Genomic DNA, 57671 nt, shown 5'->3' on the forward strand with positions numbered 1-57671 from the left:
ATTTAGTTAGTAGTGAAGTGGGGCTGGTTCACCTTATTGCCTCTATTCTGGCATTAATTTTTGGATCGTTGATTTTGATAATGTCAAAAGGGACGAGAAGGCACAAACAAGTTGGGTATGCATATGTAGCATCAATGCTGGTGTTGCTCTTCACTTCCTTTATGCTTTACAATCTGTTTGGTGGATTTGGTGTATTTCATATTGCATCAATCGTTAGCTCAGTTACACTTTTACTGGGTATGATGCCCGTTTTCTTCAAGCCAAAGAATTGGATTCTATATCACCTATCATGGATGTATTGGTCGGTCATTGGATTATATGCAGCGTTTGCCTCGGAGGTATTTACCAGGTTCTTTCCAGCACCTTTTTTCTCTGCGGTAGGCATTGCCACGGTTTTGATCATGATCGTTGGAGGCGTAGGTTTTAGACTCGGCCTCAAGAGTTGGAAGGAAAAATTTAGTAAACAATTAAAATCAAATTAGTATGAAACAGTTAGTATTTGCGGTGTTAATGATGCCAGGAATATGCCTTCTGGCTCAGCCGAAGCAATCAATGGAAAAGCTTAGTCCTTTCATCGGAAAATGGGAAGGAGGAGGCTGGTATATGGATCAAACAGGAACCAGGTATGAATTTACACAGTGTTGTAGATAGGGGGGAGATTAAATACTCAATAAATATAAAGGACGGAGTATGGAAGGAAAAAGGAGCCTACTCACCAGATGGAACAAACTGGTATCCGTTTATTGATTTTACCGTGAAAAAGATAGAATAATATCGGAGGGGAGAAATCCCCTTTTTCAATAACCTCCCCAAAACTTACGCAAAAACCATTCTGCTGAAAAAAGCATGAAAATGATCAAATACCACCACCAAGCCTGGTAGATCGGGATAAAGTCCTCCTCGCTTTTGATCACAGATTTGAAGTCTCGGTCTTTGACTTGCTGAACTAGTTTTTCTACCTCATTTACATGGGCATACATTCCACCTGTTTTGGCGGAGAGATTTTTTAGTAGCTGATGGTTAGCAGTAAGGTTTAAGTATTCGGGGTTGATGTTCTGAATCGAAAACTCGCCTTTGTCAGTCAGCGATTTATCACCAACCTGAACTTGTGCCACATATTTATATATGCCTGCGTCAAAGCTTGGTGCCCGGAAGGTGGAGTTGTACTCTGAGTCAGTAAAGTTGAAATTCTGGGATTCGCCGCTTTCTGAAGTGATGGTGATCGATATGTCGTTTTCGTAAAGACGCTCATAAATATCATTGTATACCTCCGTATCGAAAAGCACGGGCTCAGCGTCAGAGAAATTGTTTTTGCGCACGCGAAACCGAAATTGCTTCTTGTCATTTTTCACCGAGAGAAACTGAACCGTCTTCGTAATCAGATTTTTGAATTGTGTGGCATCTCCATGTATAGCCGCCTCCTGGAGCTTCCATTTCCAAATATTTTGCCCAAGCAGCACAGCGCTTTTTTGTGCCCCGTCATCAAATACCGCCATGAGCGGTTTTTGGGTTTTTATGCTCCCCAGTTTCTGGTACATCACCACCTCCACAGGGCCACTTATCTTATATTCCCCAAAAGGAACCTCAACCGGAGGATACTCCTCGAAAGCTGAAACATCCTCTATCTTGAATTTGCTGAAGTTTTGATTGAAGGAGCCAACCACCTTGTCTGGCTGAGATCCCCTTCGCTCGATGTTCAGATAGGGCAGGGTCTTGTTGGCCGAGGTAATGGAGCTTTCGTTGCTCATGATGTACCATAAGCCGGGTTTTTCTTTTGGGGTGTAGTTGATTCCGGAAGTAAATGCTCCATGAAAAATGACCACATCAAATATTTCATTGGGCTTTTCATTGTTGATCTCAGGAATATAAACCTCAGTCTGATAGTTTCCGGTCTCGGCAAGGGTGCTGCGGATCGCCTTGATGTCCGGGTGAGGAGAATTGGCCACAATTAGCACTTTTTGTCTTCCGTCAATGACCTCCATGAAAATGTTGGATCGGTTGTTTTCAAGCGTTGATTCCCCTTCAAGCGTAGAAATACTTGCTACCAAATGCCTGAGCCCTTCTTGCGGAGATTGAACCGTAAATTCAACTTCCTGAACAGAATTTCTCAACCTTACCATCTGTTCATCGATCAATTTGCCATTTTCTGAGAGCTGTACTTTTATCTGCTGATTATCGTATCCGTCTTGCGTTATTTCAAGTCGGATGGGGCTTTCATTGTCCTTGTAGGTTACTTTGTTGTACAATGTTCTGGAGATGCTTAGATCCTTCGGTGGAATGGTATCCCCCAGGCCAAGGGTGAAAGTAGGAACCACATAATTTTTATAAAACGGGGAGCTCCCCCGATTAAAGATGCCGTCTGAAGCGAGCAGCAAAGCCACATAGTTTTTCCTTTTCACCTCTTCTTCTGTCTTCCCTATGAGTCCCGCCAAGTCGGAGGAAGAAGCCGTAAATGCCGAAGTATCGGAAATCTTTATGGTACTCACCTCCATACCTGCATTTTCCAGCTCCTCTGTTAGGTAATTGATCTTATCTGAAATCTCTTTCTCCGATGCACGCGCCACTACGGATTGGGAATTGTCCAGCGCGATTGCAATTACAGGTTTCTCCACCCGATTAGTGATTTTTCGAATGGACGGAGAAAGGAAAAGCAGCAGCAAAGAAAAAAGGGCCAGAAAGCGAAGGCTGGCAAGGAGCCAGTTTTGCGCCTTATTCCAGGGAACATTTTTCTTGGAGTAAAGAAAAATGGAAAGACCTATGGAAGCAATTAGTATGAGTAAAACCCACCAGCCGGAATATTCCAAATGAAGAAAACTTCTATCCATTAATCACCTTTTTCGTGCTCCTTAGGTGCTATCAAACACCAAAGCTTGAATCTAACTCAAAAAGTACAATACGGGGTAGAATTTTAAAGGATACTCTTTTCTGATAAGCGATTAATTGATAAAGCCGGAAACCTCACTTGCGGAAATTTTTGTGAGCGCTATTCGTTCAAACCTGCCTGCTACGAATGTGGTGCCAAGCACAAGGATGGAATTATCACTCCCAATTTTTATAGAAGCAAATGTGTATGGGTTAAGGTACCCGATTCGGTGCATTCCACTGATCCCACCGGAGGAGTTGTAAAAATTGAGAAGAATTTGTCTTCCCTTGGTTTCACAGGCAAAGACCGAATAAGTATCTGCATCCGTGTAGTTTATTATTTGTGCCCGGGTATACGGCTTTACTTCTGCCATATTTCCCGGGAATAGATCGACACTTGAGGTGGTTCCGGTTGTTGATAGTGTGGCGGATGCAAGCTGGAAATTAGCATCAAATTGATAGCCTGCCACCGCAAAATCAGCCCCATTTATTGGTAGTACGGCTCGTATTCCGGCATTGCTGGCCTGCCCTTGAACTACCCCGCCTGGTGCATCCGAAAAATCGGTAAAGACTAAAGACAGGCTATAATTATAGAATCCATTGAAGTAATAATTTCCCGCTGATACCTCTCCGCAGAAGAAAGGCAATGGACGTTCGCTCGCATTCAGGTAGTGATTGATGATTTCTGCTTCCACATCGTCACCAGGCCCTATTGAGTAACGATTGCCATTTACAAAAGAGCCATCCAGGCCTATTTCAGAAATCTCGGTTTCCTGAGTCAGGGGATCATAGCTTTGGAGCAGGAAGTTTCCATTGCTCAATATCGAAGAAGAAAGTGGGTAGTTTATTCCACCGATTGCAACCTCTGACTGTACTTCCAATTGGGGACTAACCCCGATAAGTACAGCCTGCAGAGACGTGGGGTCCATAGCAAAGAAATAGCTGTTGCTGTCGGCCTCATTGAGATGCATTTTTCCGATCGGCACCACATAGTCCCTCAGCGTTCGCTCATCCTCATAATTTCCTTCCTCGTCTACCTTGATTAGCTGCACTCCTGCAAAGTCAGATTTGGAAAGCTCTGTGCCAGTCAAGATGATGAAACCATCTATAGTCTCCACCACATCAATGGGCTTATAATTTACATCCAGGTCAGAGTCGTCATAAATCTTGAAAAATGACTCAGTCAACGAAGGTTCATCATCAGCACACCCACTAACCAAGGTGGTAAACAAGGTAATTACCACACTTAGAATTAAGGTAGAGGGTTTTGATGTTTGGTACTTGATTTTTTTGGTGCTCATAGCTTCTCAAATGAATAGGTCAGGCGTTACGCTTGTCAGTAGGCTTTGAATTGTTGGTCTATAAATCGGAAAGGGAATACGAAACTTAGTGAGATGTTCAGGTCTCTAAGGAAAATTTCGTCATTTGTTTCGCCTAATGACGCAAGCTCATTTTGTTGGGCATTGGGTTGTGTTGCTGAGGTCAAGGAATGTTTATATCCTACTTCAAAGACCGTCCGGATATTCCAGTAGTCCAGGTTTACACCCACACCTCCTGACACCCCTGAAAAGGGTTTGAAAGCATCCTTTACTCCGAGTGAGGCAGATCCCCCATCGGATGTAATGGCATTTCCTGATGAATAATCTATCTGGGTAATGCCCACCTCTTTTTGAGCGGATAAAATCCGGCTGTGAAATCCACCAACCATTACGAAAGGTCTGATTTTTCCAGATCGGATGATATCATACTTGATCATAAGGGGCAGCTCCAGTATGTCGATGCGCTGCTCAACATCGTACCTCGTTTCAAACCGGTTGCCTGAGATTTCTCCACGCCATTCCAGAAGGCTGTTGTAGCTATATCTGCTTCGTTTGTATGCAGGCTGAAAGGAAGCAGAAAAGCCTCTGTGATAGAAGTTCATCTCCAGGCCTACATGTGCGCCTGGAAGTGCAAAATCATCATAGCTTTTTTGTAAGCTATCTGCATTGTAGTCGATGGGACTGAAACCCACATTTCTAGTTTCAGGATATGCCTGGGTATAGTTGATACCCATTTTTATTCCCAGCCAAAACTGGGTATCCAAAAAGGATTCCAGCGGATTTTTGGCAGGTTTCTTTTGTGCCATCGACAGGGTTGATAGCAGCATCAGCGAAAGAAATATCCTGAGCTTACTTGCGGATGATGAGCCTTTTCGTGTCATCTAACATTTCAGATTTAGCTTTAATAAAATAGAATCCCGGACTGAATGAATCCAGCATGAAGGAAAAGATATGATCACCCGGCCCAACCCTTCTGGCACTTTGAGCCACCACATCTCCTCGCACATTAATGAGCTGTACAGTCACGTCCTGATAGTTATTTACAAAAATTTTTGCCTGGGCGTATGTGGATGCAGGATTTGGATATACTGATTCAATCCGGTAGTTCTTTTTCACGTATTCCTTTTCACCCAGGATCACGTCTTTGATCAGGTCCATTGGCTCATAATTTCCACCGGCAGGATTTGGCCCTTCAATAAAGTCTCGGAAGAAAATATCGTTAGCAATGACCGATCTATCGACTCCCATCCATTCATAAAGAATGTTTGCATAGATCTGGCGATAGTCAAATTGCATTCCAACGTTGCTTTGGGATACATCCGGTACGGTTCCGTAGATTCCAGGCTTCACACCCAAACCAAACATCATGACCGGCCCGCCAGTGCCGTGATCGCTACCGTAGCTTCCGTTTGATCCAACCCGTCTTCCAAACTCAGACATAGAGATCGTTAACACACGATCTTCCAGCCCTCTTGATCTCAAGTCTCTTTGGAAAGCATGCATGGCTGACGAGATATGATAAAGGAGGGCAGAATGAACACCCATGGTGGAATCATAATCTTCTACCTGAGAGGCATGCGTATCAAAACCACCAATTTTCACCAGGAATACTTTGGTTTTCACCCCACCGGCCAATAATCTCGCCACCAGTTTCAGCTGGTTGCTCAGCGGATTTCTTTTTGATCCGTTTGGTGCATTGAACGGATAGGTTTCAGGGTAAGTCACCGAGGTGTCAGCGGAAGAAGCGTAGATTTCTGCTAGTCGTTTAATATATGTTTCGGACTTGTCTTCCAGCCCCAAAATCCAATTCATTTCCCGTCCATAAGGCGAATTGTTGAGAAAGGGAGGTGGATTTCCTCTCGGATCCACACCCTCATCTGTAAACCCTTCCAGTTGTTCAATAAGATTAGCCAAATTCTCCGGGTTGCTACCCAGGGAAATGGAAGTGGGAATATTTCCTTCTTGGTGGAAAAGCAGTGAGACATCATTTCCCATTTCCAGTGCCAGTGGATCAGGCATTTCTTCAGTTGGGAAGTCGGTCGGGTAGGTTAAAGGTTCATACTCCTGGCCAAGATATCGACCGATCCACCCTGAACTGAAGTAATCATCAGAATCGCCTCCCATAAACCAGATGTCCCGTCCCCGGAAATGGGAGCCATTATTATTTTCATAGGATACCCCCTGAAAAACAGCAGCTTTGCCTGTATCATATAAGCGTTTGAAGTCATGCATGTCAGGGTGAAGCCCCACTTGCTCTTCACTTGCCACGGTGCTGTCAAGCGGGATCAGCGTGCGGTTGCCAACTTTGTAAGGGATGGCAATGTTGGCCCTTCGGCTGTAATATTCATCGTAATTAGATATGGGTATAATCGTATTGAGGCCGTCATTTCCACCATGCATTTGCAGTATGATCAGTACCCGATCATTGGTGCTTTGCTGAGCTATGTGCTGAACCTCATAATGCGAAGCCAATAGCTTTATGGGTACACCATGAAAAGCCAGAGGAGCGCCAGCTGCGAAACCAATTTTCTTTAAAAAATTCCTTCTTTTCATAGCTGCTGATTACATAAGTTGATATTCGGGTGATTGCAGCATGGCGTTAAATAACTCCACGATCTGGTTGGCCCGTGTATTAGCATCCAGATTACCATCCCACCGGGTGGTCCAGGCTGCTTCAGGGTCGGGATCAATCGCAAATTCAAACATGGCAGCTTTGAAATAACTAAGCCGCTCAGTGGTAAGTTCTCCTCCGGCAACAGAGAAGGACAGGTTCTCAGAATTTGGCAGAAAATATTCAGCCACAGCAATGATGAAATCATCAGCGATCCGGATGGTGCCCAAATCAAAATTGTTGACCACAAACTCAAACACATTCACCTGGCTCATTTCCATGTTATTGCCGTCAGAGAGTGCCCTTCGGACAAAATCGTATCTGTTGGTTAGGTAATTGGTCGTGATCCAGCTTCGGTTAAAAATTGGAAACTGATGATAAGCGGCATACCCTGCTACCTCAAAGGGTTCATAGTAATCCATGCCTTGCTGACTGATAGTCCCCAGCAATCCAGTGGTGAAGTTGTAATACTCCGTGAGTTCGGTTTCATAATCAGGAAGCTGGATTTCAAAATTCCGAATGAACCCGAGCGTGAGGTCAATAGGAGATTTTATGATACTTCCGAAGTTGTTGTCGTCTTCTCCGGCTTCCGCCTCATAAAAATGCTCACTTGTCAGCAATGCTTCCAATACTGGCTGAATTTTAAATTCATTTGCGGTGAAGATGTCAGCCATCTCCTGAATAATGTCATTTTGTAAGCTGAGATCAATCTGATGATAAACGAAGAAACGATAAAGTTCTCTGCAAATGCTTCGGGTTGTTTCAGCCTGATCATAAATCAGGTCAACAAACTGACTGATTTCATCCAGCACACTTTCTTCTGTCGGGTTACCGCCTTGCAAGAGATCGGTATTGGGAGTTACTGTGCCATTTGCCATTCTGGAGCTAAAGTTTTTCACCCCTTCTTCATGGCTGCTGGCAATCGTCCCTCCACGAATAATCCCTCTGGGTATGCCAGTTTCATCATCCAAATTGGAAAACGTTGGATCCACATTAAACCCGGATAGCACGCGCGCTCCTGCCTGCACATCCTCCTCCGTGTAGAAAAAATAGTCTCCCTCAAATTCAGGTTCAGGCACATTCCCCTCCAAACCTCTGCCAATGGAATAGAGCTCAAGAAGCTCACGGGCATAGTTTTCATTGGGGCTTCCTTTGACGTTTAATCTGCCATCAAGAAAGACCAGCATGGCATTGTCTACACTAAGTTTTTTTGTAAGCTGCTTGAAGTTTCTTGGGACGATGATATCCGGATCCATTGGGTCGTCCGCAGGAATGGACAAATCTTCACTATCAAACGCAAACAGCCGGAAAAGTGCCTGCTGGTAAAATAGTGCTCTGGAACTTCCTACAACCGATCTTTTCGTGGTGAAATGCGTGTGAAGAAAATAAACCAAGCGTTCTCTAAATATATAAGGAAGCTTAACTGAGTCATCTATGCCATTGCCCAACATCTGTCCCAGATGCCACGCCAGAAAATATCGTTCCAGCTCAAATCCTTCACTTTGCGGTGCAAAATCTCCGGTAATCCATTCATTACCGGAAAGCGGATCGATCGGAAGGACCGGATCAGGGAGAGTGGTATTAAATAGCTGGTCAACTGCTTCTGCTGGTGTAAGTGCAGCAAATGCATCAATCTCGGCAATTGACCCTGCAAAGCACGTACGACGGAGAAGGTGAGCAGCTCTTTTCCTACCTAGTGCGCTGGTTAGTTCTACTAAAGGCATTCGAGCTGATTTGATAATAGAACACTAAAATTAAAACATTTATTATAAAATAAATGATAAAAAATCTTCAAATAGTTTAACTAATTGTTAAGACAATAAAAAACCCACCAATACTTGGTTCATTCAGATAGTCGTTCTCCTTTGTCAAGTTTTGTCGAACAGATACTGAAACAAGTTCAGTATGACTTTTCAATTGAAATGAAGCCTACATTTTATAAGCTGTCATGCTGAATTTATTTCAGCATCTAAAACTTGATAAAGGAGGACTAGTTATGCCGTAGTGAAATCAAGTTAGCATTCCTCCATCTACCTGAATGGTCTGACCTGTGATATAAGCTGACAGATCCGAGCCAAGGAAGATACATGCATTTGCTACATCTTCAGGAGCTCCGCCTCTTTTCAATGGAATGGCATCTCTCCAGCTTTGTACTGTTTTTTCATCCAATGCATCTGTCATTTCGGTTTCAATGAATCCCGGAGCAATAGCATTGCATCTAATTCCTCTTGATCCCAATTCCAACGCCACCGACTTAGTAAATCCGATGATTCCTGCTTTGGAAGCAGCATAGTTTGCCTGTCCGGCATTTCCTTTCACACCTACTACAGATGACATATTTATAATTGAGCCGCTTCGCTGCTTCATCATGGTTCGACACGCCGCTTTCACCGTGTTGAAACAAGACTTAAGGTTAATATTCATGATTGCATCCCAATCTTCCTCACTCATTCTCATCAGCAGATTGTCTTTTGTGATCCCGGCATTATTGATCAAAATATCTAGTGAGCCAAACTCTCCTACCACACCATTGATAAGTTCTTGTGCAGCTTGATAATCGGAAGCGTCAGATCGGAATCCTTTTGCTTTAATTCCCCTTGATGCAAGTTCTTTTTCCAAAGCTTCGCCTTTTTCAACGCTAGACAAATATGTAAATGCGACATTAGCACCTTGTTCAGCATATTGCTCAGCAATGGCTTTGCCTATTCCTTTGGATGCTCCGGTAATGAGTGCTGTTTTTCCTTCTAGTAATTTCATGTGTGAGTGATTCAAAATTAAAGGTCAAAGATAATGAGTCATGGAAGACTGCTTAGCCCTTATTTTCCACAACTTTTCGGGTTAAATTTGCGCCTCAATTTAAAATCTATAAAGCATGGCATCTAAATATGATCTAATTGTAATCGGAAGTGGACCTGGCGGATATGTAGCAGCTATCAGAGCATCGCAGCTTGGAATGAAAGTAGGAGTGGTGGAAAAAGCAGAGCTTGGTGGTGTTTGTTTGAACTGGGGATGTATCCCAACCAAAGCACTTTTGAAGAGCGCACAAGTATTTGATTACATCAATCATGCAGAAGATTACGGGATCAAGGTAAAAGATGCAAAAGCTGATTTCTCCGGCATGGTGAAGAGGAGCCGTGAAGTAGCGGGAGGTATGAGCAAGGGAATTCAGTTCCTTTTCAAGAAAAACAAAATCGATCACATTGCAGGACATGGTACTTTGAAGAAGGGTAAAAAGGTAGAAGTGAAAGGTACTGATGGAAAAGTAACAACTTATGATGCTGATCATATCATTTTAGCAACAGGAGGAAGATCCAGAGAGCTTCCAACTATGCCTATCGATGGCAAAAAAATCATTGGTTACCGTGAGGCCATGACACTCGACAAGCAACCGAAGAAAATGGTGGTAGTAGGTTCAGGAGCAATTGGTGTTGAGTTTGCCTATTTCTATAGCACACTTGGTACTGAGGTGACCATTGTTGAATTCATGGATAAGATCGTTCCCGTGGAGGATGACGATGTGAGCAAGCAACTGGAAAGATCATTCAAAAAGGCTGGAATGAATATCATGACCAGTTCTGAGGTGACCAAAGTAGATACAAAAGGTACGGGCTGCAAAGTGACAGTAAAAACCAAAAAAGGAGAAGAGCAGATCAATTGCGATATTGTACTTTCTGCAGTGGGTGTAGCTACCAACCTTGAAAACCTGGGATTGGAAGACGTAGGTGTCAAGACCGAGAAAGGAAAAGTGATTGTAGATGATTACTACAAAACGAATGTTGACGGAGTATATGCCATTGGAGATATCGTGAAAGGTCAGGCTTTAGCACACGTTGCTTCTGCGGAAGGAATTATCTGTGTAGAGAAAATCAAAGGCATGCATGTGGAGCCATTGGATTATAACAACATTCCGGGATGTACCTACTGTTCTCCTGAGGTGGCATCTGTTGGATACACCGAGAAAGCTGCCAAAGAAGCTGGCTATGAAATCAAAGTAGGGAAGTTCCCATTCTCTGCTTCAGGAAAGGCAAAAGCTGCAGGAGCTGCTGATGGTTTCGTGAAAGTAATTTTTGATGCGAAATACGGCGAGTGGTTGGGAGCACACATGATCGGATTTAATGTGACTGAGATGATCGCAGAGGCAGTTGCGGCTAGAAAGCTTGAAACTACAGGCCATGAAATTATCAAGACGGTACACCCTCACCCAACCATGAGTGAAGCGGTGATGGAAGCTGCAGCGGCAGCTTATGATGAGGTGATTCACCTTTAGGAGATTCTTAAGAAAAATAAAAAGCCCCGATTCGGGGCTTTTTTATGCTAAAGTTTTTATTCGATTACTAACCTGATAACTGTAGCCATTAAGTAGTCGTTTCAAATCTTCCAATACTGCAGAACCGGTAGGCATTGCTCCGGCACCTTTCCCTACAAACACGTGTCTTCCACTAATCAGCGTCTCCACGCTGATCGCATTGTTCTCAAAATCAACTGAGTAAAATTCATCGTTTGCACCTACCATTTCAGGCTTTACCGAGCAGCTAATTTCCTGATTGGTCTTTTTCAGAGATGCCACAAGTTTGATTTTTCTTCCCTTTGTTTTCGCACGCTTTATATCTTCTTTCGTCACGTTTTCGATGCTTTCAATCTCGAAGCTTTTCATGGAGGGAACTTCTCCGAAAGCATGATAAGCAAGGATCGAAAGTTTATACGATGCATCAATCCCACTGACATCTAGAAGAGGATTACGCTCTGCAAATCCCTTTGCCTGCGCTTCCTTCAGTGCCTGCTCAAATGTCCAGCCATGTAACTGCATCTGAGTCAAAATGTAATTGGAAGAGCCGTTCAAAATACCTCGGATCTCTGTGATTTCCTGATCCCGAAAAAATCCGTCTACTGCGTTGACGATCGGGATACCACCACCAACAGCTGCCTCGTACAAAAAGCTTGAGTCAAAGCTTGTGTGCCATATAGCCACGTTTTGAAGTGACTCACCAATCATTTTTTTGTTGGCACTGATCACGTCTTTGCCAGCCAGCAACGCTTTTTCCACATAGGTTTTGGCTGCATCCGGATCATCAATCAGTTCAATAATGATGTCAATCTCAGAATCACCGAGCAGCTCCTCAGGATTATCAGTAAAGTATAATTCATGACCGATTCGTGGCAAATCCAGTCGCTTTACACACACCTTCGCAATCTGTGCAGCCAAGTGTGGGTATTTTTTCAGGTTTTCATAAAACCCTTTTCCAACAGTCCCAAAACCAAATAATCCGATTTTTTTTGGGGTTTTCATTTAAGTTCTTTCTTTAATATTTCATTGATTTGACTGGTCTCTAATAAGAATCCATCATGTCCATACAAACTGGATATGATGTGAAAGGAGCTATTCGGAGTATGATTTGCGATGAACTCCTGCTCTGCCACCGGAAACAAAATATCCGTATCCAGGCCAATGGCAATTGTTCTGGATTGAATCCTGCCGAGCGCCTGTTCCAGTCCTCCATAGTGACGTCCCACATCTTGGCTATCCATCGCTTTAGACAGGGTATAGTAGCTGAACGGGCTGAACCTTTTTCTGAGTTTTTCACCCTGATAGCGTTGATAGGAGGAGGCTGAAAACTCGTCTCGCCTTCCATCCCGATCTGTCTGCGTTTCTACATAGGTGTTGTAATGCCTGTAAGAGAGCATGGCAATCGCCCTTGCAGCGTCCAATCCCTTTTCAGAATCAGCTTGCAAAGCCATACGCTGGGCCTCATTAAAGGCAATACCCCAGGCAGAGTGCTTCGCATTGGTGGCAATTGGCACGATTGTTTCAAATACATCGGGCTCCTGCACCGCCCATTCCAGCAATTGCTGACCACCCATCGAACCACCAATGCCCAACCTGATTTTTGCAATGCCCAGATGGTTTTTGAGTTGCTTAAGCGGCTCAACAATGTCACGGATGGTCAATGTCGGAAAGTCATAGTTTTTTGGTTCGGTACTTCCGTAGCAGGAGCCAATGATATTGGCACACACTATGAAGTCTTTATCCGGATGAATGGGACTACCCTCAGAAAACAGATTCTCCCACCAATCCGAAGGATCGCTGTTTGCTGTCAGCGCATGAAAAATCCAGAACACATTGGATTTTTCACCATTGAGTTGTCCCCAGGTAGTGTATTGGACCCTAAGATCCCGGAGCGTTTTTCCACACTCCAGGACCAAAGGTTCCTCAACCTTATAACTATGTGTTTCAGACTTCTGTGCTTGCATATACTTTTTCAAAGGCTTGTTCAAAATCGGATTTGATATCATCTATGTGCTCAATTCCGACTGATACCCTCAAAAGATTTGGTAAAACCCCGGCATCTAGCTGCTCCTGCTCGGACAGTTGCTGGTGCGTGGTTGCCGAAGGCTGGATGATCAGGGTTTTCGCGTCACCTACATTGGCAAGGTGACTCACCAGTTTGAGGTTGTTTACAAATTCCTTCGTTTCTTCTTTCTCACCTTTAAGTTGGAAAGAGAGTACTCCGCCGAATCCATTGGTCAGGTATTTATTGGCCAAAGAATGATACGGGCTGGAATGCAACCCCGGATAGTTCACCTTCTCAACCAGCGAATGCTGTTCCAGCCAGTTGGCTAGCTCTAGCGCATTGTCTACCGTTCGCTGCACTCTCAGGGAAAGTGTTTCTAACCCCTGAAGCAGTAAGAATGAATTGAATGGACTAAGCGCAGGTCCAAAATCTCTCAGACCTTCCACCCGGGCCCGGATGGCGAAAGCAATGTTTGGCAAGCCAAGCGGGTTCCCCTCACCAAATACCTCCCAGAACTTCAGGCCATGATATCCCTCGGATGGTTCGGTGAATTGCGGATATTTTCCATTGCCCCAGTTGTAGTTTCCGCTATCGACAATCACACCGCCGATAGAGGTACCGTGACCACCGATCCATTTAGTCGCCGATGCAGTAACCACTGCAGCGCCATGTTCGATCGGACGGAAAAGGTAGCCAGCAGCACCAAAGGTGTTATCGACCACCAGCGGAATATCATAGTCCCTGGCTACTTCAGCAATTGCGTCGAAATCAGGAATATTGAACTCTGGATTACCGATCGTTTCCAGATAGATCGCTTTCGTATGCTCATCAATGAGCTTTTCAAAGTCTGATGCTTTATCTGTTTTGGCGAAGCGTGTTTCAATTCCCAGCCGTTTAAACGCAACCTTGAATTGATTGTACGTGCCACCGTAGAGAAAAGAAGTGGAGATGAAATTATCTCCGGCTTGAAGGATGTTGTTCAATGCAATGAACTGAGCTGCCTGGCCGGACCCGACAGCCAAAGCTGCTACTCCTCCTTCTAAAGCGGCAATTCGCTTTTCGAACACATCGGTAGTCGGGTTCATGATTCGGGTATAAATATTTCCGAATTCCTTTAGAGCAAATAGATTGGCTCCATGCTCCGAATCCCTGAATGTGTAGGATGAGGTCTGGTAAATCGGTACTGCACGTGATCGGGTGGTTTCATCAATTTCCTGACCGGCGTGTAGCTGAAGTGTTTCGTATTTTAATTCTTGTGACATGATTCTGTTTTTTAATTGATTGAAAATGAAATAGGAGTAGCGTTGGTCAAATTGTCATTGACTGGGCATCTGTGTGAAATCTCTGCCAGCCACTTTTTCTTAAGCTCCGGATCAATTTCCGAAGTGGTCTCAAGTCGTACATCGATCTGCTTGTAGCCGGCTCGTTCGTCGAGTGACTTACCAAACAGTCGATTGGGATTGAGAAAGCCATCGATATTGATTTTGAGATTCTCCAGATAGAAGTCAAGCTCTTCAGCGATGATATGTGCTACCACATTGATACATCCTGCATATCCTGCCAGGATGTATTCTATCGGATTCGGTGCTTGATTTGTACCTCCTAGAGATTCTGGTTCATCAACTGTGAGGTCAAATCCTCTTGTTTGTATGCGTGTTTTAGCTCTAGATTCGCTTACAGAGCTTACTGAAAATTTTAATTCTTTAGACATATTCGTAATTCGTTTTTTTGAAAAAAGTGTGATGGAGTGGATTTATCATGCATAACTGAAGAATGCAAATACATGATTTGGATTTTTCCGGAGAAGACGCACTTGCTCCTTAAGATGATCACAAACCCAGATGGATCAAATGTGGATTACCTATTGCTGCAACAGCAACACATGAAAAAGAAATGGGCGATCGACGAGGAAGTGTAATTCCCCTGCTTGACAAGCTGGTCAATACTTGGGAGAGCGATGTGAAGTTGTGTGTTCATAGCAATCAATTTATCGTTCAGGAATTAGCACCGTTTCCGATTTTCGGAGGGTTGCTAGCGCGTCATAGAGCCTGTCTCTCGGCGCTTCTTTATAAATCGATACCTTATCGATTTGATGATGCAAACGTAGAGTAGGAATTTTGGTTTCTCCAAATTTTCAGTGGAGAAAAAATTCCTTTAGTTATCTATTGATTAATAGATTAGTTATATGTAAAAAATATTTAAAATGGCTCATTAGATACCTAATAATCTGATAGTCAATAGTTTTTTGTTATCTAGTGACCATCATGGACATTTCTCGGTTCTTTAAAATTTGCTGGTAATTATTTTTGATCGAATTCATGAGAACATTCAGAATACCATCAAATTTCAACTTCATCCACTCTATCCATGACTTTGAATATTATTGGAATTTCCTCCATTGTTGATTTTAAATTGCTCCAACTTATCACTTAATTCATTCGATATTGAAGTCAGGTATTTACTCTTTTCGAGATATGAAAGCATATTGGTTGAAACATCTTGGGAGGCAGATGCAACTTCTTCAGTTCCTGCGGCGGATTCTTCTGCTATTACTACCACGGCCTCAGCTAGACTCACAATATTTCTAATGTCACTCGATTGTTTTTGTGTCATTTCAATTATGGCACGTGATAGGTCAAGATTCTTTTCTGAAGCATCATTTATGCCTTTGAATTCTTGTGAAGTTGTTTGAGTGATCTCTTCACTTAGCTCCACTTTGACTTTCATTGATCCGATTGATTGACTGACATCTGAGGTGTTTTGTTGTACCTTAAAAACTAAATCTTTTATCTCTTTTACAGATCCTCTAGAACCATCTGCAAGCTTTCTTATTTCTTCGGCAATAACAGCAAAGCCCCGTCCCGCGTCCCCAGCTTGAGCGGCTTCAATCGATGCGTTTAGTGCAAGCAGATTGGTTTGGTCTGAGATTTTAGTGATTATGTCAAGGATGACTGATATTTCTTCTGACTGTCTTTCAAGATTCGACATGGCTTCTTCACTTCCCTTGGAGAGAAGACTCATCTCCTTCATACTTGCCAAAAGATTCTCCATCATTTCAGATCCATTTCTACTTCTTCTATTTACTTCATGAGCAGCATCTGTTATTATGTTGGATTGTGTTCCAATTTTTTCAGAAGATTCTAGCGTCTCCTCAATCAATCTTGAGGATTCGTCAACTTTCTTTACCTGATCTTGTGCCCCATTACTAATTTGTGAGATAGCTGTAGCAATTTCTGAGCTACTATTAGTCATTTCTTCACTCGAGAGGATCATTTCATTCGCAGAACACGCTACATCTTCAGTTAGTCTTTTTACCGCATATATCAGCTCATTTAATTCATCCAATGCATAATTAAGATTTTGAGTAAGGTGATAAACTTCACCATCTTCTTCCTTGAGATATCTGGATCTCAAATCTCCAGATGCCATATCCTCAATAATTTTATTTACGGCTTTTACAGGCTCCCAGATTGACTGCAAAAGTTGATTAATTGATCTGCTTAATTCCATCCATGCCCCCTCTTTTCCCTCAGTCCTTATTTGAATATCGAGCTTTCCTCGCTCAGCTGCAATCATTACGGCCTCTTGTGTGTCCTCTATAGCCTGCTTTAAATTGTCTCGCATTGCTAGAAGAGAATAGCCCAGCAGGTCTTCATCCGATGTTTTAACAAGTTTGGCATTAAGATTCCCTCTTCCAATTTCCAAGGCAAAATCTGCTTTTTTCCGCATTTCTCTCATCAGATGATTTACAGATTCTCCAATCTCAAGATTCTTGTCAAGTCTGCTGAGTTGAAGTTCATTATTAATACTTACATCACCTAGCGCCAAATTTCTTAATTGTTGATTGGCTTTGTCTAAGGATTTTACAAGGGTCATTCCAATTCGATGAGTAAACAAGGTGAGTAAAACCAGGAATACTGTCATTACTGATCCATTGATCCACAACCTTTTAATCAGTGGCGCCATGACTGCTGATTTAGGAACTACCATTGCAACTGACCATGGTTTTCCGTCTTTCACTGTTATTGGTGCGATTCCAATCATGACTTCTTCATCCAAGTAAGTGTCGAATGTGGTAAAGGAGTGATTTGCTCCATTTGCTATCATAGATGTGAGATCAGTATCCATTTTTAGATAGTCTAGTTCCTTTAAAAACGAATTCTGCCATGATTTTTTAGGATGAGATACGACCTTACCATCATTTGAGAATAGAATGGCATAAGAATTATTAAATAAATCTACTTCTGATAGTTTGGTGTAGTAATCCAGTGAAATATCTAGTCCAATCATCCCAACATATTGATTGTCTGCCATAATTGGATAGCAAGGAGATGTGGCTAGTAACATCTCCTTTGAAGCATTATCATAAGCTTCAAATAAATAGGGATTAGAAAGTACACCTTTGCCTTCTTCCTTGACTGTATAAAATAGCCCTTTAAGTTCGTCATTTTCAGCTGTGTCAGTGAGATTTATGGACTCTTGAATCTCAGTTCCGGAATAGTATTGATTAAATCTCTGTCGACCGTTGGTCCGAGTCCATGTTGAGTCAATATGGTTGCGTGACCAGCTCATAAATACAGCCATGTACTCAGGATTGTCTCTAAGCACTTCTCTCATTACAAGTCGCTGAATAGGCTCTCTTTTATAAGAAGGGTATTTGGCTATTCCCTCCATAATGTTTGATAAAGATCGCGCAATGGCCATATCCTGATTTAAAGCTGCACTTATTCTATTTGCCTCCCGCTGTGCGTGTTCATCAATGAGTTTTTTGGCTGAGTTTGAGAATTCCGTCCTGAGATTTAAAAGGCTACTCGTCATTTGAGCAATTGAAACTAGGGCGACTAGCATGACAATGCCAATAATGGCTTTGCGAATGGTTTTTACAAGCATGTTGATGGTAGTTTATGAAACGTTGGTTCAAGTCAGATATATTTTTTGCCCTGATTTAGACCGAATTTAAAGTTTGATAGAATGTCTAGTATCAAAACTTTTTGAATACCTACAAATCGCTTACATTTTGCTGATATACAGCATATAATGCCTTTATTAGGTGTGGCATAAAACTATTGATAACTTAAGCTACATCTTAGCACAGATCTCCCAATCAATAATGCATATGTCTCAAGGGATCAACTTGAAGTAGGTTTTAAGGAAGGCATTGAACGGAAGTCTTCCAATACTATCATAACTTTGGAGAAAAAAAATTGACCTAATCGAATTATGGCTACACTAATTATCAATAATCACGCAGAGTTTGAAGCACATCTTGGGAAGGTGATGGGGGAGTCAGAATGGCATCAGATCACCCAGGATCAGATCAATAAATTTGCTGATGCCACGCTAGATCATCAGTGGATCCATGTGGACGAAGAGCGTGCGAAAAGTGGACCTTTTGGGACAACCATTGCGCATGGCTATTTGACACTTTCGTTGATGCCTTACTTATGGGAGCAGATTGCAGAATTCAATAATGTGAAGATGCTTGTAAATTATGGTATTGATAAATTGAAATTTGGGCAGGCAGTAAAAGTGAATGATGAGATTAAACTCACTGCAACCCTGAAATCATTGGCTAATCTTAGAGGAATCTCTAAAGCGGAAGTAGATGCATTGCTTGAAATCAAAGGGGAGAAGAAGCCGGCCTTTAACGCCACGATGATTTTCTTGTATCACTTCGAATAAGACATAAAAAAAGCCCCGAAAGGGGCTTAAGTTTTGTTATACTTTAAGACTTAGCTCAGTGCTTTTTTCATGGTTTCTCCGATATCTGCAGGAGAATCTACCACGTGCAATCCGCACTCTGCCATGATTCTCATTTTGGCTGCTGCTGTATCATCTTTTCCACCGATAATGGCTCCTGCGTGACCCATTCTTCTTCCCGGAGGCGCTGTTTGCCCAGCAATGAATCCTACCACGGGCTTCTTATTTCCATTTTCTTTGATCCACTTCGCAGCGTCAGCTTCGTAGGATCCACCAATCTCACCGATCATAACGATTCCATCTGTTTCAGGATCTTCCATCAACATCTGCACGGCTTCTTTTGTGGATGTGCCGATGATTGGATCACCACCAATACCGATAGCCGTAGAAATGCCCATCCCCGCTTTTACCACCTGGTCAGCAGCTTCGTAGGTCAGTGTTCCTGATTTTGAAACGATTCCAACTTTTCCTTTTTTGAAAACAAAGCCTGGCATGATACCAACTTTAGCTTCCTCAGGCGTGATTACTCCAGGGCAGTTTGGTCCAACAAGCACCGCACCTCTAGCTTTTGCATAAGGCTTGGCGTGCATCATATCTTTAACAGGGATACCCTCAGTGATGGTCACGATTACTTTGATGCCTGCATCAGCCGCCTCCATGATGGCATCAGCCGCAAATGCTGGTGGTACAAAAATGATGGTCACGTCAGCACCAGTCTTATCAACAGCTTCCTTCACCGTGTTAAATACCGGCTTGTCCAGATGAGTCTGTCCACCTTTTCCAGGTGTCACACCTCCAACCACATTGGAGCCGTATTCGATCATCTGACCAGCGTGAAAAGTACCTTCAGAGCCTGTGAAACCCTGTACAATGATTTTAGAATCTTTATTTACAAGAACACTCATTTCTTTTAGATTTTCCGCAAAAATATATGATTAAAACTGTCTGCCAATTACTAAAGCAAAATGCCGCTCATAAAAGACCCGAAAACGCCGCAAGACGTTCTTGGATGTAAAATTATCTTTTGAATCTGATGGGGATTGGCACACTTTTCGTGACTATTCAAATGCGATTTTGTCATTGATGTGATTAAACTTTCGATGAATGAATGTGTCAGATAGTTAAAGAACGTTAATCGACAAAACTCTCTGCAAGGTGAGATCGTAAGAATAAGTAAGTAATTAATCCTCTTCATATTTACTTAGGTTTAAAATTAAAGGAGCTCTCGGGCTCCTTTTCTTATTTATGGCCGGATCGCTTAAAAGTCTCTTATTGAACTGCTATTTTCACTAACCGAAAGTGAAAAATATGCTCCAAACCGTTCGAACTTTTTTGGGAACAGAGGTAGACAACAGTCCGCTTGTTTTATTTCGAATGATTTTCGGATTCCTGGCCGCTGCTGAAAGTTTTGGAGCAATCCTGACTGGTTGGGTACATGAAACCTTTGTCGAGCCAAAATTCACGTTCACCATAATCGGGTTTGAGTGGCTCCAGCCACTTGATGGAAATGGAATGATTTTCTATTTCATGGCCATGGGCATTGCCGGGATTTTGATGATGCTGGGGTTGTTTTACCGAACGTCCGCATTTGTCTTTGCCGGGATGTGGACCATGGTTTACCTCATGCAAAAATCGCATTACAACAATCACTATTATTTGCTGGTGCTGATGAGTTGGGTCATGTTGCTGCTGCCGGCCCACAAGAGCAATTCCTTGGATGCCAAATGGGGACTTACAGTGTCCAAAAACACATGTGCCAGGATTTGTCACTGGTTTTTTATCATTCAGGTAGCGATTGTGTACCTGTATGCGAGCTTCAATAAGATGCATGCAGACTGGACTCTAGCCAAACCAATCGGTATCTGGTTTCAGTACAAAGCTGACTATTGGTTGATTGGCCCGTTGTTGCAGGAAGCATGGTTTCAGCATTTTATTGCCTGGGGTGGTATTGTTTATGATGGCACGATCATTTTCCTGCTTCTTCACCCGAAGACCCGAAAGATCGGTTTCATTTTATCCGTCATTTTCAACCTTGCCAACTCAGCGATTTTTCAGATCGGTATATTTCCATATCTAATGATTGGGCTTACGATATTCTTTTTTCCACCGGAATCGATCAGGCAGATTTTCTTTCCAAGAAGAAGTAAGGCGTTCCCCATACAACGAACGCTTTCGCTGGGGTGGACGTACGTCTTGATCATCTATTTTAGTATTCATCTGCTCCTACCTCTTCGTCATTTTCTATACGAAGGAAATGCCTCCTGGACGGAGGAAGGTCATCGGCTGGCGTGGCGGATGATGTTGAGAGTTAAAACTGGATATGCTAAGTTTTACGTGGTTGATAAGGAGACCAATGAAAGGGAGCGAATCAAATTGCAGGATTGGTTGTCCCGTGAGCAGCGATCCACCATCGCTGGTCAACCGGATATGATATGGCAGTTTGCACAACGCTTAAAGGACGAATATGCAAAGGAGCAAAAGGATGTATCGGTATTTGTGGAGGCAAAAATTTCATTAAATGGCGGGAAGAGAAAGCTGCTGATTGATCCGAATGTTGATCTGGCCAGTGTTCCCTGGGAGCCCTTCAGGCATTCCGACTGGATATTAACGTATGAGAACTATGATTGATTTAAGAAGCGATACGATTACCAAACCCACTCCTGAAATGCTCGAAGCAATGATGAGCGCAAGGGTAGGAGACGATGTACTTGGGGACGACCCGACAGTGAATAAACTCCAGGAAAAAATTGCTTCGCTCTTTGGGATGGAAGCAGCACTCTTTTGTCCTTCGGGCACTATGACTAATCAGATTGCCATGCGAATTCATACCCGCCCACAGGATGAGGTGATCTGTCATAAATATTCACATGTCTATATGTATGAAGGTGGTGGAATGATGTACAATTCCATGCTTTCACCCAAGCTACTGGAAGGAGATCGGGGGAGGATCACCGCAGATCAAATTCAAGAGAGTATTAATCCTGATGACATTCATTATCCAAAATCAAAGCTGGTGGTACTGGAAAATACCATGAACAAGGGGGGAGGCGCTATTTATGATCTGGAGGAGGTAAAAAGGATTAGAAAGGTCTGTGATGAAAATGACCTTGGACTTCACCTGGACGGTGCTCGGCTTTTTAATGCGATTTGTGAGACGGGCGAAAAACCTTCTGACTTTGGTCCGCTCTTCGACACTATTTCCATTTGTTTTTCCAAGGGTTTGGGAGCTCCGGTGGGTTCCGTGTTGCTGGGGACAAAGGAGAAAATCAATGAAGCCAAACGAGTAAGAAAGGTTTTCGGGGGAGGCATGAGGCAGGCTGGGTACCTGGCGGCTGCATGTATTTACGCATTGGATCATCATGTTACACGATTGAAGGAGGATCATCAAAGGGCAAGAACCATAGGGGAGGTAATGAGTAAACTATCTTTTATAGATGAAGTGATGCCTGTAGATACCAATATCGTCATTGTGAAACTGGCTGATGGAAAATCTGAAAAGTGGTTGCTGGAGGAGCAAAAAAAGCAGGGTATTCTGGCCGTTGGATTTGGAAAGGGGCTAGTAAGGTTTGTTACCCATATGGATTTTTCAGATGACGACCTCCAAGAATTTTCTGTCGCTATCAGGAAGATTTCTTAGTGACCAGCCACACACCGGAAAAGACAAAAGTCGCAGCAATCAGATGCTTGAGCAAAAACACCTCGCAAAAGAACAGAATGGCAGTGAGGGTGGCAAAGACAGGCTGCAAGTAAATGAATGCCCCCACAACCGATGAATTGACTCGGGTAAGTGTCCATGCGTTTAGGAAATAGACTAGCACGGTTACAATTAGAATAGCGTATGCAGCACTCAGCCATACCTCCATAGGAAAACAGGTAAAGTCAACTGAAATGGCTTCATTGAACCCAACCGGAACCACAAACAAAATGGCGATGGTGAACACCCACTTTACAACAGTCAGAGGTTCATATTTGGACATAAGAGGTTTCACAATAACCAGATAGCAGGCATAGCTGGCGCCATTGATCAACACCAAAATATCCCCCCTCCAGTCCCCTGTAGTCAACAGAGCATCCGGTTGATACAGGATAATGACTGCCCCGATGAGGCCAATCAAAACGCCAACTACCTTTACAGGGGTAATTTTTTCACCAGTTAGGAATGCTGCCCAGATCAAAACCAGCACAGGCGTCAGCGTCATAATAATGGATCCATTCACCGCCGAAGTGAGACTGATCCCTTTGTAAAAAAGTAGCTGATTGATTGCTACTCCGGTGAGCGCGCACGCCACAAGTCTCCATCCATCCACCTTCCAATCGATCTTGTGTTTGTCCACAGAATAGATGAGCCAAAAGATAGCCGATGAGATGGTGACACGATAAACGATGAACCCGAATGCTCCTATGTGCTCCGGCACCACCACCTTCAGCACACTGTAGTTGATGCCGTAAAAAAGACTGACCAGTGTGAGGATCAAATAAACTTTGAAATTGGAGCTATTCACGTGGCAAATGTAGGTGTGTGCCGAGGGGAGATTTACTTAATTTTAAAAAATGTTTAAGGACAACTCCCCACTTGCAGAACGTATGCGTCCGTCCAGGCTTTCAGACCTGGTGGGCCAGGAGCATTTGGTTGGTGCAAATGGCGTGCTGAGACGAGCGATCAGCTCCGGTCAGGTGCCCTCTATGATCCTTTGGGGACCACCCGGCACAGGGAAAACCACGATCGCCAATATCATAGCCAATGAAGTGAAAAGACCTTTTCACACCCTCAGTGCCATAAGTGCAGGGGTGAAGGAAGTGCGGGAAGTGATCCAGCTGGCGAGCAGAGGCACCAAGGCGATTTTGTTCATCGACGAGATTCACCGGTTTAATAAGGCCCAGCAAGATGCCCTTTTGGGGGCTGTAGAAAAAGGGGTGATCACCCTGATAGGGGCCACCACCGAGAACCCAAGTTTTGAGGTAAACTCTGCTTTGATCTCCCGCTCGCAGGTTTATACGCTCAATGCGCTCACCAGGGAGAATCTGATGACGCTGGTGGAGAAAGCCCTCAACGAAGATGAAGACCTGAAGAAAGAATCAGTGGTGCTGAAAGAAACAGAGGCACTTTTTAATCTCTCAGGTGGCGATGGCAGAAAACTTTTGAACCTGCTGGAGTTGGTGATCAAAAGTGATGAGGGCAAAGAAAAAGTGATCACTGATGAAAAGGTGATTGAGGCTGCCCAACGAAAGACGGTGCTGTATGACAAGAAAGGGGAGATGCACTATGATGTCATCTCGGCCTTTATTAAATCCATTCGGGGGAGCGATCCGAATGCAGCCGTGTATTACCTGGCACGAATGATCGAAGGAGGGGAGGATGTGAAGTTTATCGCACGCCGATTGGTGATTCTTGCGTCTGAAGATATTGGAAACGCCAACCCAACAGCTCTCGTGATGGCGACCAATGCCTTTCAGGCCGTAAACATGATCGGCTATCCTGAGTCACGGATTATCCTTTCGCAATGCGTGACCTACCTGGCTTCTTCACCTAAGAGCAATGCCAGCTATGTAGCCATCAATCAGGCGCAGGCGCTGGTGCAGAAGACCGGTGACTTACCAGTACCGATGGCCATCCGAAATTCACCCACCAAGCTTATGAAAGACCAAGGCTATGGAAAGGGCTATAAATACGCGCATGATCATCCGCTGAATTTTGCAGAGATGGAATTTCTGCCAGATGAAATACAAGGAACAAAACTTTACGAGCCCGGAAAAAATGCACGTGAGGAGGAACTCCGAAAATTCCTCCGCACACGCTGGAAAGATAAATATGGGTATTAGAATTTAAACGCTACTCCAAACTTGAGCATTAGCAGATCAGTTGTGGATTCTCTTGGTTCATTTTCATAAGTAAGATCACCAGGTGTGAGATTATCCGGATCATAATCTTCAGCCGAACCAGTAAATTGTACAGTCCATGCTTCGGTATCCTCTCCGTCATAGTATTTGGCTCGCTCCCCCTTGAAGAAGTCCGCACGGATATCAATGAAAAATTTCGCACCTACTTTGATCATGAATCCACCCCCATACCCGTAGCTAAAAATCCAGTCATCCAACACGGTTTCTCTTGATATTACATTGTCGTCATTATCCGAATATCTCCCATCGTTTGACCTATCCAGAATTTTTGTGTTTGTAGATATATACCTAAATCCGATTAAACCCTCCACATATGGCTGAACAAGCTCGAAAGGTGCCTGAGCCCGGATCAGTGCATGCGTTCCAAATATGCTATTTGTATTGACAATTCGAAGCGGAATATTTAGCGAAGCTATTACCTGATTGTTGGCAATTACATCTGCAGTCAAATCTTCATCCTGGGCATTTCTACCATAAACAATGTAGTTGAGATCCAATCCAAAGGAAACAGGAAACCCCTTTTGAAAGGGAACCCCAAACGAAAGATCAGCACCAAACCCGGTGGCATCTGTGTTTTCTCGAAATTCGTTTCTTGGCAATCCGAATGTTAAATCAAAGCTACCCCACTGAGCAAATGAGCAAATGGAGGCCAATAGTAGTGTCGAAGTAAGTAACTGTTTTTTCATGTTGGCTGTTGTTCGTGATACTTTAGCAAAAATCGTAACTTTTGCAATCATTTCAATTTTCGTACCATGTCTAAACTGATCGGTCCATTCAAAGAAGCAATCACACTGGAAAATACTCCGATGAAGGGGCCCCTGAACGACGAGTCGCTAGATTTATTGACCAATGTGGGGGTGTTGGTGGATGGTGAAAAAATCATAAAAACCGGATCTTTTGATGAGATGCGAAAGGAAGCCGATGAGATAGAGGAAGTAGAGGGTGACCATATTTTGCTCCCTGGGCTGATAGATTGCCATACCCATTTAGTGTGGGGAGGTACACGTTCGAGGGACTATACTTTACGAATGTCGGGTGAGTCTTACGAGAAAATTTTGGAGCAGGGCGGTGGCATTTTCGATTCCGTAGAAAAAACCAGAGCGGCTTCTTTGGAGAACCTGACTGCTGGTCTGATCAGGCGTGCCAATCGACATCTCAATGATGGTGTGACGACTATAGAGGTGAAAAGTGGATATGGCCTGGATGTGGAAAACGAACTGAAAATACTGGAAGTGGTGAAGGCTGCAAAATCAAGGGTAGAAGCGGACCTGATCCCAACATGTCTCGCCGCGCATGTTTGCCCGAAGGAGTTTAAGGACAAGAAGGAATTTTTGGCTTATCTGGAAAATGACCTTTTGCCACAATTATTGGTCAAAGGCCTTACTAATCGCATAGATATTTTCGTGGAGCCATCTGCCTTTCCCATGGAACTGGCCGAAGAATATCTGAGGGCCGCAAAAAAATTGGGCTTTGATTTAACGGTGCATGCAGATCAGTTTCACATTGGTGGCAGTCAAATAGCCGTGGAGCTTAGAGCGAGAAGTGCCGATCACCTGGAAGCCAGCACAGATCGGGAAATCGAAATGTTGGCAAAATCAAATACCGTAGCTGTAGCTCTACCTGGTGCCAGCATTGGGTTGGGAATGAATTTCACCCCTTCCAGAAAGCTTTTAGATGCAGGTGCATCGTTGGCAATCTCAACAGATTGGAATCCTGGTTCGGCCCCTATGGGAGACCTACTCACTCAGTCCGCTATTCTGGGCATTTATGAAAAGCTTTCGCCTGCAGAGATTTTCTCAGGGATCACTTTTAGAGCCGCCAATGCGCTCGGTCTTTCCGACAGGGGAAGGATTTCAGCTGGTATGAAAGCCGATATGATAGCATTTCCATTCGATGATTACCGTGAGATTCTGTACAACCAGGGTAAAGTGAAGCCGGACATGGTCTGGAAAAACGGAAAACAAGTAAAGCATGTATAAGCCAGGAAATAAATCAATTTGGAAGGGGCGACAGGATCCAGGTTCGGTTCGGGACGTGTGGCATCAGGTGGTTGAGGCAGGAGATTTGAATGCAAATATCCCGGAAGGCTTTTGCTTTCTTGGATTCTGCTCGGATGTTGGCGTGAAGCGAAACCTGGGTAGGGTCGGGGCTGTGGATGGCCCGGACGCGATTAGAAAAGCCATGGTGAATTTGGCCGTTCACTTTGATGAGCGAGTGAAGCTAACTGATGTTGGTGATGTGGTGGTCAGTGGCGATCAACTAGAGAATGCTCAGGTGGAATTGGCCAGGTATGTTGAGGCCATCCTAAAAAAGAAGTCCTTTCCAATCCTTCTGGGCGGAGGGCATGAGATCAGTTATGCACATGGAAAGGGAGTGCTAGATACTTTCCCGAATGAGAAAGTAGGGATGATCAATTTTGATCCTCACTTTGATCTGAGAGCATATCCTCAGGGTGCACATTCTGGTAGTTGGGCAAGGCAGTTGCTGGAGGAATATGCCAACTTTCACTATCTACCCATAGGCATTAATGAAGCTGTGAACATCGCTCCCATGTTTGAATTGATGCGTGAAAGGAATCAATCTTTCATATCTATGGAAGAATTATTGAGTGAATCCGAGGAGGAGTTGCTTGCACGAATTAAGTATTTCATAGATCAGATGGATCATATCGGTATCACGCTAGATCTGGATGTGTTCTCTGCTGGAGTAGCACCAGGAGTAAGTGCTGCAAACCCCTATGGTGCCTTACCACATCACATTAAGCCCTTGTTGAATGAAATTTTAAATTCAGCAAAAGTTGTCAGCTTTGATGTGGCAGAGATGAGTCCAAAATATGACGATGGCAGAACAGCAAAGCTGGCGGCTAGCTTTATTTATGACGTGGTGAGTGCGGAACTTTGTGGTTCATAACAGTTTATTTTTAAAGTTGTAATTTGAGTAATGGTATCACTTTCACTACGATGTTAGTTTTTATAGAAAAAATTTCTTTTGGAGGCTATAAATCCATAAACAACGTTGAGGTCAATTTTAAAAGGGGACTTAATCTCGTAATAGGACCAAACGGGGCTGGAAAGACTAATTTCTTAAACTTTTTGCATAAATCAATTCGAGGCTATGCGGATGGCATTGATCAATTTAAAATTGAAATTCTATATACAATTATCAAGGAAGGTCAATTGTTCCAAGAGGAAGTACATCATATTAAGTCAAAAAGTAGAATTATTCCCTTTAAGACAAACTTTAAGAAAGAGGTATCGCTTTCATATTCTATAAATGATTCTTCTGTGATAAATGAATCACGTGAACTTGAACAAGATCAAGAAGTTTCTGATTTTTTTGAGCATTTATTTGCACTTAAAGCACCTCTTCCCAATTTCTCTACAGTTTTTTTTCAACATAATATTCCTGAAAGCTTAGCATTCCTTTCAAAACCAGGTCAATATACATTCAATTATGACTGGGGAATGATCCATGGATTACCCGACAGTAAAAGATCAACCATATTTGAGAGATATATTTTAGATGTATATGCGTGGGATATTTTAGAGAAACTTAAGAAGGGGACAAAGCGAAATCTCAAAGATGTTGAAAGAGCAGATTTAGCAGAAGAACTAGTTGATGATTTTAGAAGATCCTCTCAAGTTTCACTTGATGACAAGCTATCCTATTTGCTAACTGAGTTTACTCATATAGCTGGTATTAGGGTAGCTTCTGGAATAACCACTAAATGGATAAAGAATGAGAGCTTTTCGTTAGGAAATATTTTTTTGGAATTTAAAATTGATGATGAATGGTACAGATGGGATTCTTTGTCTGACGGAACTCAAAGATTATTGTTAATGATAAGCACTATCCATTCGTACAACTCAGGTATTATGCTAATAGAAGAACCAGAACTTGGAATTCATCCACATCAACTGGATAGACTAATGAATTTCTTAAAAGAAGAGGCCGAATCAAAACAGATAATTGTGACTACTCATTCTCCTCAAGTTTTGGACATCTTAGATGAAGAGGATATTGATAGAATCATTATTGCTCAATACTCAGATAATCAGACAGAAATCAAAAATATTAATGAAGAACAGATTCAAAAAGCATTAATTTATACTCGCGAAAGTTTCTTGAGTGATTTTTGGCGTCATACAGACGAACTCAAATTATGATTAAGATTGGATTAGTGGGGGAAGATCCATATGATACGGAAAGTATTAAAAGACTTCTCCTTCAGAAATATAATGGAAAAGCTCAGTTTATACCATTAGTAAAAAGGATTAGAGGGACACAATTGGATACTCGAAAATTTTTCAACCTTCTTGAATCTGCAATTGAATCCGATAGTTCAATCTCGAATGTTATTCTTATTAGAGATTTGGATGGATTGTCAAGTGAAACCTGGAAATTGAATGCTAAGAAGGAATGGCATAGAAAGTGTCAAAGCTGCTCTCAGATTAAAAAATACCTTTTGTTGAACATATATGAGTTGGAAGCTCTCATCTTAGGAGACGTGGACTTCTTTAATAAGAAGTATGGGTGTAGAATTAAAATTGATGGAAAGCCTAGTTCGATTAAAAAACCTAAAGACCTATTGATATCAAAGACACGCAATACTACTAAGCGCTATCGTGTTGCTCACAACCCAGAGATTTTTGAAAAAATTAATTTTAGTAAGGTTTTGAAAGTATCAAGTGAATTGAAAGAAGTTATTGAGAAACTTGATGACTTAATGTGTTAGTCAATGATCGCAGTAGCCTCAATCTCCACCATCATATCAGGGTCGATAAGTGCCTTCACTTCCACCATGCTTGTGGCTGGCTTGATGTCTCCGAAGACTTCACCATGGGCTTTCCCAACCATGACCCATTGAGAAATATCTGTAACGTAAATCCTTGTGCGCACAACATCTTCTATTTTCCCGCCCGCCTTTTCTATTGCTTCTTTTATTATTTGCAGGCAAACCTGAGTCTGCTCATAAACATTATCACCCACCGTCTTCCCATCCCTGACCGGGGCAGTGCCAGAAACTTCAATGGTGTTTCCAATGCGCACTGCACGGCAATATCCTACCTGATTTTCCCATGGTGCTCCGGATGAAATGTTTGTTCTCATTACTATAAAAATAGAAAAGTCCGATCTGAAAAACCGGACTTTTGATCTTTTATTAAGAGCGGTGACTACCCCTCCTTGTGAAGGTGCACATCCATTTGTGGAAATGGAATATTCAATCCCACCTCGTTGAACTTGTTGTAAACCTTCTCATTCATATCAAAGAAAACCCCCCAATAATCGGTAGCTTCCACCCACACCCGAACCACAAAATTCACTGAGCTATCAGCAAGTGCTGATACGGCGATAAATGGTTCAGGATCCTTGAGTATCCGATCATCAGCATGGATGAGTGCCTTCAATGTGTCCCTCGTTTTTTGAGTACTGTCTCCATAGGCCACCCCGAAAGTAAAATCGACCCGTCTTTGAGGTTCTGTCGAGTAGTTGGTCAGTGATGAATTGGCCAGACTCCCATTTGGCAGGATGATAGTCTTATTGTCCGGTGACTTCAAGTAGGTATTAAAAATATGGATGGTATGGACTGTGCCGGAGTAGCTACCCGTATCTATCCAATCTCCAACCTTAAAAGGCTTTAGCAAAAGTATAATCACTCCTCCGGCAAAATTTTGGAGGGTTCCCTGCAATGCCAGGCCTACCGCCAGACCAGCGGCACCAAGCACAGCCACAAAGCTCGTTGCTTCTATGCCCACCATTCCTATGACTGAAATGAAGAGCATTATTTTGAGTGTCACAGAAATGAGCGTTTTCAGAAATGGTCTCAATGAAAGATCCACCTCGCGTTTTTGCATGGTTTTTCCAATGCCTCGAGTGATGATCCCAATTACCCATAATCCTAGAATCAGGGTGACAATTGCAGCCAAAACCTTTGGCCCCCAGGTCATCACCAGATCAATGGCGAGTTGTGAATATTTCGATGCTTCTGAGGTTACTTCTTCCATGTATAATTAGGTTTTTGTGATTGAGAATTGCTTTACGAAAGATACTAAAATTGAATATATCGCTAAGTAGAAATTCCATTCATGTAACACTCAGGCGATTGAAATGTTCTGAATAATTGTCGATCCGTTAAAAAGGCTATTTTTGTCGGATTGCGAAAATCGAAAAACCTAATTCATGAGAGAATTAAATAACTTCTTATCTACACTTGATGGTTTCATTGGCAGCTCCTGGTGGTTTCCGTATGCCCTTTTGGGGACTGGCCTTTTCTTCACGATTTATTTGAAATTTCCACAAATACGCTACTTCCGGTTTGCATTTCGGGTTGTGCGTGGAAAATTTGACAAAGAGGGCAATGAAGGTGACACCAACCACTTTCAGGCTTTGACCACCGCTCTTTCAGGAACCGTGGGGACTGGCAATATTGCAGGGGTGGCGCTAGCTGTTCATATTGGAGGGCCTGCTGCGGTATTTTGGATGCTCATGACTGCAGCGGTAGGTATGTGTACTAAGTTTGTAGAGGTTACGCTCTCGCACAAATACAGACAAAAGGCTGAAGATGGTACAATGGCCGGAGGACCTATGTATTACATGAAGAATAAATTGAACATGGGATGGCTGGCAGCCATTTTCGCCGGCGCTACTGTTCTCTCATCTTTTGGAACGGGATCTCTGCCACAGATCAATAGTATTGCAGATTCGCTCAACGCCACGTTCGGTTTTGATGAAATGATAGTAGGAGGAGTATTAGCAGTGCTTCTCGGCTTGGTAATCATAGGTGGTATCAAGCGTATTGCCGCTGTTACCTCCAGGCTGGTGCCTGCCATGGCAATCATCTATTTCATCGGTGCATTTGGTGTGATTTTCTACAACTATGAAAACATCATTCCTTCTTTCATTGCAATATTCTCTGATCTTTTTACCGGGTCGGCTGCCACAGGTGGGTTCCTTGGAGCCTCTATTGCTTTTGCTTTTGAAAAAGGAGTGGGAAGGGGATTATTTTCGAATGAGGCTGGTCAGGGTAGTGCGCCTATTGCCCACTCTGCAGCTAAGGCTAATCAGCCCATGTCGGAAGGGCTCGTGGCAATTCTGGAGCCGTTTATAGACACAATCGTAATCTGTTCTATCACAGCTCTTGTACTACTCTCTTCAGGAGTATGGAAAGAAAAATTCAACAATGAATTTGATTACGTGGATATGGTCGTGTTAGACGGAACATATACTGATACCACGGATGATGGGAAGGCTCAACTAGCCGCCCATATCAGTGGCAAAGAGACTTTGCCATTGTTCGATGGCGCACTTGAGGTGGAAAACGGAGTTATTCAAGATGCAGTCTCAGTAATCAATGCCCGATCCCTTGCAGAAAATGTGCGCGTGAAAAACAATGGTGAACTGGTAACGGGGACGGTAAATATCATCAATGGGAAACCAGAGGATTTGCTTCTCACATTCGAAGGAAAATCACTGGTGCATAGCTCACCTCTTACAGCAGAAGCCTTTACACGAAGCTTCTTTGGTGAAGGAGGAAAATACATTGTGTCGATCGGATTGTTGCTTTTTGCCTTCAGTACAGCCATTAGCTGGTCTTATTATGGTGATAGAGCTATGACTTACCTATTTGGAACAAAATCAGTGAAGTATTATCGTCTGGTCTATGTGGTGGCATTCTTTATTGCATCCTTTGCTGATACCACTATTATCTGGACATTGTCGGCCATAGCCATAGCGGTGATGACCCTGCCAAACTTATTTGGTATTCTGATGCTGCATAAGGATATGAAAAATACAGTTTCTGACTACTGGAGTAAGTTCAAGGCGGACTTCCCAGATGAGAAAACACCAGAGTAAAAATTTGAAGCTGTCTCAAAAGTGTCATTCTGAACGAATGTGAAGAATCTTTGAGTTTTTATATACCTGAATATCAAATATTTGGGATTCTTCGTTCCTCAGAATGACAGGCCAACTAGGGCTTTTGAGACACCCTCTTTTTCTATTGTCCATATTTTGGATTTCCCTCCGCAAAGGATTTGAAATCTTCCATGAAGGCAAATGACTGTTTTTTGAATGGACCCTTTCCCATGAAGAAAGCCATTAGTTTCATGAATCCTGTGAACTTGAATTCTGCTTCAGATATCCACTTTGTTTTCCCTCCCTCTTCTCTGAAATAGTTTCTCTGAATATTAGTCACTCCGTTTGCAATGTAGTTTGAGTGAAACTCATCAGGAAATCCATTGAATGTAATGGTTTCGATCATTTCGATTTTCCGCTTGCCCATTTCATATTTCAGCAAGGACTCAGCTCCGGGCTTGCCTGGCTCCCCCGAAATATGCTCAAAGCTGATCAGCCCTTTTTGCCAGTACTTCATATTGTCAGGATTATCAAAAAACTTGACCACCTCATCCCGAGGTTTATCAATCACGATTTCAAGGGTGTATTTCATAGTCGGTTATTTTTGGGATCAATGATAAGATGTCCTTTAAAAGTTAAAAAGTATTTGTAAAAAATCACCCGAATGGGTGATCACTTCTTTTTGGAGGATTTAGCCTCTTTGTTGAAAATAAGACATTGATCCACCCAAGTGCTCAGTTCTTCCCTATTATCCCATCCTTCCGCATCCAGATAGAGGTAGCCTTTCATGGGGCGCTTGGTAAAATCCATCACTCGGGCATTGGGTCTTTTTAGAAATTCATCGTATTCATGTGGGCCTACCCGGGCCATCAAATCATCTTTGATCACCCCCACGCACATTTTGTCATCGACCATGATGCATAGTCCGCCCATCATTTTCTTCTCCACAAAAGGAACCTTTCTTTCCTTTAGTTCTTGTCGTAGCATATCAGCCAAGTGTTCATTGAAAGCCATATCATTAAAATTAAAAATAGATGTTCAAATTTCGGTTGTACCTCGGAAGCCTGCCAGCTACTTTTGAATCATGACAGCCACTCTTCCATCTACTGACGAAATGTACCAGGCACTTTTGGACAAGGACTCTCACTACGAGGGAGTTTTTGTAGTAGGGGTGCGCACTACAGGTATTTTTTGCCGACCTACGTGTACTGCCAGAAAACCTAAACCAGAGAATGTTGAATTCTTTCCTACCACCAGGGATGCACTGGCAAATGGGTATCGTGCATGCAAAGTGTGTCGTCCGATGAAGCGACATGAAGAATCTCCTGAATGGTTGGTGCCATTGCTAAAACGAATTGAAGATGAGCCTGAGAAAAAGTGGCGAGATTATGAGTTGACGGAGATGGGGTTTAGTCCCTCCCGTGTCAGAAGGTACTTCAAAAAGACTCATGGCATCACCTTTCAGGCATACCTTAGAATGAGTCGGATAAATGGAGCATTTTTGAAAATAAAGGAAGGCCAGACAGTGACACAATCTGCGTTTGAGCAGGGGTACGATTCGTTGAGTGGCTTCTCGGAAACATTTAAGAATTTGACAGGATTTTCACCGGGAAAAGAAGGCCAGCTGGTCACGATCAATCGGATACCAACGCCACTTGGACCTATGATGGTAGGCGTAACAGATGCAGGTCTGTGCCTGCTTGAGTTTGCCGATCGAAAGATGCTGGAGACTCAGATCGAGGTGCTGAAGAAGCGAATGAAGTGTGAGCTGGTCACGGGAAAACATCCGATGATTGACAAAGTCACGGAACAACTCAATGAATATTTTGAAGGGAAGAGGAAAGACTTTGATTTGCCGCTAGTGGTTTCTGGTACAGACTTTCAGCAGCGGGTTTGGGATGCTCTTTTGAAGATTCCTTATGGAGTGACACGATCGTACAAACAGCAGGCGGATGTTGTGGGGGATGTAAAAGCAGTAAGAGCGGTAGCAAGGGCTAATGGTGAAAATCGGATTGCGATCATTATCCCATGCCACCGCATCATTGGTTCAGATGGAAGCATCGTTGGCTATGGGGGAGGGGTGCATCGAAAGCAATGGCTGCTCAAGCATGAGTTTGAGAATCAGTGACCCTCATTTGGAAGGTGTCATGCCTGCCTGAGGCAGACAGGCTGACGAAGGAAGTACCTCAAGATAAATGAAATCTTTCACTGCGTTCATGAAAACATTCAAAACTCAATTTCAGCCTCCACCTGTGTACTCACCAAATCCTCAATAGTTTCTCTTCGTCTCACAAGGTGATCTTTTCCATTGTGGAAAATTACTTCGGCTGGTCTGGGTCTGGAGTTATAGTTAGATGCCATTGTAGAGCAATAAGCACCGGCATTTCTAAAAACCAGCAGATCATTTTTCCGTACTTCGGGAATTATCCGGTCGGAAGCAAAAGAATCCGTCTCGCAGACATATCCCACCACATTGTACACCTTCTTTTCACCATCCGGATTGGAGAGGTTTTCAATGTGATGATAGGCATTGTAGAACATCGGTCGGATGAAGTGATTGAAGCCGGTATCCAACCCGATGAAGGTGCATGAAGTGGTTTGCTTGATGAGGTTTGCTTTCGCTATGAAATAGCCAGCATTGCTAACCATGTATTTTCCAGGTTCAAATTCCAGGGTGTATTCCTTGCCCTGTTTCCCACAGAATTCATTAAAGGCATTGCTGAATTTCTTTCCAAAGCTGGCAATGTCCGTATGGAGGTCGTCGGGCTTGTAGGCCACCTTGAATCCGCTTCCAAAATCAATATGGGTGACCGTATCAAATTTCTCTACCACACTAAAAACCAACTCTGCAGCTTTAATGAAAATGTCTGCATCCAGAATGTCTGATCCGGTATGTACATGCACTCCCATCACATTGATGTTGAGCTTTTTCACAATTCGCTCAATATTGGGAACCTGATGGATCGAAATGCCAAATTTGGAGTCGATGTGGCCCACAGAGATTTTCTGGTTTCCACCTGCCATCAGGTGAGGATTGATGCGAATATAAATTGGCAAGTCAGGGTGATTGATGCCGAAGTATTCCAGCGTGTAGAGGTTGTCTACATTGATTTTTACGCCGAGCTCAATAGCTTGCTCATACTCTTCAGTAGAGATGTTGTTGGGTGTGAAGAGAATATCATCCGCAGGAAAGCCTGCCCGCAATCCCAGGTGAACCTCCTCAATGGAAACACAATCCAATCCTGCACCCAGGGATTTGAAAAGCTTCAGCACCGCCTGATTGTTTAGTGCCTTGCAAGCGTAATGCACCTTTAGCTTATTCACCATGAATGCCTCAACAAACTTTTGATAGTTGTTCTTCATTTGGTTGGTATCATAGACATAAAGTGGGGAGCCATAGGTTTCAGCGGCTCGAATCAGGCTTGAGTTTTCCATCATGTACGTTTTGTATGTGTTAAAATAAAAAAACCGGAGGGATGCTCCGGTTCTTGAAAATATTATTGGTTTGTTAATTCTATTCAATAGCCGGACATAAGTAGTCGTTTTGACTTCTTGTCAGATTTTCTCTTTTTATCTGTCCAGCTTTTAATCATGGGTCAAAAATAAAAGATTTTACTTAGCAAACGCTACTGCTCGTGTTTCCCTGATCACTGTCACTTTTATTTGTCCGGGATACTGCATGTCTTTTTCGATCTTCTGAGAAATATTGAACGATAAATCAGAAGCCTGCTTGTCATCCACATTCTCAGCATCTACAAGCACACGCAGTTCACGACCGGCCTGAATGGCGTAGCATTTATTCACCCCATCAAAATTGAGCGCGATACCCTCCAGATCTTTCAATCGCTTCAGGTACTGTTCCATAATTTCTCTCCTGGCTCCAGGCCTGGAGCCAGAGATGGCATCACATGCCTGAACGATAGGGGAGATCATAGAAGTCATCTCAATCTCATCGTGGTGAGCACCAATGGCATTGCACACTTCAGCGTTTTCCTTGTATTTCTCTGCCAGCTCCATTCCTATGATTGCGTGAGGTTTCTCCGGCTCATCCGGCCACACTTTTCCTATATCGTGAAGTAGTCCGGCACGCTTAGCAAGCTTAGGATTTAGTCCCAATTCTGAAGCCAGAGTTGCGCATAAATTAGCAACTTCTCGTGAGTGCTGAAGAAGATTCTGACCATAAGAAGAGCGGAATCTCATTCTTCCTATCATCTTTATCAACTCGGGATGCAGTCCGTGAATGCCCAGGTCAATAACCGTTCGCTCGCCAATCTCCACGATTTCATCGCCAATATTTTTAGAGGTTTTATTCACGATCTCTTCAATTCGGGCAGGGTGGATTCTGCCATCCTGCACCAGGCGATGCAGCGATAGCCTGGCAATCTCTCTTCGAACTGGATCAAAACCCGAAATGATGATGGCTTCCGGGGTATCGTCAACAATGATTTCCACACCAGTCGCAGCTTCCAATGCCCGTATATTTCTTCCTTCGCGCCCAATGATTTTTCCTTTGATGTCATCACTTTCAATATTGAAAACAGAGACAGTATTTTCAATAGCATGCTCAGTAGCTGTTCGCTGGATGGCTTCTACCACCACTTTCTTTGCTTCTTTCGTGGCAGTCATTTTAGCTTCCTCTATGATCTCTTTGATGTGAGCCGAAGCGCTGGTGCGAGCTTCGTCTTTCAGAGCTTCCATGAGTTGGGCTTTTGCTTCCTCGGCAGGCAGGTTGGCTGCTTTCTCCAGGATAGCCACCTGTTGTTTCTGCATTTTTTCAAATTCTTCCTTGCGCTGACGGGCAATCTCCATCTGATTGGCGAGCGTCTCTTTGAGCCCACTCAGCTCATCTTCTTTGCGCTTGACTTGCTCAAATTGCTTATTCAGGCTGGCTTCTTTCTGCTTGAGTTTTTGTTCATTGGTCAGCAGGATATTCTTTTTGCGAGTTGATTCTTCCTCAAACTCGCTTCGCATCTTGAAGAGGTTCTCTTTCGCCTCATGGATTTTATCCTTCTTGATGCTCTCAGCGGTAACTTCTGCCTCTTTCAGGATCAGCTTACTTTGCTCTTCGGCTTCCTTTACTTTTTTGCTTGCATTCTTGCCCTGTAGGGCCCGGCCTATCAGCAGGCCAATCGCAACTCCTGCTACCGCAGCAATTGCTATTATGATCGTGGTGTCCATTGGTATTTGATTTATCAAACAACAGGACAGTCAGGTCACATCAAGGGGTATGTATCAGATTGAGTTGGCTATAAGCTGGTTTAGTCTTGAGATTTCGTTTAGTGCATAATCGTCAGATGCTTCCGATGATTCTTCACGCTTCAGTTTCTCTACAAGGCAATCAAAAGCTACCATTGCTACCAGGTCTTGCGTATCGTCTATGCCGAACTGGTTTTGGTAATTTTTTATTTTCTCATTTAAAAGTTTCCCCGCTTTTCTAATCCGCTCTTCGTCTTCCGCTTTCACTCTCATGGGATACTCTCTGTTCCCAATTCTGATTTTTATGGATAGTTCTGCCATTCGGATATCATTTCATTATTCTGCCAAATGGGCAATGCATTTATCTATCTCCCTGATGTAGCCATCTATCGTCTCTTTCAGCTTTGCCGAATCCCCATCACTGACTACCATGTTATTTACTAGTTTATTTAAATTCATCTGATTCTGAAAGGTACTCAGGTTGGCTTGCTGGCTTTCCATTTTCTCTTTCAGGATGCCGTTTTCTTCCCTGGAATGTTTCAATTCATCTTTTAGGCGCTTGTTTTCACTAAGCACCAACTGAATCTTACGCTCCAGGTTTTGAAATTCACGATATAGTTTTTCGCTTGGCATCTTATTTTCTGATGATTGCACCGAGTTCTTTTTCATATAAGCTCATCAGCGCATTCATACTTTTATCTATTTGTTTATCTGTTAAAGTTTTGAATTTATCCTGAAGAAAAAAACTAATTGCATAAGCTTTTTTTCCTTTTTCTATTTTATCCCCCTCGTAGACACTGAAAAGGTTCATTCTGTTCAATAATTTCTTCTCCTGCCCGAACGCAAGTCGCTGGATGTCAGCATAAGAAATATTCTTATCCAGCACCAAAGAAAGGTCTCTTTTCACCTCCGGGAATTTTGGAATGGGTTCGTATGCAATGTCAGATTTGTAAAGAGATACTACCGTATCCCAGTCTAGTTGGGCATGGAAGACATCCTGCTTGATGCCATAAAGTGTCAGCAGTTCTCGCTTCAGTTCCCCAAGTATTCCAAGCATATTCCCCTCCTTCTTGATCACCACTCCGTACTCGTAGAGCGTTCCTTTTTCAGATGGGAGGATTTCCGTTTTTCTTATCCCGGCATATTTCAGCATTCCCATTACAGTGGTGCTGAGATCGTGGAATGAAGTTTTGCGTGGCTCATCCAGCCAGTTTGCTTCTGTGGTATTTCCTGTGAGATAGAAGGAAAGCCACTCCGTTTCTTTGTATTCCTTGTTTTCTTTTTTGTAGGATCTCCCAAATTCAAAAAACTTCAGATTTGGGTTTCTTCGATTGATGTTATAGGCCACAGACTCCAGTGCCGTATATACCGGTGAGGTTTTCATGATGGTCAATTCTTCGCTGGATGGGTTGAGCATTTCTACTGGCGTACCTTCACCAATCGGAAATTTCTTATAATACTGCGGGTTCGTTAATGAATTGGTCATGATCTCGGAAAACCCCCTACCAGCAAGGAACTTTGAAAAGTCTTCCTGAACTCTGTACGGTTCATGTTCATTGAACTCAGCTAGATAGTCAGCCGAGAAGTCTTCATCCAGTTCTACTTCATTGAAGCCGTAAATTCTAAGCACTTCTTCCACCAAATCCGCTGGTCTGGTCACATCACTTCTGTATGCCGGCACAATCGCTTTGAAACCTTCCTTAGTTACATTCTCAGTCTTTATGTCCAACCAGTTTAGGATTTCGAGAATCAGCTTATGATTCAGCTCTTTTCCTATCAGCCAATGGAAGTTTCGAAACGCCATTTCAATTTCTTTTGGCTTGATCGGCTGAGGATAGATATCAACAATTTCAGAGGCAACATGCCCACCTGCCAGCTCAAGGATGAGTGAGGTTGCCAGTTTGATCGCAGGAACGGTCATTTCAGGGTCGGCTCCACGCTCATATCTGAATGAGGCGTCTGTTGAGATGGAGTGCCTTTGCGCGGTTGATCGGATTCCGTCAGGATTCCAATACGCACTTTCCAGAAAAATATCGGTGGTTTTTTCTGTTACGCCGGATTTCAACCCTCCCAGAACCCCAGCCATGCACATGCCTTCGCCATCCCCATTGCAGACCATTAGGTCATCATTGGAAAGTTTCCGTTCCTTTCCTTCCAGTGTGGTGAAAGGGGTTTTGTCCTTCAAAGTCTTCACGATGATGTGATTGCCTTTGACATGAGCAGCGTCATAGGCATGCATGGGTTGGCCCAGGGAGTGCAGGACGTAATTGGTGATATCAACGATATTATTGATGGGCTCCAATCCAAGTGCACGTAGCTTCCACTGTAGCCAATCCGGAGAATCTTTCACTTCCAATCCCCGGATCGTGATACCTGAAAATCTGGGACATCTTTCAAAATTTTCCACATCAACTGTGATGGGATGATCTTCTTTTACTTCAAAATCTTTAGGCGTTGGTGGCGTGAGCTCTTTTCTAAAATAGGCCTTCAGGTCACGGGCAGTCCCCAGGTGAGAGGCCGCATCGCCCCGGTTTGGGGTGAGGCCTATTTCGAAGATGTGATCTTCACCAGTTTCGAAGAGTTCTATAGCGGGGGTGCCGTTTGTTTTGTCCGTATCCAATACCATGATTCCGTCATGACTGGTGCCGAGACCTAATTCGTCCTCAGCGCAGATCATACCTTCGGATACTTCACCCCTTATTTTGGCTTTCTTGATTTTGAATGGCTCCCCATTGGTTGGGTAGATGGTGGAATTGACTGTTGCAACCAGCACTTTCTGTCCTTTTGCCACATTCGGCGCACCACAGACAATATCCGACAGCTCACTCGCTCCGATATCTACTTTGGTCACCTTCAGCTTGTCGGCATTTGGATGTGGCTCGCAAGACATCACTTCACCCACAACTATTCCTTCAAGGCCACCGGGTATCTTCTCCACTTTTTCAATTCCCTCTACCTCTAGACCTGTTTGGGTCAGAATGTCCCCAAGCTGCTCCGGAGTTTCTTTAACGTCTATGTATTCTTTCAGCCAATTGTAAGATATTTTCATTCGTATGGTCTGTTTTCAAACGCCTCATGGAATTCGTCCGAAGTTTCGGTACTCATTTCATTCTTGCTCTAGTCTCTGAATTTAGAGAGCAAAAATAAGGAATCTGCTTAGCTGCCGGGTGCGTTTAGATTGCTAATGCGAATAATTCTTTTCGCCGGCTTCAATGGCTACTTCAAGTAGGTTCTCTCTTGGTGGGAATGGACAGGCAAAGTCATCGAAATAGGCGCAGTACGGGTTGTAGGCTTTGTTGAAATCCAGGGTGACCTGATCAGATTTTCCAATGCCCACATCCAGGTATCTGCCTCCGCCATAGGTGGTGCCTCCGCTGGTGGCGTCACTAAATGCAAGCAGGTATTGATTGCCAAAACCCAAAGCTTTTAAGATGAGCAAAGTGCAGGTTTCTCCCTTGATTCTGAAATCGATTGTGGCAAACTTGAGATAGGTGGTTGTGGTGCCGTCACTATTTTCAAGTGTAAGTGTTTCTCGTTTGCTCAACCGATTAAGCTTTCCATTTACCTTAAAATCAGGGTTTGGATCAAAGTAATCAACCTCCTGATATTCCTCACCTTTTTGGACAAAGGGACTGACTTCTGAGGTTCTAAAGAAATCATGCCTATCTTCCCAATACTGATTGATCTCTGCGATGTATTCTTCATCGGTACCGCCTGTGCGTGATAGGAGGAATACAATTAATGCCACCGGGATGAGGATAAACCAGATTTTCTTCATTTTTAACAAGTTATTAATTCTAACAACAAATAAAACCATTCTCAATGTCCTCTCCCTACCCTCTCTAAAGAGGGACAATAGGTTGTTTTATTTGTTGCATTAAAGAAGTAGCATATAAGCTTTATAAGAGGCCTTCATCAGCAAAACTGAAAAAGGCACTATCGGTAACGATGAGATGGTCAAGAATGGAGATATCGAGTGATTTTCCGGCTTCCCTTAGCCGCTTGGTGAGGTTGATGTCTTCCTGACTGGGCTTGATGTTTCCGCTTGGGTGATTGTGAGCCAGGATGATGCCGCTGGCGGTTTCTTCAAGCGCACGTTTGAAGATGATCTTCGCATCTACCACGGTTCCTGAAACCCCACCACGGCTTAGCATTTCCTTTTTTATCACCTCATTGTTTCGCTTCAGTAGCAGCAGCCAAAATTCTTCGTGGTTCAAATCCATTAGGTCGCCCCGGATTACTTCATACGCATCATTTGAGGAGGTGATCCTGATGCGTTTGGGTGGCTCGGACTCTTTGCGTCTTCTTCCCAGCTCAAGTGCAGCTACAATGGAAATCGCTTTTGCTTCTCCTATTCCTTTAAATTTTTGCAGGTCTTTCACCGAGAGCCGGGCAAGGTTAGAAAGATTGTTTCCGCATTGGCTCAGGATATGCTGAGACAGTTCCACGGCAGTTTGCTCGGTGTTTCCTGAGCCAATAAGAATGGCGATAAGCTCTGCCTCTGATAGTGCTGCCTTGCCTTTGAGAAGTAGCTTCTCTCGGGGGCGGTCTTCTTCGGCCCATTTTTTTATCGTCAAACGGTTGTCTTCCATTCTGATCGTAAATTAACGTGAGTTCGGGATAAGAATAAAGAGAAAAAGCCTAAAATCCCCTCTACCTCCTCCAAGGAGGAGACTATTTGTGTCATTTTTGAATGAAATTTTGGAGTTATTAAACCGAACTCAGGTTAAATTAAAACCTTCGCAGCTATTCACTTTTGCTTTGAAACAAAAAAACCCTGCGCAATTGGCTTGCACAGGGTAAAAAAATGTCTTTAAAAAACTACAGACCAGCTACGTGCTTGGTCAGCTGGGACTTAAGGTGACCAGCTTTGTTATTGTGGATGATATTCTTCTTAGCAAGTTTATCCACCATAGAAATAACCTGAGTCAAAAGCTCTTCACCTGTCTTTTTATCAGTTGTTTCTTTTAGCCTTTTAATAAACGTACGAGCAGTTTTGTGCTGATATCTGTTTCTCAGTCTTTTTGCTTCGTTGCTTCTTATTCTCTTAAGTGCTGATTTATGGTTTGCCATAACGCTTTTCTGTGTTCCAAAATTTTAGGACGGCAAAGATATGAGTTTTATTTTGAAATGAAAAAGCTTTGATTGAAGAGAAATAAAAAACCCCGTCGATAATTCGCCAGGGTCTCTGAATCTAGAATTACACTTATATAATTTCTCCTATTCTTCGGGTTAAGAACCGCACATTTCGCAACCTTCCGGATCGTCAAGCGAGCATTGCATTGCTGCCTGCTGATCAATCTGCTGATGGGTTACTGCCGCCTGAGCGACTGTAGCTTCCTTTGGCTGTTCCTGTTTTTCTTTCGATACGGTAAACTTGATCGCATCGGTAGCTGCCTTCGTTCTCAGGTAGTACATGCCTGTCTTCAGTCCTTTCTTCCAGGCGTAGAAGTGCATGGAAGTCATCTTACCAAAGTTGGCATCCTGCAAGTGGATGTTCAAACTCTGACTCTGACAGATGTATGCGCCTCTGTCGGCGGACATATCGATGATTGTCTTCTGGGAGATTTCCCATACAGTCTTGTACCTTTCCTTGATATCGTCCGGGATCTCGGCAATGTTTTGAATTGATCCGTTTTCTGCTTTGATTCGGTTCATCATACGCTCATCCCACAGGCCAAGATCGATCAGCTCACTCATCAGGTGCTTATTCGCCACGATGAATTCTCCTGAAAGCACTCTTCTTAAATAGAGGTTGGAAGTATATGGCTCGAAGCACTCATTGTTTCCAAGAATCTGCGAAGTAGAAGCCGTTGGCATTGGTGCTAGGAGTAGCGAGTTTCTCACACCATGCTTTTTCACTCTTTGCTTCAGGTCAATCCAGTCCCAGCGACCGGAATCCGGAGTGACGCCCCACATATCAAACTGGAAGATTCCTTTTGATACCGGGGAACCTTTGAATGTTTCGTATGGGCCATCTTGTTGTGCGATTTCCATGGAAGTTTCCATAGCAGCATAGTATATGGTCTCAAAAATCTCTTTGTTTAGCTTTCTTGCTTCATCGGATTCGAAGGACATTTTCAAAAGCAGGAACGTATCAGCAAGACCCTGAACGCCGATACCAATAGGCCGGTGCTTCATGTTGGAGTTTCTCGCTTCTGGCACAGGGTAGTAGTTCACATCTATAACCTTGTTCAGGTTTCGAGTCACCACCTTAGTTATCTCATAAAGCTTCTGATGATCAAACTTGCCATCAATTACGAATCTTGAAAGGGCGATAGAGGCCAGGTTACATACCGCCACTTCGTCCTTTGAAGTATACTCCATGATCTCAGTACATAGGTTACTGGATCGGATGGTGCCAAGGTTCTTCTGGTTTGACTTTTTGTTAGCTGCATCCTTGTATAGCATATAAGGTGTACCTGTCTCGATCTGAGCTTCCAGGATTTCAAACCAAAGGTCTTGAGCCTTTATTGTCTTTCTTCCTTTATTCTCGCGCTCGTATTTTTCATAAAGAGCGTTGAATTCATCACCATATGCTTCGAATAGACCAGGGCATTCGTCTGGAGACATCAAAGTCCAGTCTCCATTGCTTTCTACCCGCTCCATGAAAAGATCCGGAATCCAAAGGGCGTAAAACAAATCCCTTGCTCTCATCTCTTCCTTACCGTGATTTTTTCTCAAATCCAGGAAGTCGAAGATGTCAGCATGCCATGGCTCCAGATAGATGGCGAAGCTGCCTTTTCTTTTACCGCCACCCTGATCTACATATCGAGCAGTCATGTCAAAGTTTCGTAGCATTGGCACAATTCCATTCGAAGTGCCATTGGTGCCTTTAATATATGCGCCAGTAGCTCGTACGTTATGGATGCTTAGCCCAATACCTCCCGCAGATTGTGAAATCTTCGCGCATTGTTTTAGGGTGTCATAAATACCATCAATGCTATCGTCTTGCATGGAGAGTAGAAAGCAAGAAGAAAGTTGTGGTTTTGGTGTTCCTGCATTGAAAAGGGTAGGAGTGGCGTGTGTAAACCACTTCTCAGACATTAGATTATATGTCTGGATTGCTGCTTCAATGTCCTCACCATGAATACCGACAGAAACTCTCATCAGCATGTGTTGCGGGCGTTCCACAATCTTGCCATCGAGTTTCATCAGGTAAGAGCGCTCCAGTGTCTTGTAGCCGAAGTAGTCGTAGTTGTAATCCCTATTGTAGTCGACAGCATCATCCAGCTTCTTTGCATTCTTTCTAATGATCCCGTAAACCTCCTTGGATAAAAGTGCTGCATTTTCACCTGTCTTTGGATTGATGTACTCATACATTCTCTTCATGGTGTTCGAGAATGATGTCTCCGTTACCTTATGAAGGTTTGAGATAGAGATTCGTGCTGCCAGCTTGGCAAAGTCAGGGTGACGTGTGGTCATGGTAGCAGCTGTCTCTGCGGCAAGGTTGTCCAGCTCGATAGTAGACACACCATCATATAGCCCGTCAATTACCTTCTTGGCAATCTCAACAGGTTTAACATAGTCTGCATTTAAACCATAACACAGCTTCTCGATCCGAGCTGTGATTTTGTCGAACTTTACTGATTCTCTTCTTCCGTCTCTTTTTACAACTAACATAGGCTATCGTGATAAGGTGATTACAAATAATTTAAAAGTCTTCATCCAGTGAGAATTTGTCTTTTCCACTTTCGCCGTTATCCATTACTCCGGCTTTCTGGTACTCTCCCACTCGCTTCTCGAAGAAGTTGGTCTTTCCTTGCAGGGAAATCATTTCCATAAAATCGAATGGGTTGGTCGAGTTATATATTTTGTCGCATCCGAGCTCGCTCAGCAATCTATCGGCAACAAACTCGATATACTGACACATCAGGTCTGAATTCATCCCGATGAGTTTCACCGGCAGTGCGTCAGTTACGAATTCTTTTTCTATAGTTACAGCATCCCGAATGATTTCCTGAACGGTTTCTTTAGGGAGCTGATTTTTAACATGATTATTATATAGCAGGCAAGCAAAGTCGCAGTGTAGACCTTCATCTCTTGAGATCAATTCATTTGAGAAGGACAAGCCGGGCATGAGCCCTCTTTTCTTTAGCCAGAAAATACTACAGAAACTGCCAGAGAAGAAAATCCCCTCCACTGCTGCAAAAGCAACCAATCTTTCAGCAAATGATCCTTCGTCGATCCATCTCAAAGCCCAATCAGCTTTTTTCTTCACACAGTCCATGGTTTCTATAGCATGGAAGAGGTAGTCTTTCTCTTTCGGATCTTTTACGTAGGTATCTATTAATAAGGAGTAAGTTTCAGAGTGGATATTTTCTACAGCGATTTGAAATCCGTAAAAGAATTTAGCTTCTGTATATTGAACTTCAGCAACGAAGTTTTCTGCCAGATTTTCATTTACAATGCCATCGCTGGCAGCAAAGAAGGCAAGCACATGCTTGATGAAGTGTTTTTCATCATCAGTCATGGTGTTATTCCAATCCTTAAGATCTTGGCTTAGGTCGATTTCTTCTGCGGTCCAAAAGCTGGCCTCTGCCTTTTTATAAAACTCCCAGATATCATTATGCTTGATTGGGAAGATAACAAATCGGTCTTTGTTCTCCTTAAGAATAGGTTCTTCTACATGTGCTGCTGTGTCGCTCATAATCTCTGTTGTTCAATAGTTTAGCCTATTTACAAACAATAAAACACCCCTTAAGCTCACTATTCTTGTGTGCTTTTTTAAAAACTTTTTAAGTCTTGGGATACAGCCCTAAGAGTGGTTTATTTTTCTCGACGGCTTGTCTACAAATCTGTTTAAAATGATGCGAAATTCCAAGCAGTTATTACGGGTGCGGAAGGTGTGATTTGGATATATGATATTTATTATAACGAGTTGTTTTTTAGTGATTTAGAAGGCAAATTTGTAATTGCTACTTTGATGAAAACACGCAGAAAAAGGGGTAAAAAAAAGTGAAAAAAAAATTAAAATTATTTTTCTATCATTTTATCCACACTCCCTATTTGGATATTGATAGTAGAATGGTATCTTTGCACTCCTTTTTCAAAAGAAGACAATAATGTACGCGATAGTAGACATTGCTGGGAAGCAGTATAAAGCAGAGAAAGATAAGTTCCTTTACGCTCCATTGATGGAAGGTAAGGAGGGATCTAAAGTAGACTTTGAGAAAGTGCTACTTGTAGACAATGATGGCAAAGTGAAGGTGGGAGCACCTACGGTGAAAGGAGCCAAAGTTTCTGCAAAGATTCTTGAGCATGTAAAAGGCGATAAAGTAATCGTGTTTAAAAAGAAGAGAAGAAAAGGCTACAAGGTGAAGAATGGTCACCGTCAGCAGTTTTCTAAAATTTTGATCGAAGACATTAAAGGATAAAATCTCATGGCACATAAGAAAGGTGTAGGTAGTTCGAAAAACGGAAGAGAGTCAGAAAGTAAACGACTCGGTGTAAAAATCTTCGGTGGACAGAAAGCTGTAGCTGGAAATATTCTTGTTCGTCAGCGAGGTACTAAGCATCATCCAGGTGATAACGTGGGTCTTGGAAAAGATCATACGCTTTTTGCGCTTACAGATGGTGTGGTGAAATTCCACAAAGGGAAAAAAGACAGATCCTACGTGAGCGTAGAGCCATCTGCAGAATAATTTCTCAATAATAATTTTCAGGAAAAATATTTTATCACCGCTATTGGTGAATAGAAAAATATTGCGTTAAGCGATTTTAGGTTAGGTTAGTTAGAGTATTGAAAAGGGGTTCCATTTGGAACCCCTTACTCTTTTTAGATTCTTAAGCTTTTGCTTTGTTTTTCTTAGGCCTACCTGGCAGTACCGTATCCGGTTTAAATCCGTTCTTGTACCTTTTTTTCCGAGTCTTCCACACTTTGAAGTTGTTTTTATTTCCAACCTCAAACTGCCACTTCATGTGCTCGGATGGGGTCATCCACTCCAGGTTATCGAAATAATTATTTCTTGGGTTATTGTCTTTGTGAATAATCATGGTTTTTGCTGAGTCCTTATTCTTCACAAAAACTTTTGCCGTTTCCTTGTGAGGGTATACAGTTCTTCTTTTTCCACCATCATCGATGAGGTCCAGGAAGTAGCACTTGCATATTTTATTCCATCGCTGGCGCATTAGTTTGCCACGCAACTTCATGTGGGTCTTGCTACCCTTGTGCCACACCTTTCTGGTTTTGCTACGGATTTTTCCCCTGTTGGAGATTTCATAGTTTGAGAATCCTTCTATTGGACCCCAAACTTCTTCTTGCTTATCTGCCATTTAGCTCGCTTTTTTATGGTTAATCAAAAAGGCTGATCCTAATGATTACCAAATGTAATAATTTTTATTTATCAAGTGATAACATAGTTGCGTTATTTCTGGTATTTCTTCGGAGCGTAGAGAAATCCGAACGCTTCAGCGTCTTCTTTGGTGTGCTTTTCGTGATGCACATAATGGGCTTTCATGATTCGCTTCATGTATTGGCTCTTTGCCTTGAAAGGAATCTTGATTCGTCTGTGCACAATGATGTCATGGAAAATAAAGTAGAAAATGCCATAGCACAGAATACCTATACCGATATAAAGCAGCCACCATAAGTCAGCGTAATTGTGGTATCCGAAATAGATGGTTAGTATCGAGGGGATACTAAAAACTACTGCGAAGAGGTCATTCATCTCAAGTGCATGATCGTGTACTTTGTGATGGGATCTATGCCAGCTCCATAGGAAGCCATGCATGATGTACTTGTGAGTAAACCAAGCCACTCCTTCCATAAAGAAAAATGTGGCTGCAACGATCAGTATGTTAATGATTATGTGCATTTTATAAAATTCTACATCTTATTAACCGACACAAATGTAGTCTTGTTCATTCTACAATAAAGTTTAGCTTGTGGAGAAAATAGCACTTGACAAGCAGCATAAACTTCTTGAGGTTTGGTACCCGAATGCGTTCGGATTTTATCCGCTCGGGAGAGAGCCTGGTGATTTTCTTGAAAAGCACCGTGTAATAAATGTATGCGAGATAGACTCCCGCTCTCACCCCTTTTGGGAGTTTTTTGATTCCAATCAAAGATTGCTTGAATTCTTCTCGAATATCTTCCTCAATTTGTTTTTTCTCCTCGTTGCTAAACTGATTGAAGTCAACACCGGGGAAATAGACCCTGCCCCTTTCATCGTAATCACTTTTGATATCACGGAGAAAATTGACTTTTTGAAATGCTGAGCCCAGATGCCTGGCCGGGGTTAGCAATTCCTGATACTTTTCTTCATTTCCTTCGCAGAAAACCTTGAGGCACATCAACCCAACTACTTCGGCACTTCCGTAAATGTATTTTTCGTATTCCGAATCATCATAGTCTTTTTTGCTTAGATCCATTTCCATGCTGATGAGGAAAGCCTCTATCAGGTCATGATCAATATTAAATTCATTTACTACCTGCTGAAAAGAGTGGAGAACCGGATTCAGACTGATTTTTTCTTCAATTGACTGGTAGGTGTCTGACTTGAACCGCTGCAGAAGTTTCTGCTTGTCATGATCATGAAATGTATCCACAATCTCATCGGCATAGCGTACAAATCCATAGATGGCATAAATTGACTCGTGATATTTTTTGTTGAGCGTGCGTATGCCCAGGGAGAAGGAAGTGCTGTAAGTTTTTGTAATAAGCTTACTGCAATCAAAGGCCGTTTGTGTGTAGAGGTCTTTCATCAATTCTTAAAAATAGGAAAATCCTTACCGATTTCTTTGGCCACTACCTCGCCTGAGATCAAGGAAGGTGGCACACCTGGTCCGGGCACGGTAAGCTGCCCTGTATAATACAGGTTTTTCAGCTTTTTGTTTTTCAGGGATGGTTTGAGAATGGCTGTCTGTCTTAAAGTATTAGCAAGACCATAGGCATTGCCTTTAAACGAATGATAGTCATTGATGAAGTCCTTGTGGGCATAACTTTTTCTGGTAAGGATGTGGTCACGGATATTTTCCCCGGTAAAAGCTTCCAGCTTGTCCATGATGAGTTTAAAATATTTCTCCCTGGTCTCTTCATTATCTTCAATGTCTGGTGCTACAGGAATCAACACGACTAAATTCTCCTTTCCCTTTGGTGCCACAGTATCATCTGTTTTGGAGGTGGCTGATACATAAAGTAGTGGTTTGCTGGGCCATTGAGGATGGTCATAGATTTCGCTTGCATGCTGCCTGAAGTCCTCATCAAAAAAGAGGGTATGATGCTCCAGATTTGGGAGCTGTTTATCCACACCGATGTAGAAGAGGAGGGAGGAGGGTGCCAACACTCTGGAGTCCCAATATTTTTCAGAGTAATTCTGAAAGGATTCCGGGAGAATGTGCTGATCAACGTGGTGGTAATCTGCTCCGGCTACTACCATATCGCACGCATGGGTCTCATTTATGGTATTTACGGCAGTGATACGATTTCCGTCAAAGGAAAAATTGGTGACCTCCTCTCCAAGCTTTATGTCCACTCCTAATTCGGTAGCCAGCCTTACCATGCCCTTCACCACCGAGCTCATGCCACCTTTTGGATACCAGGTGCCGAGGGAGAGGTCAGCATAATTCATCAAGCTATATAGGGCCGGTGTGTTTTCCGCTGTGGCTCCCAGAAAAAGGATAGGGAATTCCATCAGTTGGATCAATCGCTCATCTTTGAAGTGCTTCCTTACGTGTTTGGCGATAGAGGTAAACACATCCATCTTTAGCAGGCCGAGCAGTAATTTGACATCCACAAATTCCAGGAGTGATCGGCTGGGTTTATACACCAACTTTTTCACGCCCACATCATATTTATACTTCGCTTGCTTTAAAAATGATCGCAGTTTTTGGCTGCTTCCCGCTTCGATCCTCTCAAAGAGATCCTCCAACTCGGACATGCTGGCGGGTATATCTAATGTGTCGTTTTTGAATTTGATTCGGTAGGAGGGGTCTAGTCTGTCAAGCTGATAGTAGTCGGACACCTTTTTGTCAAAGGATTCAAAAAACTTTTCAAATACATCCGGCATCCAATACCAGGACGGCCCCATATCCCAGGTAAACCCATTATCGGTATAGCTTCGGGCGCGACCACCTGGCTGATCATTCTTTTCCAAGAGTGTGACTTGATAGCCCATACTTGCCAAATGGCACGAACAAGAAAGGCCGGAAAATCCGGCCCCTATCACTACAACTCTACTATGGAAATTTTTAGTTGGCATATACTTTCAATCCTTTCTTTAGCTCTTTCCTTGCGATGTGAATTCGATTTTTCACGGTTCCAATTGGAATATTGAGCTTATCTGCAATTTCGTGATATTTAAAACCTCTAAAGTACAAGGTAAAAGGAATTTTATACATGTCTTTCAATCCATCAATTGCCGCTTTAATGTCTTTCATGATGAAGCTCCCGTTTGCGCCATTTTCAATTAAGGAATCGGAAGAATTTATGAAGTGATTATTTTCAGTGGTGTCAATAAATGTATTGCGACGCACCATTCGCTGATAGTTGGTAATGAATGTGTTTCTCATGATGGTGTACATCCAGGCTTTCAGATTAGTACCATCCTGAAATTTATCTCGATTATTGTATGCCTTGAATACCGTTTCCTGAAGCAAATCATTGGCGTCTTCACCATCTTTCGTCAGCTTCAAAGCATAGGGCTTGAGCGATGGGGTTAGGTTTTCAATTTTGTATCCGAATTCCAAAGCAGTCATCTTGTTTAATATTTTAATTAAATATTTAAACGAATTTATTAGTAATTTGTTTAACAAACAAGTGAAATGATTAAACAAAACATAAGCCTTATTAATAAGCCTATAAGTTTTTATGTTTTTAAACCGCTAGCTGGGGAGTATATGCCAGCAGATCTTCAAATTGGTTCATGATGCGGATATTTTTAGGAATGTCAAGTGGTTGTCCCACTATTCTATTTCCGGTAATCAGTATCTCACATTCTTGAAACCTCTTCCCCAATCGGGTTATATATTTCTGCACTTCACCTGTTTCTGGTTTGGTGGTCATGGCGGTGAGGATATATTCGGGGTTGAGCTTATGGTATACTTCTTCAAGCGCTTCTAAAGGAACAGTCTGCCCGAAAAAGACGGTTTTGGCCCCACGTTTTCTTAATAAGAAGTTTGCAAACAACAAACCAAGTTCATGGAGTTCGCCCTCTGGGAGGAAAAGCAGGAAAAGTGGGCCACTTTCATTTATTTGCAGCTTATCTGTGGCTGCAATCACTTTCTGCCTCACCAGATGGGAGATAAAATGCTCCTGCGCCGGATTGATCGAATTGGTAAGCCAGAGGATACCTATTTTCCGCATGAAAGGGTAAATGATCCGAATCATCGTGTTTTCAAATCCTGCGTGCTCAATGGTTTTCTCCAAAGCGAGAGAGAATGCCTCCTCATCCAGATCAATCATTGCAAGCGTTAATACACTCATTTGATCTTCATAGGTTTGATCTTCCTCACCGATCTTCCTCACCTCTTGCTCACGGAGCTGGGGTGGCATGGCTACAATCTTGCTGATCTTATAGCCATGATTTTTTAGCGTAGCGATATTCAGAATGAGCTTAAGATCATCATCATTATAATACCGGATATTGGTAGACGTGCGTTGTGGAGAAAATAATTCATACCGCTGCTCCCATATCCTGATGGTGTGGGCTTTGATGCCCGACAGGTGCTCCAAATCCTTGATGGAATATACGCTCATGCCCATGATAACTGGCGGTGATATTAAAATGTTTGAAACCTATGGATGTTAATTATCCGTATTCTTACTTTGCCAAACCTAATAAAAGCATAAATGATATTATACAATGTCACCGTCAATATCGATACGGACGTAGAGCAGGACTGGATCGATTGGATGAAAGAAACCCACATTCCGGAAGTAATGGATACCGGGTTTTTCATGGAGTATCGCATGATGAAAATGCTATCTCAAGGCGAGGATGATACTGGTACTACTTATGCTATCCAGTACATGGCGGAGACATTGGGACATTTGGAAACTTATCTCAACACGGTGGCTCCTAAAATTCAGAAGAAGTCTATCATAAGGTATGGCACCAAGATGGCAGCCTTTAGAACGGTACTTGAGGAGGTATGATTTAATCTATCATAATCCACTCAGTAGACCCATTTACCTCTATTTCCTTTGAGATGGTAAATCCATTTTTTTGATAGAAACCGGAGAGTCCCTTGTCTTCAATGGATAGCCAGAACTTCTTGTTTGGAAATTTGAGTCTTAGATTATTGACCCAATAGGAACCCAGGTCATTTCCCCGAAACTGGGGAGAAAGCCACAGAAACCCAAAATAGATACGACCTTCCCGAAATAGCTCTATAGAGATTTTCTCATAGGCCAATGTGTCAGGTGCGGGTTTCAAAAAAGTAATGCCCCCGCCTATGATGTGGCCATCATGTTCGAGGGTAAAAATCCGAGAAGAGCCCTTATAATCTTTCCAATATGGAGCTATACCTTCCTGCCAGTCTTCTGGTAGAATATGAAAAAACCGAGCAGATTCACTCGTCCTTTCGGTAAAGACAAGCCCTTTTATAGAAGATTCCATGACCAAAGTCTGTCGTGATCTTCCGCCCATCGGTCACCTATATCTGTCCGGTAGTAGGAGTTGTTTATCAGCACGTTGTTAATTCGACTGTACATCTGCCGTTGCGCTTCCTTCATGGATGGGCCCGTGCCTGATACAACCAAAGCAGCTCCAGAAGTTCCGGTTATCAGCCACTCTCCCTCCACTAGCTTCAGGTGCATGGGATGTAATCCATCTTTCATGTTTTTCTTAATCACCACTACCGCATCCTTCGAGAATGTTTTGAATGTTTTGGGATCGTCGTACGGGAATGGAGGAACTACGACCAGTGCCCCAACTTGGAAGCCTTTCCTTGCATTGATTTTGAAATTTTCTCCTCTGGCAATCTTCAAAAGGAGCTTACCCATGGGCTCTATGATGCCTGCCCGTTGAATGTAAATCTGAGGGTAGCCAAACCTGGTAGTGAATTCCAAAGGATAGATTCCGTTTCCATTCACGATGGAGTTGATATCAATATGTCCAACAAAATTTTCCTTCGCCAGTGTTTTTTCCAGTTTTTTCAAGGTAGCGTCAAAAACGGGACTGCTATCGGTCCAAAACATGCTTGTGCCCATTTCGCCTGTGGATACTCCCAGTTCTTTAGGAAAGAGTTTTTTGTGCTCAAACGTGACGTTGATTGGCTGTAGAAATTCATTTCCGTTGAAGTAAGCCGCTACTGAAATTTCCACGCCGGATACTTTTCGCTGAAGCTGAAAATGACCGATTTCATTTCCCCAGGTTTTTTCGTAGGCCTTTAGCACCCTGATGATATCGCTTCCATCTTCTTCTTTGCCCACAAACAATAGTTGCTTATAATCCTGCACCTCACCAGATGGCTTGATCACATATTTATTTGGGTTTCGTGCCACATAGTCGATGGCATCCTGAAACGTGGTGAACTCCTCATAGTTGAGGATTTTAACTTTGTGTTTTTTCAATTCCTTTTGACCGAAACTGCGATCCAGCTCCAGCTGGTCTGTGTAGGGTGTGCCACCGATTACCAGCTTGCCGGCTTCCCGAAGTTTGCTAGCCACCTCACCATAGCCGGTATAGTCGAAAATGATGATATCTGCCCAATCGGTATGCTTTTCCCAATGGCGTACTTTATGCACAAAACCATTTCCGATCTCTCTGCAAGATTTGTCTTCAACGTAGAATTTAACCTCGTTTCCTTCACTCTGAACCGCATTTGCAAGGTCGAGTGTCTCAGCCCATTTGGAAACGAAAAGGAATCTGGGCGTTCGTTTGGTGTTTGCTCTCATTAAGATTGATAAGGTACCATTTGTATCTTATCTCGTGCAAAATTAAATGGAGTTTTTGTTAAAAATCAATATTGCAATTGACCCATTCTTCATCGAATCGGGTTTCATATTTTTTATAAAAATTGATGGCTGGTTCATTCCAATCCAACACCTGCCACATCATGCCTGAGCAACCCTTTTCTTTGGCAATTTTTAAGGTTTCCTCGAACAGAAGTTTTCCAGCACCTTCGCCTCGGTTGCTTTCCGTGACCACCAAATCTTCAAGGTAAAGCCGCTTTCCCTGCCAGGTGGAGTAGCGATAGTAATAGATGGAGGTTCCGATGATTTTATCGTTTTCTTCCGCCACCAAAAAGCCAAATACAGGTGTGCTTCCAAATCCATCCTCTTCCATTCGCTCGACCGTATTTTCAACTTTGTCCAGGGCTTTTTCATATGCCGCTAATTCTTTTACCAAATCAAGAACTGCTGGAAGGTCGGCTTTTTCTCCCTTTCTTATGTTTATCATTCCCCTAAAATAAAAAACCCTTCTTCGAGAGTGAAGAAGGGTTCTGATTTGTGTGTTTGATATCACATTCTCTCTTTGGCTATATCTGGGATTACCCCCATGTTGTACCACGCAAAAGAGAACATGTCTGCGTTCAACTCAATTCGCTTCTCAGTGGACATTCCGGCTCCATGTCCGGCTTTGGTTTCAATTCGAATAAGTAATGGATTGGGATTGTCCGCATTTTTCTCCTGCAAGGTTGCCGCATACTTAAAGGAATGTGCAGGTACCACACGATCGTCATGATCTGCGGTGGTTACCATCACAGCCGGATATGTGGCGTTTGGGTCAATGTTGTGAACCGGGGAGTAGGAATGAAGGTACTTGAACATCTCCTCTGAATCCTCTGACGTGCCATAATCTGCCGACCAGGCTCTTCCAATTGTGAAGTTTTGGTAGCGAAGCATGTCCATTACACCCACCATTGGGAAAGCCACTTTTGCCAGGTCAGGTCTCATGTTGATTGTTGCGCCAACAAGCAACCCCCCATTGGACCCACCCTGGATAGCAAGATATTCTGAGGAGGTGTAGCCTTCGTTGATCAGGTATTCGCCAGCTGCTATGAAATCTTCAAACACATTGATCTTCTGAAGCTTGGTGCCTGCTTTGTGCCATTCTTCTCCATACTCTCCACCCCCACGTATGTTTGGCATAGCGAATACGCCTCCATTTTCCAGCCAAACCAAACGTGAAGTACTGAATGAAGGTCTCAGACTGATGTTGAATCCTCCGTAGGAATAAAGCCAGGTGGGGTTTTTCCCATTTAGCTCAAGGCCTTTTTTATGCACAATGAACATGGGAACTTTTGTGCCATCCTTGCTGGTGTAGAAAATCTGCTTGGTCTCATATTCATCCGGATTGAAGTCCAGCTCCGGTCTCCTGTGAAGCTCTGATGCCCCTCTCGCAATATTGTACCTGTAGACCGATGATGGAGTGGTGAACGAGGTGTAGTTGTAAAAGAATTCCTCATCCTCTGCTCCTCCGCCAAATCCACTTGCTGTGCCAATGCCCGGCAACTCCACATCCCTGATAAGGCTTCCCTGATAATCATACTGCTTGATTGCAGTTTTGGCATCTATGAGATACGAGGCGAAAATATTGCCGCCACCAGTGTTGGCATTCATTACATTTTCAGTTTCCGGGATCATGTCCACCCAGTTTTCAGGAGTTGGATTTTGATAATTTACCCTAACGATACGATTATTTGGGGCACCCAGATTTGTGTGGATGATTAGGTCGTCCCCGTCATTATCCACGATGTAGTGATCGTTTTCAAATCCTGTCACGATTGGGTTAAAGTCTCCGTTAGGATCCGAAAGGTCTTTTACATACAGCTCGTTTCCGCTTGTTCCGGTATAGGAATAGATAAACAGGAATCGCTCATCTTCACTTACGCCCGCTCCAAATCTGTTTTCGGGGTTTTCGGGGTTGGAGTATACCAGCTCATCTTCCGCCTGACTTGTGCCTACTTTGTGATAGTATATTTTGCCATATTGATTAGTTGCTGAAAGTTCATCGCCTTCCTTCGGTTCGTCAAATCGCTGATAGTAGAAGCCATCTTTATACCAGCTCATTCCCGAAAACTTGATCCACTTGATTTCATCATCCAGCAATTCTTTGGTTTCTGTCTCCATGATGTAGGCTGTTCGCCAGTCAGATCCCCCAACGGAGATGTTATACGAAGTGTATTTGTAATCATCCGAGAAGCTCAACCCCCCAAGTGCTGTGGTGCCGTCCTCTGAAAAAGAATTCGGATCCAGAAACACTTCCGGCTCATCGCCAAAGCTTTTTACCCTATAAAGAACGGATTGATTTTGAAGCCCATCATTCTTATAGAAGTAGTAATAATCCCCTCGCATAAAGGGGGCACTTATTTTTTCATAATTCTCGAGTGCTGTTAAGCGGGCTTTTACTTCATCTCTGAAATCGATATTGCTCAGATACGAATTTGTCACCTGATTTTGTGCCTGCACCCACTGTGCCGTCTCATCAGATGTGTCGTCTTCCAGCCATCGGTAGGGGTCTGGCACTTCCGTTCCGAAATAGACATCTGTGGTATCTACTTTTTTGGTCTCGGGATAATTGAGGTTTGCTGCCTGCTTTTCCTCTGGCTGGCACGACCATAATATGGGGATTACCAATAGGTAGGTTAGTTTTTTCATAATAATTTTCAATTTATTGGGCTATGAATTTACTAACCACCGTTTCAAAAACCGAGAAACTTTACATCAGAGGTAATTAACCTTTTCTGATTTCCGAAAATCCCAGATAGGGATGAAGCACTTCCGGCATTTTGATGTGATCGCCGGCTTGGTTGTTTTCCAGGATTGCTGCCATAATTCGTGGTAATGCAAGCGCACTGCCATTGAGTGTATGTGCCAATTCTTTCTTGCCTTCGCTATTCTTTATTCTGAGCTTTAATCTGTTGGCCTGGAATGTTTCAAAGTTGGAAACGGAGCTAACTTCCAGCCATTTTTCCTGCGCCGCAGAGAAAACTTCAAAGTCATAAGTAAGAGCTGAGGTAAATCCTAGATCTCCTGCACATAGCTTTAGGATT

56 protein-coding genes and 1 riboswitch (2 of these 57 only partly in view) are annotated in these 57671 nt (G+C 43.1%); of the genes, 17 read left to right on the forward strand and 39 right to left on the reverse strand.

Annotation, left to right across the window (positions count from 1 at the left end):
* Positions 1–482, forward strand: partial view of a DUF2306 domain-containing protein gene (locus RLN88_RS02490; RefSeq protein WP_350219793.1) — the 3' portion only. The gene continues 7 nt to the left of window position 1, outside the view; only the last 482 of its 489 coding nucleotides appear in the window; its start codon lies beyond the left edge, outside the window; the stop codon is at positions 480–482.
* A 143-nt stretch (positions 483–625) separates the two neighbouring features.
* On the forward strand, positions 626–772 hold the full coding sequence (locus RLN88_RS02495) for a hypothetical protein (RefSeq protein ID WP_350219794.1): 147 nt from the start codon (positions 626–628) through the stop codon (positions 770–772).
* 25 nt (positions 773–797) lie between these two features.
* On the opposite strand, the gene RLN88_RS02500 is transcribed toward RLN88_RS02495, so the two are convergent.
* The 6 genes from RLN88_RS02500 to fabG all read right to left on the reverse strand — a co-directional run bounded on the left by RLN88_RS02500 (position 798) and on the right by fabG (position 9549).
* Positions 798–2825, reverse strand: a complete 2028-nt coding sequence (locus RLN88_RS02500) for a hypothetical protein (RefSeq protein WP_350219795.1) — start codon at positions 2823–2825, stop codon at positions 798–800.
* Positions 2826–2936: 111 nt separating this feature from the next.
* Positions 2937–4163 carry a hypothetical protein gene (locus RLN88_RS02505; RefSeq protein WP_350219796.1) on the reverse strand — a complete coding sequence of 409 codons (1227 nt, stop codon included), beginning with the start codon at positions 4161–4163 and terminating at the stop codon, positions 2937–2939.
* A 35-nt stretch (positions 4164–4198) separates the two neighbouring features.
* Positions 4199–5062, reverse strand: coding sequence for an outer membrane beta-barrel protein (locus RLN88_RS02510; RefSeq protein WP_350219797.1), 864 nt, complete (start codon positions 5060–5062; stop codon positions 4199–4201).
* Positions 5031–6734: a DUF1501 domain-containing protein gene (locus RLN88_RS02515; RefSeq protein ID WP_350219798.1), complete on the reverse strand. Its 1704-nt coding sequence runs from the start codon at positions 6732–6734 to the stop codon at positions 5031–5033. The genes RLN88_RS02510 and RLN88_RS02515 overlap by 32 nt, the downstream gene beginning before the upstream one ends.
* A gap of 9 nt (positions 6735–6743) precedes the next feature.
* Entirely contained in the window at positions 6744–8516 is a 1773-nt protein-coding gene (locus RLN88_RS02520) for a DUF1800 domain-containing protein (RefSeq protein WP_350219799.1), read from the reverse strand.
* Positions 8517–8802: 286 nt separating this feature from the next.
* Positions 8803–9549: a 3-oxoacyl-[acyl-carrier-protein] reductase gene (gene fabG, locus RLN88_RS02525; RefSeq protein ID WP_350219800.1), complete on the reverse strand. Its 747-nt coding sequence runs from the start codon at positions 9547–9549 to the stop codon at positions 8803–8805.
* Between the two features lie 115 nt (positions 9550–9664).
* Here fabG and lpdA point away from each other — a divergent pair, with 115 nt between their 5' ends.
* On the forward strand, positions 9665–11059 hold the full coding sequence (lpdA, locus tag RLN88_RS02530) for a dihydrolipoyl dehydrogenase (RefSeq protein ID WP_350219801.1): 1395 nt from the start codon (positions 9665–9667) through the stop codon (positions 11057–11059).
* A gap of 42 nt (positions 11060–11101) precedes the next feature.
* On the opposite strand, the gene RLN88_RS02535 is transcribed toward lpdA, so the two are convergent.
* Genes RLN88_RS02535 through RLN88_RS02550 form a run of 4 tightly spaced genes read right to left on the reverse strand, consistent with a single transcriptional unit; the run spans position 11102 to position 14793 of the window.
* Positions 11102–12079, reverse strand: coding sequence for a homoserine dehydrogenase (locus RLN88_RS02535; protein ID WP_350219802.1), 978 nt, complete (start codon positions 12077–12079; stop codon positions 11102–11104).
* On the reverse strand, positions 12076–13041 hold the full coding sequence (locus RLN88_RS02540) for a homoserine O-acetyltransferase family protein (RefSeq protein WP_350219803.1): 966 nt from the start codon (positions 13039–13041) through the stop codon (positions 12076–12078). The genes RLN88_RS02535 and RLN88_RS02540 overlap by 4 nt, the downstream gene beginning before the upstream one ends.
* The gene (locus tag RLN88_RS02545; RefSeq protein ID WP_350219804.1) at positions 13022–14344 is read right to left on the reverse strand and encodes an O-acetylhomoserine aminocarboxypropyltransferase/cysteine synthase family protein; all 1323 of its coding nucleotides are present in this window, start codon (positions 14342–14344) and stop codon (positions 13022–13024) included. The genes RLN88_RS02540 and RLN88_RS02545 overlap by 20 nt, the downstream gene beginning before the upstream one ends.
* 11 nt (positions 14345–14355) lie before the next feature.
* A complete protein-coding gene (locus RLN88_RS02550; protein ID WP_350219805.1) occupies positions 14356–14793 on the reverse strand; it encodes an OsmC family protein in 438 nt (145 codons plus the stop codon).
* Between the two features lie 72 nt (positions 14794–14865).
* Between RLN88_RS02550 and RLN88_RS02555 the strand changes: the two genes are divergently transcribed.
* Positions 14866–15000 carry a hypothetical protein gene (locus RLN88_RS02555; RefSeq protein ID WP_350219806.1) on the forward strand — a complete coding sequence of 45 codons (135 nt, stop codon included), beginning with the start codon at positions 14866–14868 and terminating at the stop codon, positions 14998–15000.
* Between the two features lie 52 nt (positions 15001–15052).
* Positions 15053–15157: riboswitch (SAM riboswitch) on the reverse strand.
* A 286-nt stretch (positions 15158–15443) separates the two neighbouring features.
* On the opposite strand, the gene RLN88_RS02560 is transcribed toward RLN88_RS02555, so the two are convergent.
* Entirely contained in the window at positions 15444–17972 is a 2529-nt protein-coding gene (locus RLN88_RS02560; protein WP_350219807.1) for a methyl-accepting chemotaxis protein, read from the reverse strand.
* Between the two features lie 330 nt (positions 17973–18302).
* Here RLN88_RS02560 and RLN88_RS02565 point away from each other — a divergent pair, with 330 nt between their 5' ends.
* Complete coding sequence (locus RLN88_RS02565; protein ID WP_350219808.1) at positions 18303–18764, forward strand: MaoC family dehydratase; 462 nt, start codon at positions 18303–18305, stop codon at positions 18762–18764.
* A gap of 50 nt (positions 18765–18814) precedes the next feature.
* Here RLN88_RS02565 and sucD read toward each other — a convergent pair whose 3' ends face one another.
* Positions 18815–19687: a succinate--CoA ligase subunit alpha gene (gene sucD, locus RLN88_RS02570; protein WP_350219809.1), complete on the reverse strand. Its 873-nt coding sequence runs from the start codon at positions 19685–19687 to the stop codon at positions 18815–18817.
* A 403-nt stretch (positions 19688–20090) separates the two neighbouring features.
* On the opposite strand from sucD, the gene RLN88_RS02575 reads away from it, so the two are divergent.
* Positions 20091–21410, forward strand: a complete 1320-nt coding sequence (locus RLN88_RS02575; protein WP_350219810.1) for an HTTM domain-containing protein — start codon at positions 20091–20093, stop codon at positions 21408–21410.
* Positions 21403–22419 carry a threonine aldolase family protein gene (locus RLN88_RS02580; protein ID WP_350219811.1) on the forward strand — a complete coding sequence of 339 codons (1017 nt, stop codon included), beginning with the start codon at positions 21403–21405 and terminating at the stop codon, positions 22417–22419. Before RLN88_RS02575 ends, RLN88_RS02580 begins: the two co-directional genes overlap by 8 nt.
* Here the strand turns inward: RLN88_RS02580 and RLN88_RS02585 are convergent.
* A complete protein-coding gene (locus RLN88_RS02585; protein ID WP_350219812.1) occupies positions 22403–23284 on the reverse strand; it encodes a DMT family transporter in 882 nt (293 codons plus the stop codon). The two genes, RLN88_RS02580 and RLN88_RS02585, sit on opposite strands and share 17 nt — an antisense overlap.
* A gap of 49 nt (positions 23285–23333) precedes the next feature.
* Between RLN88_RS02585 and RLN88_RS02590 the strand changes: the two genes are divergently transcribed.
* Positions 23334–24602 (forward strand): replication-associated recombination protein A, encoded by a 1269-nt coding sequence (locus RLN88_RS02590; RefSeq protein WP_350219813.1) that lies wholly within the window; start codon positions 23334–23336, stop codon positions 24600–24602.
* Here the strand turns inward: RLN88_RS02590 and RLN88_RS02595 are convergent.
* Positions 24599–25366 (reverse strand): hypothetical protein, encoded by a 768-nt coding sequence (locus RLN88_RS02595; protein WP_350219814.1) that lies wholly within the window; start codon positions 25364–25366, stop codon positions 24599–24601. The genes RLN88_RS02590 and RLN88_RS02595 overlap by 4 nt on opposite strands.
* Before the next feature lie 66 nt (positions 25367–25432).
* Here RLN88_RS02595 and hutI point away from each other — a divergent pair, with 66 nt between their 5' ends.
* Genes hutI through RLN88_RS02615 form a run of 4 tightly spaced genes read left to right on the forward strand, consistent with a single transcriptional unit; the run spans position 25433 to position 29415 of the window.
* Positions 25433–26659 (forward strand): imidazolonepropionase, encoded by a 1227-nt coding sequence (gene hutI / locus RLN88_RS02600; RefSeq protein ID WP_350219815.1) that lies wholly within the window; start codon positions 25433–25435, stop codon positions 26657–26659.
* Positions 26652–27590 carry a formimidoylglutamase gene (gene hutG, locus RLN88_RS02605; protein ID WP_350219816.1) on the forward strand — a complete coding sequence of 313 codons (939 nt, stop codon included), beginning with the start codon at positions 26652–26654 and terminating at the stop codon, positions 27588–27590. The genes hutI and hutG overlap by 8 nt, the downstream gene beginning before the upstream one ends.
* A 23-nt stretch (positions 27591–27613) precedes the next feature.
* Complete coding sequence (locus RLN88_RS02610; RefSeq protein WP_350219817.1) at positions 27614–28846, forward strand: AAA family ATPase; 1233 nt, start codon at positions 27614–27616, stop codon at positions 28844–28846.
* Positions 28843–29415, forward strand: a complete 573-nt coding sequence (locus tag RLN88_RS02615; RefSeq protein WP_350219818.1) for a hypothetical protein — start codon at positions 28843–28845, stop codon at positions 29413–29415. Before RLN88_RS02610 ends, RLN88_RS02615 begins: the two co-directional genes overlap by 4 nt.
* On the opposite strand, the gene RLN88_RS02620 is transcribed toward RLN88_RS02615, so the two are convergent.
* Together RLN88_RS02620 and RLN88_RS02625 are read right to left on the reverse strand one after the other, a co-directional pair.
* Positions 29412–29789 (reverse strand): RidA family protein, encoded by a 378-nt coding sequence (locus RLN88_RS02620; RefSeq protein ID WP_350219819.1) that lies wholly within the window; start codon positions 29787–29789, stop codon positions 29412–29414. The genes RLN88_RS02615 and RLN88_RS02620 overlap by 4 nt on opposite strands.
* Before the next feature lie 65 nt (positions 29790–29854).
* Positions 29855–30685 carry a mechanosensitive ion channel family protein gene (locus RLN88_RS02625; RefSeq protein WP_350219820.1) on the reverse strand — a complete coding sequence of 277 codons (831 nt, stop codon included), beginning with the start codon at positions 30683–30685 and terminating at the stop codon, positions 29855–29857.
* A gap of 175 nt (positions 30686–30860) precedes the next feature.
* Between RLN88_RS02625 and RLN88_RS02630 the strand changes: the two genes are divergently transcribed.
* Positions 30861–32534, forward strand: coding sequence for an alanine/glycine:cation symporter family protein (locus tag RLN88_RS02630; RefSeq protein ID WP_350219821.1), 1674 nt, complete (start codon positions 30861–30863; stop codon positions 32532–32534).
* A gap of 142 nt (positions 32535–32676) precedes the next feature.
* Here RLN88_RS02630 and RLN88_RS02635 read toward each other — a convergent pair whose 3' ends face one another.
* Together RLN88_RS02635 and RLN88_RS02640 are read right to left on the reverse strand one after the other, a co-directional pair.
* A complete protein-coding gene (locus tag RLN88_RS02635; RefSeq protein ID WP_350219822.1) occupies positions 32677–33126 on the reverse strand; it encodes an SRPBCC family protein in 450 nt (149 codons plus the stop codon).
* Positions 33127–33206: 80 nt separating this feature from the next.
* Positions 33207–33521 (reverse strand): TfoX/Sxy family protein, encoded by a 315-nt coding sequence (locus tag RLN88_RS02640; RefSeq protein WP_350219823.1) that lies wholly within the window; start codon positions 33519–33521, stop codon positions 33207–33209.
* Between the two features lie 97 nt (positions 33522–33618).
* Here RLN88_RS02640 and RLN88_RS02645 point away from each other — a divergent pair, with 97 nt between their 5' ends.
* Positions 33619–34662, forward strand: a complete 1044-nt coding sequence (locus RLN88_RS02645) for a bifunctional transcriptional activator/DNA repair enzyme AdaA (RefSeq protein WP_350219824.1) — start codon at positions 33619–33621, stop codon at positions 34660–34662.
* Between the two features lie 98 nt (positions 34663–34760).
* On the opposite strand, the gene lysA is transcribed toward RLN88_RS02645, so the two are convergent.
* From lysA to RLN88_RS02695, 10 genes are all read right to left on the reverse strand, one after another.
* Positions 34761–35972 carry a diaminopimelate decarboxylase gene (gene lysA / locus RLN88_RS02650; protein ID WP_350219825.1) on the reverse strand — a complete coding sequence of 404 codons (1212 nt, stop codon included), beginning with the start codon at positions 35970–35972 and terminating at the stop codon, positions 34761–34763.
* 174 nt (positions 35973–36146) lie between these two features.
* Entirely contained in the window at positions 36147–37712 is a 1566-nt protein-coding gene (gene rny, locus RLN88_RS02655; RefSeq protein ID WP_350219826.1) for a ribonuclease Y, read from the reverse strand.
* 54 nt (positions 37713–37766) lie between these two features.
* A complete protein-coding gene (locus tag RLN88_RS02660; protein WP_350219827.1) occupies positions 37767–38051 on the reverse strand; it encodes a cell division protein ZapA in 285 nt (94 codons plus the stop codon).
* Between the two features lie 15 nt (positions 38052–38066).
* Complete coding sequence (locus RLN88_RS02665) at positions 38067–38399, reverse strand: MreC domain-containing protein (protein WP_350219828.1); 333 nt, start codon at positions 38397–38399, stop codon at positions 38067–38069.
* On the reverse strand, positions 38365–40779 hold the full coding sequence (gene pheT / locus RLN88_RS02670; protein WP_350219829.1) for a phenylalanine--tRNA ligase subunit beta: 2415 nt from the start codon (positions 40777–40779) through the stop codon (positions 38365–38367). The genes RLN88_RS02665 and pheT overlap by 35 nt, the downstream gene beginning before the upstream one ends.
* 132 nt (positions 40780–40911) lie before the next feature.
* Positions 40912–41508: a DUF1684 domain-containing protein gene (locus RLN88_RS02675; RefSeq protein ID WP_350219830.1), complete on the reverse strand. Its 597-nt coding sequence runs from the start codon at positions 41506–41508 to the stop codon at positions 40912–40914.
* A 121-nt stretch (positions 41509–41629) separates the two neighbouring features.
* Positions 41630–42322 carry a RadC family protein gene (radC, locus tag RLN88_RS02680; protein ID WP_350219831.1) on the reverse strand — a complete coding sequence of 231 codons (693 nt, stop codon included), beginning with the start codon at positions 42320–42322 and terminating at the stop codon, positions 41630–41632.
* A gap of 229 nt (positions 42323–42551) precedes the next feature.
* Positions 42552–42803 carry a 30S ribosomal protein S20 gene (gene rpsT, locus RLN88_RS02685; protein ID WP_350219832.1) on the reverse strand — a complete coding sequence of 84 codons (252 nt, stop codon included), beginning with the start codon at positions 42801–42803 and terminating at the stop codon, positions 42552–42554.
* Positions 42804–42962: 159 nt separating this feature from the next.
* Positions 42963–45353 (reverse strand): ribonucleoside-diphosphate reductase subunit alpha, encoded by a 2391-nt coding sequence (locus tag RLN88_RS02690; protein ID WP_350219833.1) that lies wholly within the window; start codon positions 45351–45353, stop codon positions 42963–42965.
* A 31-nt stretch (positions 45354–45384) separates the two neighbouring features.
* Positions 45385–46380: a ribonucleoside-diphosphate reductase small subunit gene (locus tag RLN88_RS02695; RefSeq protein WP_350219834.1), complete on the reverse strand. Its 996-nt coding sequence runs from the start codon at positions 46378–46380 to the stop codon at positions 45385–45387.
* Between the two features lie 415 nt (positions 46381–46795).
* Between RLN88_RS02695 and rplU the strand changes: the two genes are divergently transcribed.
* Entirely contained in the window at positions 46796–47107 is a 312-nt protein-coding gene (rplU, locus tag RLN88_RS02700; RefSeq protein ID WP_350219835.1) for a 50S ribosomal protein L21, read from the forward strand.
* Positions 47108–47113: 6 nt separating this feature from the next.
* On the forward strand, positions 47114–47374 hold the full coding sequence (rpmA, locus tag RLN88_RS02705) for a 50S ribosomal protein L27 (RefSeq protein WP_350219836.1): 261 nt from the start codon (positions 47114–47116) through the stop codon (positions 47372–47374).
* A gap of 142 nt (positions 47375–47516) precedes the next feature.
* Here rpmA and RLN88_RS02710 read toward each other — a convergent pair whose 3' ends face one another.
* The 6 genes from RLN88_RS02710 to RLN88_RS02735 all read right to left on the reverse strand — a co-directional run bounded on the left by RLN88_RS02710 (position 47517) and on the right by RLN88_RS02735 (position 52428).
* The gene (locus RLN88_RS02710; protein ID WP_350219837.1) at positions 47517–48005 is read right to left on the reverse strand and encodes an NUMOD4 domain-containing protein; all 489 of its coding nucleotides are present in this window, start codon (positions 48003–48005) and stop codon (positions 47517–47519) included.
* A 92-nt stretch (positions 48006–48097) separates the two neighbouring features.
* On the reverse strand, positions 48098–48547 hold the full coding sequence (locus RLN88_RS02715) for a sterol desaturase family protein (RefSeq protein WP_350219838.1): 450 nt from the start codon (positions 48545–48547) through the stop codon (positions 48098–48100).
* Between the two features lie 46 nt (positions 48548–48593).
* Positions 48594–49436 carry a phytoene/squalene synthase family protein gene (locus RLN88_RS02720; protein ID WP_350219839.1) on the reverse strand — a complete coding sequence of 281 codons (843 nt, stop codon included), beginning with the start codon at positions 49434–49436 and terminating at the stop codon, positions 48594–48596.
* Positions 49436–50932 (reverse strand): bifunctional phytoene desaturase/3,4-desaturase, encoded by a 1497-nt coding sequence (crtID, locus tag RLN88_RS02725; RefSeq protein WP_350219840.1) that lies wholly within the window; start codon positions 50930–50932, stop codon positions 49436–49438. Before crtID ends, RLN88_RS02720 begins: the two co-directional genes overlap by 1 nt.
* Positions 50922–51428, reverse strand: coding sequence for an RNA polymerase sigma factor (locus RLN88_RS02730; protein ID WP_350219841.1), 507 nt, complete (start codon positions 51426–51428; stop codon positions 50922–50924). Before RLN88_RS02730 ends, crtID begins: the two co-directional genes overlap by 11 nt.
* Positions 51429–51546: 118 nt before the next feature.
* Positions 51547–52428, reverse strand: coding sequence for a MerR family transcriptional regulator (locus RLN88_RS02735; protein ID WP_350219842.1), 882 nt, complete (start codon positions 52426–52428; stop codon positions 51547–51549).
* Between the two features lie 93 nt (positions 52429–52521).
* Between RLN88_RS02735 and RLN88_RS02740 the strand changes: the two genes are divergently transcribed.
* Positions 52522–52827 (forward strand): DUF4286 family protein, encoded by a 306-nt coding sequence (locus RLN88_RS02740; protein ID WP_350219843.1) that lies wholly within the window; start codon positions 52522–52524, stop codon positions 52825–52827.
* A 1-nt stretch (position 52828) separates the two neighbouring features.
* Here RLN88_RS02740 and RLN88_RS02745 read toward each other — a convergent pair whose 3' ends face one another.
* From RLN88_RS02745 to serS, 5 genes are all read right to left on the reverse strand, one after another.
* Complete coding sequence (locus tag RLN88_RS02745) at positions 52829–53290, reverse strand: GNAT family N-acetyltransferase (RefSeq protein ID WP_350219844.1); 462 nt, start codon at positions 53288–53290, stop codon at positions 52829–52831.
* Positions 53275–54570 (reverse strand): hypothetical protein, encoded by a 1296-nt coding sequence (locus RLN88_RS02750; RefSeq protein WP_350219845.1) that lies wholly within the window; start codon positions 54568–54570, stop codon positions 53275–53277. The genes RLN88_RS02745 and RLN88_RS02750 overlap by 16 nt, the downstream gene beginning before the upstream one ends.
* 58 nt (positions 54571–54628) lie before the next feature.
* On the reverse strand, positions 54629–55075 hold the full coding sequence (locus tag RLN88_RS02755; protein WP_350219846.1) for a GNAT family N-acetyltransferase: 447 nt from the start codon (positions 55073–55075) through the stop codon (positions 54629–54631).
* A gap of 62 nt (positions 55076–55137) precedes the next feature.
* Entirely contained in the window at positions 55138–57276 is a 2139-nt protein-coding gene (locus tag RLN88_RS02760; RefSeq protein WP_350219847.1) for a prolyl oligopeptidase family serine peptidase, read from the reverse strand.
* A gap of 76 nt (positions 57277–57352) precedes the next feature.
* Positions 57353–57671 carry the final stretch of a serine--tRNA ligase gene (gene serS, locus RLN88_RS02765; protein WP_350219848.1) on the reverse strand. It continues 965 nt past the right edge of the window, so only the last 319 of its 1284 coding nucleotides appear in the window; the start codon falls outside the window, past its right edge; the stop codon is at positions 57353–57355.

Source organism: Ekhidna sp., from assembly GCF_040223195.1.
GTDB lineage: Bacteria > Bacteroidota > Bacteroidia > Cytophagales > Cyclobacteriaceae > Ekhidna.

Coding starts and splice junctions, on each gene's coding strand:
- RLN88_RS02495 (WP_350219794.1), top strand. CDS start 626: ATGAATTTACACAGTGTTGTAGATAGGGGGGAGATTAAATACTCAATA.
- RLN88_RS02500 (WP_350219795.1), bottom strand. CDS start 2,825: ATGGATAGAAGTTTTCTTCATTTGGAATATTCCGGCTGGTGGGTTTTA.
- RLN88_RS02505 (WP_350219796.1), bottom strand. CDS start 4,163: ATGAGCACCAAAAAAATCAAGTACCAAACATCAAAACCCTCTACCTTA.
- RLN88_RS02510 (WP_350219797.1), bottom strand. CDS start 5,062: ATGACACGAAAAGGCTCATCATCCGCAAGTAAGCTCAGGATATTTCTT.
- RLN88_RS02515 (WP_350219798.1), bottom strand. CDS start 6,734: ATGAAAAGAAGGAATTTTTTAAAGAAAATTGGTTTCGCAGCTGGCGCT.
- RLN88_RS02520 (WP_350219799.1), bottom strand. CDS start 8,516: ATGCCTTTAGTAGAACTAACCAGCGCACTAGGTAGGAAAAGAGCTGCT.
- fabG (WP_350219800.1), bottom strand. CDS start 9,549: ATGAAATTACTAGAAGGAAAAACAGCACTCATTACCGGAGCATCCAAA.
- lpdA (WP_350219801.1), top strand. CDS start 9,665: ATGGCATCTAAATATGATCTAATTGTAATCGGAAGTGGACCTGGCGGA.
- RLN88_RS02535 (WP_350219802.1), bottom strand. CDS start 12,079: ATGAAAACCCCAAAAAAAATCGGATTATTTGGTTTTGGGACTGTTGGA.
- RLN88_RS02540 (WP_350219803.1), bottom strand. CDS start 13,041: ATGCAAGCACAGAAGTCTGAAACACATAGTTATAAGGTTGAGGAACCT.
- RLN88_RS02545 (WP_350219804.1), bottom strand. CDS start 14,344: ATGTCACAAGAATTAAAATACGAAACACTTCAGCTACACGCCGGTCAG.
- RLN88_RS02550 (WP_350219805.1), bottom strand. CDS start 14,793: ATGTCTAAAGAATTAAAATTTTCAGTAAGCTCTGTAAGCGAATCTAGA.
- RLN88_RS02555 (WP_350219806.1), top strand. CDS start 14,866: ATGATTTGGATTTTTCCGGAGAAGACGCACTTGCTCCTTAAGATGATC.
- RLN88_RS02560 (WP_350219807.1), bottom strand. CDS start 17,972: ATGCTTGTAAAAACCATTCGCAAAGCCATTATTGGCATTGTCATGCTA.
- RLN88_RS02565 (WP_350219808.1), top strand. CDS start 18,303: ATGGCTACACTAATTATCAATAATCACGCAGAGTTTGAAGCACATCTT.
- sucD (WP_350219809.1), bottom strand. CDS start 19,687: ATGAGTGTTCTTGTAAATAAAGATTCTAAAATCATTGTACAGGGTTTC.
- RLN88_RS02575 (WP_350219810.1), top strand. CDS start 20,091: ATGCTCCAAACCGTTCGAACTTTTTTGGGAACAGAGGTAGACAACAGT.
- RLN88_RS02580 (WP_350219811.1), top strand. CDS start 21,403: ATGATTGATTTAAGAAGCGATACGATTACCAAACCCACTCCTGAAATG.
- RLN88_RS02590 (WP_350219813.1), top strand. CDS start 23,334: ATGTTTAAGGACAACTCCCCACTTGCAGAACGTATGCGTCCGTCCAGG.
- RLN88_RS02595 (WP_350219814.1), bottom strand. CDS start 25,366: ATGAAAAAACAGTTACTTACTTCGACACTACTATTGGCCTCCATTTGC.
- hutI (WP_350219815.1), top strand. CDS start 25,433: ATGTCTAAACTGATCGGTCCATTCAAAGAAGCAATCACACTGGAAAAT.
- hutG (WP_350219816.1), top strand. CDS start 26,652: ATGTATAAGCCAGGAAATAAATCAATTTGGAAGGGGCGACAGGATCCA.
- RLN88_RS02615 (WP_350219818.1), top strand. CDS start 28,843: ATGATTAAGATTGGATTAGTGGGGGAAGATCCATATGATACGGAAAGT.
- RLN88_RS02620 (WP_350219819.1), bottom strand. CDS start 29,789: ATGAGAACAAACATTTCATCCGGAGCACCATGGGAAAATCAGGTAGGA.
- RLN88_RS02625 (WP_350219820.1), bottom strand. CDS start 30,685: ATGGAAGAAGTAACCTCAGAAGCATCGAAATATTCACAACTCGCCATT.
- RLN88_RS02630 (WP_350219821.1), top strand. CDS start 30,861: ATGAGAGAATTAAATAACTTCTTATCTACACTTGATGGTTTCATTGGC.
- RLN88_RS02635 (WP_350219822.1), bottom strand. CDS start 33,126: ATGAAATACACCCTTGAAATCGTGATTGATAAACCTCGGGATGAGGTG.
- RLN88_RS02640 (WP_350219823.1), bottom strand. CDS start 33,521: ATGCTACGACAAGAACTAAAGGAAAGAAAGGTTCCTTTTGTGGAGAAG.
- RLN88_RS02645 (WP_350219824.1), top strand. CDS start 33,619: ATGACAGCCACTCTTCCATCTACTGACGAAATGTACCAGGCACTTTTG.
- lysA (WP_350219825.1), bottom strand. CDS start 35,972: ATGATGGAAAACTCAAGCCTGATTCGAGCCGCTGAAACCTATGGCTCC.
- rny (WP_350219826.1), bottom strand. CDS start 37,712: ATGGACACCACGATCATAATAGCAATTGCTGCGGTAGCAGGAGTTGCG.
- RLN88_RS02660 (WP_350219827.1), bottom strand. CDS start 38,051: ATGGCAGAACTATCCATAAAAATCAGAATTGGGAACAGAGAGTATCCC.
- RLN88_RS02665 (WP_350219828.1), bottom strand. CDS start 38,399: ATGAAAAAGAACTCGGTGCAATCATCAGAAAATAAGATGCCAAGCGAA.
- pheT (WP_350219829.1), bottom strand. CDS start 40,779: ATGAAAATATCTTACAATTGGCTGAAAGAATACATAGACGTTAAAGAA.
- RLN88_RS02675 (WP_350219830.1), bottom strand. CDS start 41,508: ATGAAGAAAATCTGGTTTATCCTCATCCCGGTGGCATTAATTGTATTC.
- radC (WP_350219831.1), bottom strand. CDS start 42,322: ATGGAAGACAACCGTTTGACGATAAAAAAATGGGCCGAAGAAGACCGC.
- rpsT (WP_350219832.1), bottom strand. CDS start 42,803: ATGGCAAACCATAAATCAGCACTTAAGAGAATAAGAAGCAACGAAGCA.
- RLN88_RS02690 (WP_350219833.1), bottom strand. CDS start 45,353: ATGTTAGTTGTAAAAAGAGACGGAAGAAGAGAATCAGTAAAGTTCGAC.
- RLN88_RS02695 (WP_350219834.1), bottom strand. CDS start 46,380: ATGAGCGACACAGCAGCACATGTAGAAGAACCTATTCTTAAGGAGAAC.
- rplU (WP_350219835.1), top strand. CDS start 46,796: ATGTACGCGATAGTAGACATTGCTGGGAAGCAGTATAAAGCAGAGAAA.
- rpmA (WP_350219836.1), top strand. CDS start 47,114: ATGGCACATAAGAAAGGTGTAGGTAGTTCGAAAAACGGAAGAGAGTCA.
- RLN88_RS02710 (WP_350219837.1), bottom strand. CDS start 48,005: ATGGCAGATAAGCAAGAAGAAGTTTGGGGTCCAATAGAAGGATTCTCA.
- RLN88_RS02715 (WP_350219838.1), bottom strand. CDS start 48,547: ATGCACATAATCATTAACATACTGATCGTTGCAGCCACATTTTTCTTT.
- RLN88_RS02720 (WP_350219839.1), bottom strand. CDS start 49,436: ATGAAAGACCTCTACACACAAACGGCCTTTGATTGCAGTAAGCTTATT.
- crtID (WP_350219840.1), bottom strand. CDS start 50,932: ATGCCAACTAAAAATTTCCATAGTAGAGTTGTAGTGATAGGGGCCGGA.
- RLN88_RS02730 (WP_350219841.1), bottom strand. CDS start 51,428: ATGACTGCTTTGGAATTCGGATACAAAATTGAAAACCTAACCCCATCG.
- RLN88_RS02735 (WP_350219842.1), bottom strand. CDS start 52,428: ATGAGCGTATATTCCATCAAGGATTTGGAGCACCTGTCGGGCATCAAA.
- RLN88_RS02740 (WP_350219843.1), top strand. CDS start 52,522: ATGATATTATACAATGTCACCGTCAATATCGATACGGACGTAGAGCAG.
- RLN88_RS02745 (WP_350219844.1), bottom strand. CDS start 53,290: ATGGAATCTTCTATAAAAGGGCTTGTCTTTACCGAAAGGACGAGTGAA.
- RLN88_RS02750 (WP_350219845.1), bottom strand. CDS start 54,570: ATGAGAGCAAACACCAAACGAACGCCCAGATTCCTTTTCGTTTCCAAA.
- RLN88_RS02755 (WP_350219846.1), bottom strand. CDS start 55,075: ATGATAAACATAAGAAAGGGAGAAAAAGCCGACCTTCCAGCAGTTCTT.
- RLN88_RS02760 (WP_350219847.1), bottom strand. CDS start 57,276: ATGAAAAAACTAACCTACCTATTGGTAATCCCCATATTATGGTCGTGC.